Annotated in this window: 64 protein-coding genes and 1 other annotated feature (1 of these 65 only partly in view); of the genes, 14 read left to right on the forward strand and 50 right to left on the reverse strand. The window is 38.4% G+C overall.

Features of this window, described 5'->3' with window-relative positions:
* Together acnA and AC1ECF_RS03325 are read right to left on the reverse strand one after the other, a co-directional pair.
* On the reverse strand, nt 1-687 hold the 5' end (the start) of the coding sequence (gene acnA / locus AC1ECF_RS03320) for an aconitate hydratase AcnA (RefSeq protein WP_480387971.1). The gene continues 2022 nt to the left of window position 1, outside the view; the window shows 687 of its 2709 coding nt (coding positions 1-687); the start codon lies at nt 685-687; its stop codon lies beyond the left edge, outside the window.
* A gap of 116 nt (nt 688-803) precedes the next feature.
* Nucleotides 804-1307: a DinB family protein gene (locus AC1ECF_RS03325; RefSeq protein WP_480387972.1), complete on the reverse strand. Its 504-nt coding sequence runs from the start codon at nt 1305-1307 to the stop codon at nt 804-806.
* 130 nt (nt 1308-1437) lie between these two features.
* Here AC1ECF_RS03325 and yfkAB point away from each other — a divergent pair, with 130 nt between their 5' ends.
* From yfkAB to AC1ECF_RS03340, 3 genes are all read left to right on the forward strand, one after another.
* Nucleotides 1438-2547, forward strand: a complete 1110-nt coding sequence (gene yfkAB, locus AC1ECF_RS03330) for a radical SAM/CxCxxxxC motif protein YfkAB (protein WP_480387973.1) — start codon at nt 1438-1440, stop codon at nt 2545-2547.
* Nucleotides 2548-2971: 424 nt separating this feature from the next.
* A complete protein-coding gene (locus AC1ECF_RS03335; RefSeq protein WP_480387974.1) occupies nt 2972-3514 on the forward strand; it encodes a cysteine hydrolase family protein in 543 nt (180 codons plus the stop codon).
* 81 nt (nt 3515-3595) lie between these two features.
* Complete coding sequence (locus AC1ECF_RS03340; RefSeq protein ID WP_480387975.1) at nt 3596-3844, forward strand: GlsB/YeaQ/YmgE family stress response membrane protein; 249 nt, start codon at nt 3596-3598, stop codon at nt 3842-3844.
* A gap of 108 nt (nt 3845-3952) precedes the next feature.
* On the opposite strand, the gene AC1ECF_RS03345 is transcribed toward AC1ECF_RS03340, so the two are convergent.
* From AC1ECF_RS03345 to AC1ECF_RS03370, 6 genes are all read right to left on the reverse strand, one after another.
* Nucleotides 3953-4618: a lytic transglycosylase domain-containing protein gene (locus AC1ECF_RS03345; RefSeq protein ID WP_480387976.1), complete on the reverse strand. Its 666-nt coding sequence runs from the start codon at nt 4616-4618 to the stop codon at nt 3953-3955.
* A 15-nt stretch (nt 4619-4633) separates the two neighbouring features.
* Nucleotides 4634-6130 carry a putative bifunctional diguanylate cyclase/phosphodiesterase gene (locus tag AC1ECF_RS03350; RefSeq protein WP_480387977.1) on the reverse strand — a complete coding sequence of 499 codons (1497 nt, stop codon included), beginning with the start codon at nt 6128-6130 and terminating at the stop codon, nt 4634-4636.
* A 345-nt stretch (nt 6131-6475) separates the two neighbouring features.
* Nucleotides 6476-7066 carry an SCO family protein gene (locus tag AC1ECF_RS03355; RefSeq protein WP_480387978.1) on the reverse strand — a complete coding sequence of 197 codons (591 nt, stop codon included), beginning with the start codon at nt 7064-7066 and terminating at the stop codon, nt 6476-6478.
* Nucleotides 7067-7162: 96 nt separating this feature from the next.
* Nucleotides 7163-7285 (reverse strand): YvrJ family protein, encoded by a 123-nt coding sequence (locus AC1ECF_RS03360; protein WP_480387979.1) that lies wholly within the window; start codon nt 7283-7285, stop codon nt 7163-7165.
* A gap of 49 nt (nt 7286-7334) precedes the next feature.
* A complete protein-coding gene (locus AC1ECF_RS03365; RefSeq protein WP_480387980.1) occupies nt 7335-7547 on the reverse strand; it encodes a DUF2922 domain-containing protein in 213 nt (70 codons plus the stop codon).
* A gap of 14 nt (nt 7548-7561) precedes the next feature.
* On the reverse strand, nt 7562-7777 hold the full coding sequence (locus AC1ECF_RS03370) for a DUF1659 domain-containing protein (protein WP_480387981.1): 216 nt from the start codon (nt 7775-7777) through the stop codon (nt 7562-7564).
* A 136-nt stretch (nt 7778-7913) separates the two neighbouring features.
* Here AC1ECF_RS03370 and AC1ECF_RS03375 point away from each other — a divergent pair, with 136 nt between their 5' ends.
* From AC1ECF_RS03375 to AC1ECF_RS03390, 4 genes are all read left to right on the forward strand, one after another.
* Nucleotides 7914-8372 (forward strand): DUF2621 domain-containing protein, encoded by a 459-nt coding sequence (locus AC1ECF_RS03375; protein ID WP_480388111.1) that lies wholly within the window; start codon nt 7914-7916, stop codon nt 8370-8372.
* Nucleotides 8373-8990: 618 nt separating this feature from the next.
* Nucleotides 8991-9617 carry a TetR/AcrR family transcriptional regulator gene (locus AC1ECF_RS03380; RefSeq protein WP_480387982.1) on the forward strand — a complete coding sequence of 209 codons (627 nt, stop codon included), beginning with the start codon at nt 8991-8993 and terminating at the stop codon, nt 9615-9617.
* Nucleotides 9589-10296 (forward strand): SGNH/GDSL hydrolase family protein, encoded by a 708-nt coding sequence (locus AC1ECF_RS03385; protein ID WP_480387983.1) that lies wholly within the window; start codon nt 9589-9591, stop codon nt 10294-10296. The genes AC1ECF_RS03380 and AC1ECF_RS03385 overlap by 29 nt, the downstream gene beginning before the upstream one ends.
* A gap of 4 nt (nt 10297-10300) precedes the next feature.
* Nucleotides 10301-11116, forward strand: coding sequence for an SDR family NAD(P)-dependent oxidoreductase (locus AC1ECF_RS03390; RefSeq protein WP_480388112.1), 816 nt, complete (start codon nt 10301-10303; stop codon nt 11114-11116).
* Between the two features lie 132 nt (nt 11117-11248).
* Here the strand turns inward: AC1ECF_RS03390 and AC1ECF_RS03395 are convergent, their stop codons facing one another.
* The 12 genes from AC1ECF_RS03395 to AC1ECF_RS03450 all read right to left on the reverse strand — a co-directional run bounded on the left by AC1ECF_RS03395 (nt 11249) and on the right by AC1ECF_RS03450 (nt 23423).
* Nucleotides 11249-11734, reverse strand: coding sequence for a CcdC family protein (locus tag AC1ECF_RS03395; RefSeq protein WP_480387984.1), 486 nt, complete (start codon nt 11732-11734; stop codon nt 11249-11251).
* 27 nt (nt 11735-11761) lie between these two features.
* A complete protein-coding gene (locus AC1ECF_RS03400) occupies nt 11762-12124 on the reverse strand; it encodes a response regulator (protein ID WP_480387985.1) in 363 nt (120 codons plus the stop codon).
* 17 nt (nt 12125-12141) lie between these two features.
* The gene (locus AC1ECF_RS03405) at nt 12142-12852 is read right to left on the reverse strand and encodes a cytochrome c biogenesis CcdA family protein (RefSeq protein ID WP_480387986.1); all 711 of its coding nucleotides are present in this window, start codon (nt 12850-12852) and stop codon (nt 12142-12144) included.
* 95 nt (nt 12853-12947) lie between these two features.
* A complete protein-coding gene (locus AC1ECF_RS03410; protein WP_480387987.1) occupies nt 12948-14732 on the reverse strand; it encodes an ABC transporter ATP-binding protein in 1785 nt (594 codons plus the stop codon).
* A complete protein-coding gene (locus AC1ECF_RS03415) occupies nt 14732-16486 on the reverse strand; it encodes an ABC transporter transmembrane domain-containing protein (RefSeq protein ID WP_480387988.1) in 1755 nt (584 codons plus the stop codon). Before AC1ECF_RS03415 ends, AC1ECF_RS03410 begins: the two co-directional genes overlap by 1 nt.
* Nucleotides 16487-16949: 463 nt before the next feature.
* Nucleotides 16950-17444 (reverse strand): GNAT family N-acetyltransferase, encoded by a 495-nt coding sequence (locus AC1ECF_RS03420; RefSeq protein WP_480387989.1) that lies wholly within the window; start codon nt 17442-17444, stop codon nt 16950-16952.
* A gap of 60 nt (nt 17445-17504) precedes the next feature.
* Nucleotides 17505-18965, reverse strand: coding sequence for a protein adenylyltransferase SelO (locus tag AC1ECF_RS03425; protein ID WP_480387990.1), 1461 nt, complete (start codon nt 18963-18965; stop codon nt 17505-17507).
* A 35-nt stretch (nt 18966-19000) separates the two neighbouring features.
* On the reverse strand, nt 19001-19537 hold the full coding sequence (locus tag AC1ECF_RS03430; protein ID WP_480387991.1) for a D-glycero-alpha-D-manno-heptose-1,7-bisphosphate 7-phosphatase: 537 nt from the start codon (nt 19535-19537) through the stop codon (nt 19001-19003).
* A 100-nt stretch (nt 19538-19637) separates the two neighbouring features.
* Nucleotides 19638-20255, reverse strand: a complete 618-nt coding sequence (locus AC1ECF_RS03435; protein ID WP_480387992.1) for a S16 family serine protease — start codon at nt 20253-20255, stop codon at nt 19638-19640.
* 266 nt (nt 20256-20521) lie between these two features.
* Complete coding sequence (dnaN, locus tag AC1ECF_RS03440) at nt 20522-21658, reverse strand: DNA polymerase III subunit beta (RefSeq protein WP_480387993.1); 1137 nt, start codon at nt 21656-21658, stop codon at nt 20522-20524.
* 22 nt (nt 21659-21680) lie between these two features.
* Entirely contained in the window at nt 21681-22082 is a 402-nt protein-coding gene (locus tag AC1ECF_RS03445; protein ID WP_480387994.1) for a GNAT family N-acetyltransferase, read from the reverse strand.
* Between the two features lie 87 nt (nt 22083-22169).
* Nucleotides 22170-23423, reverse strand: a complete 1254-nt coding sequence (locus AC1ECF_RS03450) for a Y-family DNA polymerase (protein WP_480387995.1) — start codon at nt 23421-23423, stop codon at nt 22170-22172.
* A gap of 654 nt (nt 23424-24077) precedes the next feature.
* On the opposite strand from AC1ECF_RS03450, the gene AC1ECF_RS03455 reads away from it, so the two are divergent.
* Nucleotides 24078-25088 carry an IS1595 family transposase gene (locus AC1ECF_RS03455; protein WP_480387996.1) on the forward strand — a complete coding sequence of 337 codons (1011 nt, stop codon included), beginning with the start codon at nt 24078-24080 and terminating at the stop codon, nt 25086-25088.
* Nucleotides 25089-25117: 29 nt separating this feature from the next.
* Here AC1ECF_RS03455 and AC1ECF_RS03460 read toward each other — a convergent pair whose 3' ends face one another.
* From AC1ECF_RS03460 to AC1ECF_RS03480, 5 genes are all read right to left on the reverse strand, one after another.
* Nucleotides 25118-25321, reverse strand: coding sequence for a helix-turn-helix transcriptional regulator (locus AC1ECF_RS03460; protein WP_480387997.1), 204 nt, complete (start codon nt 25319-25321; stop codon nt 25118-25120).
* On the reverse strand, nt 25322-25510 hold the full coding sequence (locus AC1ECF_RS03465) for a hypothetical protein (protein ID WP_480387998.1): 189 nt from the start codon (nt 25508-25510) through the stop codon (nt 25322-25324).
* 272 nt (nt 25511-25782) lie between these two features.
* The gene (locus AC1ECF_RS03470; protein WP_480387999.1) at nt 25783-26844 is read right to left on the reverse strand and encodes an ABC transporter permease; all 1062 of its coding nucleotides are present in this window, start codon (nt 26842-26844) and stop codon (nt 25783-25785) included.
* The gene (locus AC1ECF_RS03475) at nt 26841-27680 is read right to left on the reverse strand and encodes an ABC transporter permease subunit (RefSeq protein WP_480388000.1); all 840 of its coding nucleotides are present in this window, start codon (nt 27678-27680) and stop codon (nt 26841-26843) included. The genes AC1ECF_RS03470 and AC1ECF_RS03475 overlap by 4 nt, the downstream gene beginning before the upstream one ends.
* Nucleotides 27681-27748: 68 nt before the next feature.
* The gene (locus tag AC1ECF_RS03480; protein WP_480388001.1) at nt 27749-28312 is read right to left on the reverse strand and encodes a hypothetical protein; all 564 of its coding nucleotides are present in this window, start codon (nt 28310-28312) and stop codon (nt 27749-27751) included.
* A 227-nt stretch (nt 28313-28539) separates the two neighbouring features.
* Between AC1ECF_RS03480 and AC1ECF_RS03485 the strand changes: the two genes are divergently transcribed.
* Nucleotides 28540-29955: an HD domain-containing protein gene (locus tag AC1ECF_RS03485; protein ID WP_480388002.1), complete on the forward strand. Its 1416-nt coding sequence runs from the start codon at nt 28540-28542 to the stop codon at nt 29953-29955.
* Between the two features lie 39 nt (nt 29956-29994).
* Here AC1ECF_RS03485 and AC1ECF_RS03490 read toward each other — a convergent pair whose 3' ends face one another.
* From AC1ECF_RS03490 to AC1ECF_RS03505, 4 genes are all read right to left on the reverse strand, one after another.
* On the reverse strand, nt 29995-30831 hold the full coding sequence (locus AC1ECF_RS03490) for an alpha/beta fold hydrolase (protein WP_480388003.1): 837 nt from the start codon (nt 30829-30831) through the stop codon (nt 29995-29997).
* A 472-nt stretch (nt 30832-31303) separates the two neighbouring features.
* On the reverse strand, nt 31304-32536 hold the full coding sequence (locus tag AC1ECF_RS03495; protein WP_480388004.1) for an FG-GAP repeat domain-containing protein: 1233 nt from the start codon (nt 32534-32536) through the stop codon (nt 31304-31306).
* Complete coding sequence (locus tag AC1ECF_RS03500; RefSeq protein WP_480388005.1) at nt 32517-33056, reverse strand: sigma-70 family RNA polymerase sigma factor; 540 nt, start codon at nt 33054-33056, stop codon at nt 32517-32519. Before AC1ECF_RS03500 ends, AC1ECF_RS03495 begins: the two co-directional genes overlap by 20 nt.
* A gap of 208 nt (nt 33057-33264) precedes the next feature.
* Nucleotides 33265-33570: a hypothetical protein gene (locus AC1ECF_RS03505; protein WP_480388006.1), complete on the reverse strand. Its 306-nt coding sequence runs from the start codon at nt 33568-33570 to the stop codon at nt 33265-33267.
* A gap of 211 nt (nt 33571-33781) precedes the next feature.
* Here AC1ECF_RS03505 and AC1ECF_RS03510 point away from each other — a divergent pair, with 211 nt between their 5' ends.
* Nucleotides 33782-34345: a DUF5412 family protein gene (locus AC1ECF_RS03510; protein ID WP_480388007.1), complete on the forward strand. Its 564-nt coding sequence runs from the start codon at nt 33782-33784 to the stop codon at nt 34343-34345.
* 57 nt (nt 34346-34402) lie between these two features.
* Here the strand turns inward: AC1ECF_RS03510 and AC1ECF_RS03515 are convergent, their stop codons facing one another.
* From AC1ECF_RS03515 to AC1ECF_RS03540, 6 genes are all read right to left on the reverse strand, one after another.
* Nucleotides 34403-35599, reverse strand: coding sequence for an RtcB family protein (locus tag AC1ECF_RS03515; RefSeq protein ID WP_480388008.1), 1197 nt, complete (start codon nt 35597-35599; stop codon nt 34403-34405).
* A 12-nt stretch (nt 35600-35611) separates the two neighbouring features.
* The gene (locus tag AC1ECF_RS03520; RefSeq protein WP_480388009.1) at nt 35612-36259 is read right to left on the reverse strand and encodes an HAD family hydrolase; all 648 of its coding nucleotides are present in this window, start codon (nt 36257-36259) and stop codon (nt 35612-35614) included.
* 10 nt (nt 36260-36269) lie between these two features.
* Nucleotides 36270-37346 carry a metallophosphoesterase gene (locus AC1ECF_RS03525; RefSeq protein ID WP_480388010.1) on the reverse strand — a complete coding sequence of 359 codons (1077 nt, stop codon included), beginning with the start codon at nt 37344-37346 and terminating at the stop codon, nt 36270-36272.
* A 26-nt stretch (nt 37347-37372) separates the two neighbouring features.
* Nucleotides 37373-37792 carry an NUDIX hydrolase gene (locus tag AC1ECF_RS03530; RefSeq protein ID WP_480388011.1) on the reverse strand — a complete coding sequence of 140 codons (420 nt, stop codon included), beginning with the start codon at nt 37790-37792 and terminating at the stop codon, nt 37373-37375.
* A gap of 15 nt (nt 37793-37807) precedes the next feature.
* Nucleotides 37808-38497: an HAD family hydrolase gene (locus AC1ECF_RS03535; protein WP_480388012.1), complete on the reverse strand. Its 690-nt coding sequence runs from the start codon at nt 38495-38497 to the stop codon at nt 37808-37810.
* A 243-nt stretch (nt 38498-38740) separates the two neighbouring features.
* Nucleotides 38741-39310, reverse strand: a complete 570-nt coding sequence (locus AC1ECF_RS03540) for a GNAT family N-acetyltransferase (RefSeq protein ID WP_480388013.1) — start codon at nt 39308-39310, stop codon at nt 38741-38743.
* Between the two features lie 209 nt (nt 39311-39519).
* Here AC1ECF_RS03540 and AC1ECF_RS03545 point away from each other — a divergent pair, with 209 nt between their 5' ends.
* The gene (locus tag AC1ECF_RS03545) at nt 39520-39933 is read left to right on the forward strand and encodes a hypothetical protein (RefSeq protein WP_480388014.1); all 414 of its coding nucleotides are present in this window, start codon (nt 39520-39522) and stop codon (nt 39931-39933) included.
* Between the two features lie 103 nt (nt 39934-40036).
* Here AC1ECF_RS03545 and trpA read toward each other — a convergent pair whose 3' ends face one another.
* The 7 genes from trpA to AC1ECF_RS03580 form a co-directional block, all read right to left on the reverse strand.
* Nucleotides 40037-40816, reverse strand: a complete 780-nt coding sequence (gene trpA, locus AC1ECF_RS03550; protein ID WP_480388015.1) for a tryptophan synthase subunit alpha — start codon at nt 40814-40816, stop codon at nt 40037-40039.
* Nucleotides 40809-42002, reverse strand: a complete 1194-nt coding sequence (gene trpB, locus AC1ECF_RS03555; RefSeq protein WP_480388016.1) for a tryptophan synthase subunit beta — start codon at nt 42000-42002, stop codon at nt 40809-40811. Before trpB ends, trpA begins: the two co-directional genes overlap by 8 nt.
* Nucleotides 41996-42613, reverse strand: coding sequence for a phosphoribosylanthranilate isomerase (locus AC1ECF_RS03560; protein ID WP_480388017.1), 618 nt, complete (start codon nt 42611-42613; stop codon nt 41996-41998). Before AC1ECF_RS03560 ends, trpB begins: the two co-directional genes overlap by 7 nt.
* Nucleotides 42610-43398: an indole-3-glycerol phosphate synthase TrpC gene (trpC, locus tag AC1ECF_RS03565; RefSeq protein ID WP_480388018.1), complete on the reverse strand. Its 789-nt coding sequence runs from the start codon at nt 43396-43398 to the stop codon at nt 42610-42612. The genes AC1ECF_RS03560 and trpC overlap by 4 nt, the downstream gene beginning before the upstream one ends.
* On the reverse strand, nt 43395-44423 hold the full coding sequence (gene trpD / locus AC1ECF_RS03570) for an anthranilate phosphoribosyltransferase (protein ID WP_480388019.1): 1029 nt from the start codon (nt 44421-44423) through the stop codon (nt 43395-43397). The genes trpC and trpD overlap by 4 nt, the downstream gene beginning before the upstream one ends.
* Nucleotides 44424-44527: 104 nt before the next feature.
* Nucleotides 44528-44742: a binding site (T-box leader), on the reverse strand.
* A 471-nt stretch (nt 44743-45213) separates the two neighbouring features.
* Nucleotides 45214-46587 (reverse strand): argininosuccinate lyase, encoded by a 1374-nt coding sequence (argH, locus tag AC1ECF_RS03575; RefSeq protein ID WP_480388020.1) that lies wholly within the window; start codon nt 46585-46587, stop codon nt 45214-45216.
* Nucleotides 46584-47792 (reverse strand): argininosuccinate synthase, encoded by a 1209-nt coding sequence (locus tag AC1ECF_RS03580; RefSeq protein ID WP_480388021.1) that lies wholly within the window; start codon nt 47790-47792, stop codon nt 46584-46586. Before AC1ECF_RS03580 ends, argH begins: the two co-directional genes overlap by 4 nt.
* A gap of 202 nt (nt 47793-47994) precedes the next feature.
* Here AC1ECF_RS03580 and AC1ECF_RS03585 point away from each other — a divergent pair, with 202 nt between their 5' ends.
* A complete protein-coding gene (locus AC1ECF_RS03585) occupies nt 47995-49020 on the forward strand; it encodes an NADH:flavin oxidoreductase/NADH oxidase (protein WP_480388022.1) in 1026 nt (341 codons plus the stop codon).
* Between the two features lie 345 nt (nt 49021-49365).
* On the opposite strand, the gene AC1ECF_RS03590 is transcribed toward AC1ECF_RS03585, so the two are convergent.
* From AC1ECF_RS03590 to AC1ECF_RS03600, 3 genes are all read right to left on the reverse strand, one after another.
* Nucleotides 49366-50172: an aminoglycoside adenylyltransferase domain-containing protein gene (locus AC1ECF_RS03590; protein WP_480388023.1), complete on the reverse strand. Its 807-nt coding sequence runs from the start codon at nt 50170-50172 to the stop codon at nt 49366-49368.
* Nucleotides 50173-50371: 199 nt separating this feature from the next.
* Complete coding sequence (locus tag AC1ECF_RS03595) at nt 50372-51016, reverse strand: SDR family oxidoreductase (protein ID WP_480388024.1); 645 nt, start codon at nt 51014-51016, stop codon at nt 50372-50374.
* A gap of 61 nt (nt 51017-51077) precedes the next feature.
* On the reverse strand, nt 51078-52691 hold the full coding sequence (locus AC1ECF_RS03600; protein WP_480388025.1) for a catalase: 1614 nt from the start codon (nt 52689-52691) through the stop codon (nt 51078-51080).
* Between the two features lie 243 nt (nt 52692-52934).
* Between AC1ECF_RS03600 and AC1ECF_RS03605 the strand changes: the two genes are divergently transcribed.
* Complete coding sequence (locus AC1ECF_RS03605) at nt 52935-53528, forward strand: HD domain-containing protein (RefSeq protein WP_480388026.1); 594 nt, start codon at nt 52935-52937, stop codon at nt 53526-53528.
* A gap of 50 nt (nt 53529-53578) precedes the next feature.
* Here the strand turns inward: AC1ECF_RS03605 and AC1ECF_RS03610 are convergent, their stop codons facing one another.
* The gene (locus AC1ECF_RS03610; protein WP_480388027.1) at nt 53579-54040 is read right to left on the reverse strand and encodes an NUDIX hydrolase; all 462 of its coding nucleotides are present in this window, start codon (nt 54038-54040) and stop codon (nt 53579-53581) included.
* A gap of 214 nt (nt 54041-54254) precedes the next feature.
* Between AC1ECF_RS03610 and AC1ECF_RS03615 the strand changes: the two genes are divergently transcribed.
* On the forward strand, nt 54255-54419 hold the full coding sequence (locus AC1ECF_RS03615) for a YjcZ family sporulation protein (protein WP_480388028.1): 165 nt from the start codon (nt 54255-54257) through the stop codon (nt 54417-54419).
* Nucleotides 54420-54790: 371 nt separating this feature from the next.
* On the opposite strand, the gene AC1ECF_RS03620 is transcribed toward AC1ECF_RS03615, so the two are convergent.
* The 4 genes from AC1ECF_RS03620 to AC1ECF_RS03635 are packed head-to-tail and all read right to left on the reverse strand — an operon-like array spanning nt 54791 to nt 56963.
* Complete coding sequence (locus AC1ECF_RS03620) at nt 54791-55330, reverse strand: NUDIX hydrolase (protein ID WP_480388029.1); 540 nt, start codon at nt 55328-55330, stop codon at nt 54791-54793.
* Between the two features lie 31 nt (nt 55331-55361).
* Nucleotides 55362-55781 carry a hypothetical protein gene (locus tag AC1ECF_RS03625; RefSeq protein ID WP_480388030.1) on the reverse strand — a complete coding sequence of 140 codons (420 nt, stop codon included), beginning with the start codon at nt 55779-55781 and terminating at the stop codon, nt 55362-55364.
* A 36-nt stretch (nt 55782-55817) separates the two neighbouring features.
* The gene (locus AC1ECF_RS03630) at nt 55818-56156 is read right to left on the reverse strand and encodes a zinc ribbon domain-containing protein (RefSeq protein ID WP_480388031.1); all 339 of its coding nucleotides are present in this window, start codon (nt 56154-56156) and stop codon (nt 55818-55820) included.
* A 24-nt stretch (nt 56157-56180) separates the two neighbouring features.
* A complete protein-coding gene (locus tag AC1ECF_RS03635) occupies nt 56181-56963 on the reverse strand; it encodes a phosphotransferase family protein (protein ID WP_480388032.1) in 783 nt (260 codons plus the stop codon).
* Nucleotides 56964-57029: the final 66 nt, after the last annotated feature.

Here is a 57029-nt window from a genome sequence, read left to right on the forward strand (position 1 = left end):
ACCCCATCCTAATACTCCAAGACCATTGATCATTGTTGTATGAGAGTCAGTACCTACTACTGAATCTGGGAAAGTATCTAATGTGCCATCTGTATTTTCTTTAACGTGTACGATTGGCGCAAGATACTCAAGGTTAACTTGGTGAACAATACCTGTTGCTGGTGGAACAGCACGGAAGTTGTCATAAGCTGTTTGCGCCCATTTTAAGAAATTGTAACGCTCAGCATTACGCTCGAACTCAAGGTCCATGTTAGCTTTTAATGCTGATGCCGAACCATATTTGTCTACTTGTACGGAGTGGTCGATTACAAGGTCTACTGGAATAGCAGGGTTGATTTTATCTGGGTTACCACCCATTTCCTTCATTGCAGAACGCAAGGAAGCAAGGTCAACTACTACTGGTACTCCTGTGAAGTCTTGTAGTACAACACGTGAAGGTTTAAAAGGAACTTCTGCTTCTGGATCAGCATCTTTACCCCATTTTGCCAGTTGTTCAACATGCTCTTCTTTGATAACATAACCATCATATTGACGTAGCACAGATTCTAGTAATACTTTAATTGAATATGGAAGGCGTGAAATATTTGCAATTCCAGCTTCCTCTAAAGCAGCTAGACGATAATAGTTATACTCTTTGCCATTTAGCTCGAAAGAAGTACGACTGTTGTGTAAGCTATTGTTTGCCATTTGTGTTCCTCCTAATATCTATTGAAAAGACTCTATTCAAGTAACTTTTCTCCAAGGATAATAATACTCTAATACGAACGATAAGTAAATTACATTAAAATTATTATAAGTAATAATTATTTCTTATGACCTTTTATTTTTTTGATTATTTTTTCTAATTGTTTCACATGTCGCTTTTCATGTAGACCTACAAAGGGGAACCATTGACCTAACGGGACCCTTCCAAAAGCAGGATGAGAAAGCGATTTATTTTGAAAGGTTTGAAAATCATGCTTCGCATATAATTCCAGCAATTTCATGCGGGTTTGATGAAGCTCCTCCTTCATTACCTGCTTTGTTTCAAATGAGGATGTTGGTTGTGCGTACTTAGGTGCCTTCACTTTAAATATTCTAATTGTTGTAAGCTGAATAGGCTTTTTCTTTACCTTCGGACTAGATGGTTTTGCTAGCTCTAGCTTAATTCCTTCAATTATTTTGGACTCCAGCTTTATTAAATGCTCTAAAATCTGTTTTGGTGACCATGTATTTGTATCTGGAGCTGTATTGAATTCATCGTCTGTCAAAGAATCTATTAAACGAAAAAGATCCGCTCTAATTTGATTATTTTTTTCTAAAAACATATTATGCCCTCCACTTTTACTCTTTAGTATGGATATACCCATATCTCCCCTTATACAATCGTAAAAACCACACGTATTTTCATTTGATTCAAACTATGAGAGAATGGAAGATTGGAAAGGAAGATTAAAAATGCTTAAAGAAATGAAGATGAACCATTTAAACGATCCATGGGAGGCATACAGAGATATTGAGAAGCATGGTAAACTAACTCTTTCTAATATAGAATTTACTACCACCACACTTTGTAATATGAGATGTGCACATTGCGCAGTTGGATATACGCTTCAAACAAAGGATCCAGTAGCACTACCTATTGAGTTGATCATACAGCGTTTAGATGAAATCCCACATTTACAAACGATAAGTATCACTGGTGGCGAACCAATGCTATCGAAGAAATCTGTCAATAATTATGTGTTGCCACTATTAAAATATGCCCATAATCGAGGAGTTCGTACGCAAATTAACTCAAATCTCACTTTAGACCCTGAGAGATACTTGCTAATAGCTCCATATCTAGATGTGTTACATATATCCCACAACTGGGGAACGATTGACGAATTTGTAGAAACAGGCTTCGCTGTGATGGAACGCAAGCCAACCTATAAGCAGCGTGCAAAATTGTTTGAGCGCATGATAGCGAACAGTAGAATGCTTGCAGAGGCAGGTGTCATGGTATCTGCGGAAACCATGCTTAATAAAAAAACACTGCCGTATCTAGAACATATTCACAGACAGGTTGTCGAGGAAATGAAGTGCGCAAGGCATGAAATTCATCCTATGTATCCTTCCGATTTTGCTTCTTCTCTGGAAACACTCACATTAGAGGAGACAAAAAATGCGATTGAGGATATTTTAGATTTTCGCAATGAGGACGTATGGATGTTATTTGGAACGCTTCCCTTTTACCCATGTAACCCCGACCCTAAAGTTACTGCCCTCTTAAAAAGATTGGCTGCAGCTAAAAATGTATCCGTTAGGAATGACCCTGACGGTAGATCCCGTTTAAATGTAAGTATTTTTTCTGGAGAAGTTATTGTTACTGATTTTGGAGATGCTCCAGCGCTTGGAAATATTGTGTCAGACTCACTGCCTGATGTCTTTGATAAATGGCTAGCTTCTCCCCTGTCACAGTCCTTAAACTGCCATTGTCCTGCTGTTAAATGCTTAGGACCAAATCTCCTGGTGAAAAATATGTATTATAATGATGCACAATTTATAAGTGGCTCAGTCAAATAAAGTTACTGGGACATATCAAATGAGGAGCACTTATGATTCAATCAAATGATTAGAATCATAAGTGTTTTTTGTTTACACCTTTCTCTTAAACACTTTAGTTTACATAATATTATTATTTGAAATAATTGATTGTCCTCAAATTAGTTGCTGGCGATACCTTGCTGGTTCCGAGCAATAGAGTCTTCTTTTCGAGCGATAGACGTCTTTTTCCGCGCAGTAGAACCGGTTTTTCGAGCAGTAGACTCTACCTCCTAGCGCTATCGCGTTTAAAGATAGGAACCTGAAGGGTTTGCATCTTACCTCTTAGACAATATCCGCTTAAAGTGAACAGTCCCATTCTTTCGTCTTCATTTTAAAAATAGCAGGTGAAATATTCGTTCTTTTCATTCATACTAGAAATAAAACTGATATAGGGGTGTTATGGATGAAGAAAGCATTATTAGTTATCGATTATACAAACGATTTTGTTGCCGATAATGGTACGCTAACTTGCGGGAAACCTGGTCAAATGTTAGAAAATTATATTGTTCAGCTTACAGAAGAATTTTTACGCAAGGGAGATTTAGTCGTATTTCCTACTGACTTACACGAAGAAGATGACACTTATCATCCGGAAACAAAGCTATTTCCCCCACATAACATAAAGGGCACGGAAGGCAGAACGCTATATGGGAAAATTCAAGACGTTTATACGCAAAACAGAGATCGAGTTATTTGGATGGATAAAACAAGATATAGTTCCTTTGCTGGGACTCCTCTACAGCAAATACTACGTGCAAGAGGAATAAATGAACTGCACCTAGTTGGTGTATGTACTGACATTTGTGTACTTCATACTGCAGTGGATGCATATAATCTTGGTTTTCAACTAGTTATTCATAAGGGTGGAGTAGCCAGCTTTAATGAGGTAGGTCATGACTGGGCGCTCAATCATTTTGCTAATTCATTGGGCGCTACTGTTATCTGAAAATAGTCTCATATGTTTAATATTTCTTTCTTTTGGATATATAACTAATGTCAAGTCATTTAGCCAAAGGAGAGAAAAGCTATGAGTATTATTTTATTTTTAATCATTGGTGGAGTTATAGGATGGTTAGCAGGACTTATTCTAGGTAAGGACGTTCCAGGAGGTATTATTGGTAATATTATTGCCGGAGTAATTGGGGCATGGATTGGAGGAATGATTTTCCCGGATATGGGTCCGGTAATCTGGGATATGGCCATCATTCCTGCTTTAATCGGTGCTATTATCTTTGTAGCGATATTAAGCTTGATCCTTAGAGCAATACGAAAATAATAACTGGAGATTGCGACTACGAAGGTAGGATTTAGCGTTACTACCTAAAAATCTTAGATTTTAAAAGATAAGGGATATTCCATAAGCCTCAGCTTATAGAATATCCCTTTAATTTCTTTTTGTTACTTTCTGTGATTCTTCGTGCTGAGAAGTATAAAGTTCATAGTAATACATAACGTCTTCGACATATTTTTCGCTTCGATTATAATTAAAGACTGCTTTTTCGATATCTCCGTCTGCTGCACCACTAGCTGCTAAATAATTTGCTGCACTGAAAATAGCATCCTCAATATCAAATGGATCAGCAATCCCATCTCCGTTTGCATCAATTCCGTATCCTCCGTACATTTCAATTACTTCCGGATTTACTTTATCTTCTTCAGGAATATCTCCTTTTCCTAAGTCACTACAGCTCGGATGAGACCAGCCAACAAAAGTGCAAGGCATAAATTGCATATGTCCCTCCGCTCCCACAGGCGATACGAGTGTACTCATAGAAGAAAATTTTGTTTCAATTCTATGATGAGCAGCCAATAATGTCCATGGAACCCCAAACTCTTCTTCCGCTGCCATATAAATTTCTAAATATTCTTCAGGGATTTCAACTTGCATCGTACTATCTTTAATTTCAAATGTTAAACGTTGGATGATGGGTACCTTTTGAAGGCTATTCCAGCTGATGATCAGTAAAACATATACTGTGATTGTAATAGGAAGGAGTAAAGCAATCATCCAAGCTTTTTTTTTCATGCTTTTATTGTTCTTTGCAGACATCCTATCACCTCACCTTTAAAGTTGCTTTTGATAAATACTTAATAGTTGATCAATGGAAAGTGGTTTTCCGAAATAATATCCTTGTAGATAATGGCATTCCAATTCCTTAAGACTAATAGCTTGTTGATTGTCCTCTACCCCTTCTGCCAAAACAGTTAGCTTCAAATTGTGGGCTAAGGAAATAATTGACTGAACAATTGCCTTCGTTTTCACATTATGTATAGAACGTGTAAAGCTTTGGTCAATTTTAATGATATTTACCGGAAGCTTTTCCAAATGCTTAAACGAAGAATAGCCCGTCCCAAAATCATCAATAGCAATTTGAAAACCTAAATCCTTTAACTCTTGTAAGGATTTTATTACAAACTCAGTATATTCCATTATAATTGACTCCGTTATTTCCAAAACTATTTTATTTGGATTTACATTCGTTTCTTGCAATATTCGTTTTGTTCTTTCGATGTAATCATGCTGATAAAATTGCCTTGCAGAAACATTTACACTAAACAGAAGTTCTCTTTCTAAAGCTTGTTCAATTATTGGGATATGTAAACAAGTTTCTCTTAATACAAAATCTCCAATTTTTATTATTAGACCACTTCTTTCAGCAATCGGAATAAATTCACTTGGAGAAATCATTTCATCATTATGTTTCCAACGAAGCAGGGACTCTACACCGACCATTTGATTTAGAGAAGATAAGACTTGAGGCTGAAAATGCAAAAACAATTCGTTTTTACCTAATGCATCCTTTAATCCATCCTCTAAGTAAAGTTGCCTATTTGCTAATTCCGATAAGGAAGACTGATATCTTTGATGCATAAATCCGCCTGATTTCTTCGCCTCTTCTACAGCTATTTCAGCAAATCTTATTAATTCAGAGGGATTTTGAGAATCAGATGGGAAATGTACAGAGCCTATACTTACAGGAATGGTAATATCTTTTTCTTGTATATGAAGAGGAATAGAACAATCAGCTAAAATAATATTGATGAGGGCTTCCAACTCTTCATTGCTCCGGTTCTTTAATAAAACAATAAACTCATCTGCCACCCAACGTGCGATGATATCAGAGCTTTTAAAATTTACATTGTATCTCAGCCGATTAGCTACTTGCTTTAAAACATAATCTCCACTTTCATGTCCATATAAATCATTTATCATCTTGAAGCGATCAAAATCAATGAACAATAAATGGAATGGCTCTTTTTTCGAAAGAAAATTATTTAAATTCGTTTGAAGCGAGCTTCTATTTTCGAGGCCTGTTAGCTCATCCTTGAAATCTTTTAAAAGAAGATTGTTTTGTGCTCCCCATAGCTGTTTCAATAAATATAATAATAACAGAGCGCTAAGTCCTACATATATAAAACCCTTTGAAATAGAAATAGTTTTACCTTCTGGGAAATAATGGAATAACAGCGTATCGGAAAGAAAAATCCAAAGTATGCTTGCAAGCGCATAAATAACTACGATCCGAAATGAGATACTGCGATATGTTTTCGTTAAGGACATTTGGGTTCTCCTTTTCTTCTATCTCTATGAAAACAATATCATAATTTAATAGGGAAAAATATATAAAAACATAAAAAATTCTAAACATTTTTTATTATTTTTTCACCTATTTTTGGTATAGAAACTCTCTAAATAGGAAAATCTAAAACTAGAAGACAACAAAAAAAGGTTTTCGTGAAGAGGATGTGAAGGGTCGACAGCTTCCTACCAGTATCATTACATACGTGATATATCCCTTATATCTTCAGCACTAAAAACCAATTTATACTTTAGAATCCATGTAGAGGGCTAATGATAATATATTTGCCAGTGCGCTCTCTTCATTAGCTATTGCTTATTTTCTTTCTACTTTCCATCCTCAATAAGCGTTTCCATATCAATAACTATTTCTTCTTTTGGCACATTTTCGTTTCCTACATAGTTTTTGACCGCAATGCCATTCTGGTCTACTAAATAAAACCTTACTCCATGAATAACTTGATCAGAGTTAGGGTCATCACGAACAAGCGCCTTGAAAGATTTTTCCGCAAATTGTGATATATGCTCTTGATCATAACCAGTCAATAGATTCCATTTTGACTCATCTGGAACATCATACATTTCAAGATATTCTTGTAACTTTTCTGGTGTATCTACTTCTGGATCAACGCTAAAGGCCACTATTTTGTAATCTTCAATTCCTTTTTCCACTAGCATTTCCTGAATTTCTGTCATATTAAAGGTCATTGGAGGGCATACTGTCGTGCAATTAGTGAATATAAAGGTTGCAAGCCAAACTGTTCCCTTCAGGCTTTCTAAGGAAACTTCCTCACCGCGCTGATTATCATAGGTGAAATCACTAACTTGCCAATTTGTTTGAGCTTCAAAGTCACCGCTACTTCCACATCCTACGAGAATCAATGTAGTAATGGAAAGTAACACGAAAAATTTTTTCATGGAATCCCTCTCTCTTCCTTTTATAGCATAATCTTATCGAAAGCAGACGAATCCATCAACTAAACTTTCCTGTATATTTCAACAGTTTTGTGTCCATCATCTTATTGCAAGTAGAGCATTTTTTATCTCTTCTAGCTTGCTTTCTACTCGGTGCATTAAATAGAATGCAACAAAAATAGGAAAGCCCACATCTTGAATAACTGATAAAAATTCCTCCATCTATCTTAGCTCCTTTTTTAAAAAAACTCTCCCGAAGGAGAGTTTTTTCTTAGATTATTTCTTCCACATTTCGTTCAACTATCTTTGCAGATTTAATTACTGTCAGTGCAGTTCCCTCTACATGGAAAACATCGCTTGAAAGAATTACCTGAGCACCAGCTTCCACCTGTGCCTGTGTCAATGTTTCCTTAGGGTCATCCACTGAGACTAGAAGACTTTTACCATTTGCTGCTTCAAATTGAATTTGTAACGTCTTTGCCATTTACTTTCCTCCTCTTATTGAATAGACATTGTTTGTACTCTTTCCGCCCCGATATAACCTTTTGCTGAAAAGCCTGCTAGAACATCCGACACTGCCAATAACTGGTCTGCAGTCGCAGCAGATCTCAAATTACGGTACGTCTTACTAGTGAATTTCATTTTTCCTTCCTCTGTGATACCTGCTTCAAACACCAACCTCAGTACTGCTTGCTTGTATTCGAAATTAGCCATTTTCTATCACCTCCTTCACTTATTAAATAGAAACTTTTTCTAAGAAAGGATACATTGTTGATGAAAAAGTTTTTAATAAGTTTTATACTAGATTTAGAATGAGGTGAATAGAGTGGTAACATTATCAGGCTGGTTTATGTGGTTTATCGTTTTCTGGGTAATCATTTTAGTTACTTTAATGGGGATCGGTGGCTTCTTCATGTTTAGGAAGTTTCTAAAATCCATGCCTAAAAATGACGGTAAATCAGACTTAGATTGGGAAGAATATTATGTAAATAAAACAATACATATGTGGAACGATGAACAAAAGGCTTTGTTAAATGAGCTGACGGCTCCAGTACCTGAGCTATTCAGACCAGTTGCAAAACAGAAAATTGCAGGTAAAATTGGACAGCTCGCTTTAGAGGAAAAGGCGACTTCTATTACACAGGACTTATTAATAAGAGGTTATATAATAGCTACACCCAAACGAGATCATAAATTTTTAAGGAAGAAAATGGCTCAGCTGGATATGGATGTGTCACCTTATGAAAAGTATTTTGAACTATCCGTTGACACGAGAAAAGAAGCGTTAGGTAAGCATGCGAAGAATTAAATAATATGGAGCATTCATGGCGTCCCCATTGTTAGATATACAAAACAATGGGGACGCCATTATATATGTATAAAAATTAGGCTTCTATAATTTTTGACGGGTTACATAATAAAAAAAGAACAAAATCACCCCTTTTATACTGTATAGTTGAAAAAAGCAATAGAATGGCGATTTCGAAAATGCTTTGTGTTTCCAATAAACCTCCGGTTCTCCGCTGCGGCGGACGCTTTCCGCGGGCCAACAGTATGTTGGTCAGGAAAACGTTGTCACACGATGTGACGAACTTAGTTTTCCATCCTTTACATGAGCCATAGCCGAACGCTGTCGCGCACCGTTGCTATGTCTCACCTGTCTCCCTCCCCCTGCAGGAGTCGCCGACGCTACTACATACCAATTAGTGTTTCCTACTAAAAATATAAGTCTTGGTTAATAAACGATAAATATATTCCAACATGGATTAACCTATCTAGAAAAATAAGCACCCCCACTTCCCTATATTTGAACCATTTATAAAAGGTCAGCCCCTTCTCTTTTTTTGTCTTTTTAAGTATCCTTTATATGGAAAAAGAGTATAATATAATTAGAACAATCGTTCAATTTGTGGAAAGGAGCTTATAAGTGAACAAAAGGCGCTATGACAGTGAGAATGCTAAATACGAAATTATGGAACAAGCAACCCTTTTGTTTTCTCAAAAAGGGTATAACCAAACCTCTGTTGGAGATATTTCAAAGGCTTCAGGTTATAGCAAAGGACATATTTATTATCATTTTGAGAACAAAGAAAAGCTCTTTGTGCTTTTGGCTCAGAAAACCATGCAAGACTGGCATGACAAGTGGAAGGCAAAAGAGTCTAACTACTCGACTGCATCTGAAAAACTCTATGCAGTAGCAATGCATGTACTTTACAATTACCAAACACCCTTACTAAGCGGAGGTCAAGAGCTTGCCTCCAATCCTCATTCCAGTCCAGAATCTGTGAAGCAGTTATACGATTTAGCTATTGTTCCAATGGGTACTTATCAATCTATTTTACGAGAAGGGATAGAAACCGGAGAATTTAAGCCCGGAAATTTAGACCAATGGACAGTTTTACTCGGAACATGGCTAGGAGGTTTATGTCAGCTTACGAATACACAGGATTTTCAGTCGCTTGAACCTTTGTTCAAAGAAGCAATTACAATTTTTTTAGGTTCCATTAAAAAAGGGGGAAATGTACATGAAGAGGACAATCGTTTTAATCGGTGACAGTTTAACGGAAGGACGCCCAGGGGTATCTTTTAGTCGCTTGCTAGAGGAGAAATATCCAAGCATTTCATTTGAGAATCATGGGAAGCCAGGTGAAACGATTAAAAGTTTGCATACGCGCTTATCTAAAACCAAAATAGACAATCATTATGATTTAGTCTTCCTTTGGATAGGTGTAAATGATGTTTATTCCAAACTGTTGAAAGTCCAGGCACAACCTATCGCAGAAAATCATGAAGAGTTTAAGGAATATTTTATCAAGATTTTGGATATATTAAATCCTTCTAAAACAAAGATAGTTATCGTTTCACCTGCAATAGTAGGCGAAAGTTTAACAAATCCATCTAACAATGAATTAAGGAGCTTATCTTCTATTATTCAATCAATCTCCAATAATTATCCATCAGTAAGCTTTTTAAATTTACAACCTATATTTGAAAATGCACTTTCCGGCATACCTACTTCTGATTACATCAGCACTAATGTGTTAAACGTCATGAAGGATGTGTTCTTTTATAAGCATCCTAACCGGATTGATCGACTATCGAAAAAACGGGGATTACATTTGACGATGGATGGAATTCATTTGAATAGTAAAGGTGCTTCCGTTGTCTCAGAACAATATGCATCAATGATAGATCAAATCTTATTTAGTGATAGTAGTAGCCTGGTGAACTAGTATGGTGGACAATATGAAAATTGCGCTTGTAACCGGCGGTGCCTCTGGAATTGGTAAAGCAATTTGCCAAGAATTAATCGCTCAACATGTATTTGTCATAATCACTGATATAAATGAAGAAGCCGGAAAGATACTCGAAACTGAGCTTAATCAAGAACGTCTTGCTAGTAGGTTTATCTTTTTGAACGTGACAGAATACGATTCTTTCAAGCAGGTAATGCAAGCTGTAATAGAGGAATTTGGTAGACTGGATTATCTATTTAACAATGCTGGTATTGCAATGTATGGTGAATTATATGATATGACGATAGAAGATTGGAAAGAAATTATGGATACTAACTTATGGGGAGTTATTTATGGAACGCAAATAGGCTATAACATTATGAAGGAGCAAGGATTCGGACACATTGTAAATACCTCCTCTGCAGCCGGATTAGGTCCTACACCTATCTCTTCTGCCTATTCAGCAACAAAGCATGCAGTGGTGGGATTAACTACCTCCCTTCATTTTGAAGCAGAAGCCTTTGGAATTAAAGTAAGTACTCTTTGCCCTACTTTCGTTGATACTCCCATTTTCCGTCAAGCCAAAGCAATCAATATCAACAAGGCCATTTTACTCGATCAACTAAAAAAACAGCGAATGATTTCCCCTCAAAAGCTAGCGAAAATAGCTATTAAGGGTGTTCATCAAAACAAGGTAATCATCTGTCCTATGCCGATGCGTAAAACAATGGATGTTCTTTTTATACTTTTCCCTTCGCTTCACAAGTTAGTGATGAAGTTGGTTTGTAGAGTAAGTCGAGAAGGTCGTTTATCCTGAACTTAGATATTTCAATAAATAATTTAACTACAAGTCGGTTTCTTGCTGTTAGAAATCGGCTTTTTTATGGATTCTTTTTGGACTAAAAAAACACAGTCAAACTCAAAGTTTCGAGTATGACTGTGGTATTCTTTATAAACCTTCTCTTTGTAGTTTTTTAAATTGTAAAAACATTGCGATTCGCCAGGGAACGATCATTCCGAAGGCTAAAATCCAAAACATGCCACTTAATGCCCCTACATCTATTGAAGAGCTAAGCACAAGTTTGGCAATGATTCTAATAATAAGCAAGCCAATAAGAATAAAGATAAATGCTTTGGATTGCTTTAAATAAATTTCTCCATCTCTTCTTTCAAACTTCGAAGTCCATATAAGAACTCCCGAAAATACAATTCCTGCCACTAACGCTTCTATTATTTGCGCTCCAGTTACGCGGAAAAATGGAAATAGAAACATTAAAGCTCCTGTAGACATAAATAATGGAGGCAATAGAATTTTCTTTGCGCTTGCAGGTCGTTTTGCAGATTTAGCACGTAAAGTCGTCACAATAATTCCCATTCCAATTGCAAACACCGAAGTGACAATAATCATGGTATTGGCTGGAATTGATTCAAACATATAATTACTCCATCTCCATTTTATTTCTTAGGAATCTATTACGTTACGTAATACCTGTACTAGCTGATTCGGATCAAAGGGCTTTGTAAGAAAATCCTTGGCACCGGCGTCTAAGGCATCTACGATTAGCTTTTGCTGTCCGAGTGCTGTTACCATCACAATCTTGGCAAGTGGGTCTATTGCGATAATCTCGTGAACCGCCTCAATCCCCGATATGCCAGGCATTGTAATATCCATCGTAACGAGATCAGGCTGTAGTTTTTTATATTGCTCAATAGCCTCTATGCCATTTGCAGCTTCACCAATTATTTCGAATTGGTGTTCCTCCAGCATTCTTCTCATTGTAGCTCTCATAAACATAGCATCATCCACTACTAGCACGGTTGTCATGGAAACTCTCCCTTCTATTAGAATCCAGTAAAGTCGCCGAATAGAGGACTCAAGATTTGAATAATATAAGTCATTCCATCAAAGAATAATAGAATTCCAAGTGCTATCATTAAGTAACCACCTATTTTCACAATTAGGTTACTATTCGTTCTAATCCACTTCAAACGTGTAACAAAGAAGGAGAGAACGAAGAATGGTATTGCAAAACCAAGAACGTAGGCGAGCATATAGAATACGCCAGCGTCAGGGTTTGAGCCTGCCATAATAAGAACAGCTGCCAGGATAGGTCCTGTGCACGGCTGCCAGCCTGCTGCAAATGCCATCCCTATTAATATAGTCCCTATAAAACCGGTTGGTCGATTCTTAAACTCTAATCTCTTTTCTTTCATTAAGAATTCAGGTTTAAATATTCCTACAACGACTAACCCAAATATCACAATGAATATTGCTCCAACCTGACGTATTAAGTCGCCATACTGAATAAAGAAGGTTCCAATAAAGGAAGTTGCGTATCCCAATGCGATAAAGATAATTGAAAACCCTAGTAAAAAGAACAAGGTATGAAGCATTCCTCTTTTTTGCATCAGCTTTTTATCCGTTTTTAATTCTTCCAGTGACATCCCTGTTATATAGGATAAAAAAGCTGGGTAAAGAGGAAGGGTGCATGGAGAGATAAAGCTCAAAAAGCCTGCACCGAATGCTAAAAGCAAGTTTACATCAGTACTCACGACAGTCTCCCTTTCCGAATTGCTGTTCCTATCGTATCAAACTTTTAGTCAATTTACTCTATTAAAGCTTGTGACAGCTTTTCGAATCTTTGTGCCTAGGCAATATCCTCTACTACTCCATTTTGCAATAAATACATTTTATGATAAAGGCCTTTTTGATTTAGCAATTCTTGGTGAGTTCCTCGTTCCACAATTTCTCCGTGGTGCAAGACTAAAATAAGCTCTGCGTCTTGAATAGTACTTAATCTGTGTGCAATTGCAATAGTAGTTCTTCCTTGTCTCATTTTTTCTAGACTATTTTGAATCGCTACCTCTGTTTCCGTATCGATGTTTGCTGTGGCTTCATCGAGCACTAGAATCTTTGGATTCGTAGCTATTGTTCTGGCAAATGCGATTAACTGTCTTTGGCCGCTGGAGAAGGTAGATCCGCGCTCTGTCACCTTTTGCTTATAGCCATTTGGTAAGTTCTCAATAAAATAATGAGCTTGAACAAATTCAGCAGCAGCCTTTACCTCTTCCTCACTCATATCTTTTGCATGTAGTCTTATATTACTTACTATATCCCCGTAGAATAAGAATGGGTCCTGTAAGACTAAGCCTATCTTATTTCGTAGCTCCTCTGCCTTAAAGTCCTTTACAGAGTATCCATCAATTTTTATATCTCCATGCTCAAACTCATAGAATCTCATTAATAGATTAATAATCGAGCTTTTTCCGGACCCTGTGTGACCAACTAATGCAACCGTCTGTCCAGGCTCCGCAGTAAATGAGATATTTTTTAATACATCTGTTTTTCCATCATAGGAGAAGGTGACATTTTGAAATTCAATTTTGCCTGATTGAATAGTTGCTTTTTCTTTGTCCTGTTGAGCAGGAGCTAGGTCTTCTTCATCTAATAGAGTAAATACGCGAGATGCTGCTACAATCGCTTGTTGGAATAAAGACAGCCTTTGCATCACTTGATTGATAGGCTCGAAAAAGCGGTCTATATAAGTTACGAAAGCATAAATAACCCCTATCTCTACTACATTATTCATGGAAGTGATTCCAAAATAACTTAACAAGATGATGATACCCAATGCATATACAATATCAATAGCTGGTCTCAGTAAAAGACTATCTAATTTTATATTTCGTTTTCCCGCGTTCCAATGACGGTCATTTATCTCATTGAATTCATCCTGCAAACGTTCTTCCTGTCTAAATGCCTGTATCATCGTCATTCCTTGTAATGACTCCGCTAGTTTTGCATTTAGCTGGCTTAGTCTTTCTCGAAGATCTTGATAAACAACGGAGCTATATTTCCGGTAAGTAACCATAATGACAAAAAGGATAGGCAATAGCACTGTGGTAATCAACGCCAGCTTGACGTTCAATAAGAACATAGCGATGTAAACCCCAATTACCAATACCCCACTTTGAATAAAGCCAACCAATACGCTGACAAACATATCCTTAATCGCTTCGGTATCATTCGTAACACGTGACACGATACTTCCAGCAGGTGTTTTATCAAAATAACGCATACCTAGCTTATGAACCTTTGAGAATACGTCAATCCTCATCTGCTGAATTATCTTTAAAGCGATTTCTTGGAATTTTAGTAGCTGGAAATAGCTAACAATGGCATTAGTAATTTGTATAAATACATAGCCTAGTGCTAGCCCGACAAGTGGACCAGTAGGGAAATACCTAGGTGTCAAATAATCATCCATAAACACACTGATTAAATATGGACCTAAAATATCAACCGTTACTGTAATAACCAACAAGAATAACGCGATTGAAATTTTCTTTTTATGTGGCTTCAAATAGGTAAGTAAGCGTTTGAATACCTTCCACTGCGCTTTTCCAGTTAGAAGTGTCTGTTTTTCTTCCATTATGCTTCCCCTCCTTGCTCCACAAGCGTTTCTAGCTGCTGCAACTCATACATTTCTTTGTAAATACCTTGTAATGCTATCAACTCATCATGCGTACCTTTTTCTACAATTGTTCCGTTTTCCATTACGATAATTTGATGTGCATGTTGGATTGCGCTTAATCTATGAGAGGTGATAATCGTCGTCTCTCCGGTTCTCGTTTCCTTCAAAGCTTCTAGAATAGCTTCCTCAGTTCTTGCATCAACTGCAGAAAGAGAGTCATCAAGAATAAGCATCTCGGGCTCCATCATCAGTGCTCGAGCTATAGAAATTCGTTGTTTTTGCCCACCAGAAAGGGAAACTCCTCTTTCCCCTACGATTGTATTATAGCCGTTTGTGAACTGGAGAATGTCTTCATGAATATTAGCTAGCTTAGCAGCTTCGTAAATTTTCTCCATCGAAGCACCGGCATTAGCAAATGCAATATTACCAGCTACTGTTGTAGAGAACAGAAAATGATCCTGCGGCACATAGCCAATCGCTTCACGTAGGGCTTGCTTTTTATAATCATCAATCGGATGGTCGCCATACACGATTTTCCCTTTATAGCCTTCAAATTCTCTCATCAACAGCTTCAAAATAGCTGTCTTACCTGATCCTGTCTTCCCAACGATTCCAAGTGTCTCTCCCTTTTTAAGCTGAAAATGAACATTATGTAAGGCAACACGATCGTCTCCAGGAAACTTAAATTCATCAATTTCAAAATGCAAGTCACCGTGAGGTTTCTCTGTGATTGCGTTTGATTTATCATCAATTTCAATTTCTTCATCTAAAATGTTGCGGATACGATCATAAGAAGCTCTTCCTCGCTCCATTATGTTAAATAGATAGCCAAATGCTAGCATTGGCCAAACAAGAAGTCCTAAATAAGAAGCAAAAGCAAACAAATCTCCAATCGACATTTCTCCATTTAAAATAAATCTTGTTCCAAAAGTAATGGTAAGGAAATAACACATACCTACGATTAACGATATGGTCGGATCAAACAATGAGTCGATTTTGGCTACCGTAAGATTTTTCTTCACTACTTCCTCTGACAGGTTTACAAAGTCCTCTGTATCTTCCTTTTCCTGTCCAAACGTTTTGATAACCTTGACACCTGAGATGCTCTCCTGTGCTTTATCATTTAAATCAGAAAAAGCTTCCTGTGCATATCGAAACCTTTGATGTAGCAGCTTTCCATAATAACTCGTGGATATCGCCATTAAGGGTAGAGGAAGAAGTGCAATGATTGTAAGCTTCCAGTTAATTGTAATTGCCATTGCAGCAATTACAAAGCCCCCTGTTGCCAAGGAATCTACTAGCGTCAAGACACCTGTCCCAGCAGTTTGTTGCACTGCGGATAGATCATTCGTAGCATGGGCCATTAAATCCCCTACTCGCTTTTTTTGATAAAAAGAAGGAGCCATCCTTGTAAAATGACAAAATAACTTTTCTCTTAAAAGTCTTGCTAAAAAGATAGAGGATCCGAAAATCATGATTCTCCAGTAATACCTTAATACATACATCCCTATTGCGGCTGCAGCTAAAATGCTTAACCACTTTATCAGGAAATCTCCTGTGAGCGTTCCACTACTAATCTCATCTACAACAAACCCTATAATTTTAGGTGGTATCAGCTGCAAAAAAGCAACGAACAGCAACATCAATATACCTATAAGATATTGCTTTTTCCTAAGCTTAAAATACCAACCCAAATCAAAAAATACCTTCATTTTGATCCCCCATTTACAAAATCAGACTTTTCCATTTTATCAAAAGTTTGAACATTAAGAAAGATAGGAGAAACAAATAATTCGGGAATTGAAATAATATTTATACTGATGATTCTGTAGAATAATAAAATAAGTATGGCTTTTTACATTTCTATCCACTTCAGACGGAAGAGCAATTTTTATTCATGCTCATCTTGAATCTCAATGTTACTTCTAATAGTTGATGTACGCTATAGGCGGACGCTTTCCGAGGGGGGAGCGATGAGCCGTTGCCGAACGCTAACGCGTACCGATGCAATGTCTCATCTGACTCCCTTTCTCCCTCAGGAGTCGCCGCCTTCCGCTCCCATCAACAGTATATGTAAGTGTAAATTTATCATATTAAAAATCATATTCATAGATGGCAATAAAAAAAGAAATGAGCTCAGAATAGCATCTCTAAACTCATTTCTTTTTTTAATAGTTAATGTAAAACTTCAAAGGTTTGGACGTAGCATTCCTCTTCCTCGACCATTTTCTTCTCCTCTTTATACTCAAGTCCAAGCTGACTTAGTGCTTTTCTCCAAAATGTCACAGCTGGTTGATTTTTTGCAAGCTCCATTATGACATATTTGCCTTTATTTTCTTGAAAAATAAGAGTGAGCGCTTTCTTGCCAATGCCCTTTCTCCGGTAGTTCTTGAGAATAAAGAAATCATTTATACAAATATCGTGATCCTTTTTTAAGAACGGTCTTTTTAATAGTAAAAGAAACCCTACTAATTTCTCCCTATCTTTTATTAAGTAGGGCTCGATTCCTTCATTTGTCCATAACATATCAATAGAATCATATACATAGGAGCCATCTGAAGAAACTTCTATTTCCTCTGTATACTCGGAGAGATCATGTAAATAAAGAGAGTACATGTTCTCTAGAGTCTTTTTTTCCATTAACTGGACTTTTTCTATTTTCAGTTCCAATTTAGCACCTCTTTATTTTTGTAAGGGGCAAAGCAAGCTGCTTCGCCCTCTATATTATTTTTACGTACCGCAATAGGTTTGGTATGGAATCGCAGATGGTGCTGGCGGAGAGGTTAATTCTCCATAATCCTTGGTATAATCGTATGGATTTTTTAGCGCCTCTAGTAGCTTATGCATGACGGAATAATCTCCTTTATCAACCGCCGCTTCTAGCGCTTCCTCCACTCGGTGATTACGAGGGATTATCGCTGGATTATGCTGCTCCATTAGTTCACGCACTTCTTCTTGTGTTTGTCCTTGGCTGTCCAACCTTTTCTTCCAGCGATCATACCAGTCAATAAAGGCTTGGTATCTGAATAGATTTGTTTCATTTTTATTATCTAACGTTAATGCTCGGAATGTATTGGTATAGTCCGCGTCGTTTTGATGCATAAGCTTGAGCAATTCGTTTATAAGCTCCTCGTCGGATTCCTCTTCCTGAAACAGACCCAATTTAGCTCGCATACCTGCCAGCCAATGTTTCTTGAACAGCTTTGGAAACTGTTCAATCTTTTCTTGTGCCAGGCGAACAGCTTCCTCTTGATTATCTGAAATGAGTGCTAAAAGGCTCTCTGCGAATCTTGCTATATTCCAGGCTGCCATTCTTGGCTGGTTCCCATAAGCATACCTTCCTTGCGTGTCGATTGAGCTATAAACAGTTGCAGGATCGAACTCATTCATAAACGCACACGGTCCATAATCGATTGTTTCTCCACTGATGGTCATATTGTCTGTGTTCATGACACCATGGATAAATCCTACTAGCTGCCACTTGGCTAGTAACTCGGCTTGTTTTTTAAGAACCTCTTCTAATAAAGCTAAATATTTATCAGGAGCAAATTTTAGAGCAGGATAGTGCCGATCTATTGCATAGTCTGCTAAAGCTTTCAGGTCCTCCTGCTCGCCCCATGTTGCTGCAAATTGAAAGGTTCCAACACGAAGATGACTAGCTGCGATTCTTGTCATAATGGCACCAGGCAATGCTGTCTCTCTGTAGACGGTTTCCCCAGTTGTCACTACCGCTAGACTTCTAGTCGTTGGAATCTTTAATCCAGCCATTGCCTCACTAATAATATATTCCCGAAGCATTGGACCAAGCGCAGCTCGTCCATCTCCGCCACGAGAATATGGTGTTCTTCCAGCTCCCTTTAACTGAATGTCATATCTTTTCCCATCAGGAGTTACTTGCTCTCCAAGCAGGATTGCCCGGCCATCCCCTAGCATGGTGAATCCTCCAAATTGATGGCCTGCATAGGCTTGCGCTAATGGGAGGCCTCCTTCAATCGGTTCATTGCCAGCAAGGATTTCTATACCTTCAGAACTCTTCAGCATCTCTATATTTAAACCAAGTGCCTCTGCTAACGATTCGTTTATAATTTGGAGCTTTGGTGAGCGCACTGGGTTTAATTCCATCTCCGAATAAAAGATAGGTGGGAGCTCACTGTATGTGTTTGTTAACTTCCAGTCTTTGTTGTTTTTCATCTTCTCGCTCCTTTCAAACTTTTTCTATCTCTATCTTACTTTGTTTCTCCTTTGCTATCCATGATTATCCACTCTGCAGCAGCTCGTAAATCTGGAAAAACAGCATCGGCAAGCGAATCGCTTTTTCCTAGGAAAACACCCTTCGTACCTGCTCTCTTCCCTGCCATAATATCCGTGTCCGTATCTCCGACCATATAGGATTTAGCTAAATCTATCTGATATCGTTCGGCTAAGTCTTCAATTAATTTACTATTAGGCTTTCTACAAGCACAGCCAGCCTTTGGTTTATGTGGACAATATACAGCTTCATCAATGACAGCCCCTTCTTTTTTCAACTCACTAATCATGTACTGATGAATTTTTTGAAGCTGCTCCTCCCTCATATAACCTAATCCTATACCACCTTGGTTCGTAACGACAAACACATGGTCAAAATGAGCATTTAGCATCTTAATTGCTACTGCTACGCCAGGCAAGAAGTACAGCTGCTTCGGATGATTTACAAATTTGACTCTCTTTGTCAGCACCTCATTAATAACTCCATCTCTGTCCAAAAATACTGCTGTTTTCATGGTTGTACACCTCTTTTTGATCGATGTAGTTACGTTACCCATCTATTTAAAAAGTCATGTACCAAATAAAAAAACCGATAATTTCTTATCGGTCTAAACTCTATTTATTATTAATTTCTTTAATTGTTGCTAGCGCTTCTTCTACACTACTTACCCCGTAGATATTCATTTGAAAATTATATACCTTCTTAATTTTCAATGCCTCTTCTCTATTCTCTTCTGGGAGTATAATATTGTCGATTTCACTAATTGCCGCAGTGAACACCTTTTCCCTAATCATCCCCACTTCTTTCACTTTTCCTTTTTTAGTAACTGCTCCAGTAATGGCGATCTTTTCATCATTTCTTATTTTATTTTCATAGACTAGCTGTGACACTACTAGCATGAGGCCAGCACTATTTCCTTTGTAATTAGCTCTTTTTAAAAATCGCTGAATTGCAGGATGGTTCACTTCTCCTAAGTAAGCGTTAATATGATTAGTCATCATCTCAAAATCCTCTGCACAAATGGTAAGCAGCTGACAATATGCTCTGTTTTTAGCTGTATAAATCTCTAAAGGAGATTGTTTGATTTCTTCTTCTGGAAAATAAGGAAATGTATTCAGCCTTTCCTTCTCTACGTTTTTCCTCGGGACCGTTCCCACTGGCAAGCTGAATATGTTAGTTCCCGCAATTATTTCTTCCGGCTCTACGTAATATGCAACTTCATCTGCCACCATCAAAAAAACACCCTCATAAAGTAATAGGACAAGAATAGCGATTAACGGAAGGAAGAGAGATCGTTTTTGAAAATATTTCTTATTTCTAAGCATTATCAGTAAGTGGCATACCATCAATAATAGGATTGCCGCCACTAGTATATCGCTATTGATATATCCAAATAAATAGGAGAGTAGACAATAAAAATATAAGAAAATGCACAGGAATAGCGGTAGAATTTCATATTTTTTCTTGCCTGTTAATATATTGTTCCTCTCCTTTTCCCCTAATATGTCCTTACCGGTACAATTAATTGAAGCAACCGATCATCCTCCAGAGAATGAATGACAAATGGTCGCATACTACCGGTAAATTGTATTTTTATCGGCTGATCTCCAAATGCCTTTAGTCCATCCATCATATATTTAGCGCTAAAAGAAATGGTGATATCTTCTCCAGCCAGTGTAGACGCAGGAACCTCTTCCTCTACATGTCCTACCTCAGGTGAATGAGATGATATTTCAATAGACCCTTCACCTATAGCTTTCAAACGAACAATATTATTTCTTTCTTCTCTCGCCATTAAGGATGCACGATCAATCGCTTGAAAAAGATGCTTCCCATCAACCTCAAGTGAGGTTTGAAATTCATGTGGGATTAGTCTAGATGTGTCTGGATAATTTCCCTCTAATAAACGAGAAATAAATACAATTTGAGGAGTTTTAAACATTACCTGCTGTTGATTAAAGGTGATCCACACTAACTCCTCCGTATCCTCTATCATTTTATGTAACTCATTTAGAACCTTTCCAGGAATCACTAGATTATATTCTGTCTCATGAACACTACTTAAGGATATCTTTGTTCTTGCAAGCCGATGACTATCTGTTGCCGTGCAATTTAGCTCATTCTGTTGAAGGCTCCACTTTACTCCTGTTAATACAGGTCTAGTCTCTGAAGTCGACACTGCAAATACAGTTTCTCGTATGATTTTACGAAGGTCGTGTCCCTTAATTGAAAATAATTCTGTATCTTCCGGTTCTCCGATAAGAGGATACTCACTTGGATCCATACCATTCAAATGAAAATCTGACTTTCCAGCACGAATGTTGGTTTGATAATTAGCACCGACCGTAATCGTTACATCATTCGAAGGTAGCTTCCGTATAATTTCATAAAACATCCTAGCAGGAACGACAATAGAACCTTCTTCTACTACTCTGATTACCTGGTCTCCGTTCTTTTCAGCTTTAATGAAGGATTGGATAGTCTTATCTGAATCACTTCCCGTCAACAGCAGTCCTTTCCTATTCAACTCCATTTTTATTCCTGTCAGTATTGGAAATGTCGTCTTCGAGCTAACCGCTCTCATCACGTTATGTAGTGCCTCTACTAAATGATCGCGCATAATATCCAATCTCATATGTATGTCCCCCTAGTCACTTTTATAAGTCTTTCGTACACAAAAACCTTTCGATTCCTGGATATTTTTCGCCTAAACTGGTGATAGTAAATCCGCAATTTTTATAAAAACCCACTGCATCCTTATCTGTTTCCGCTTTTATTCTTGCAGGCTTGCGTTGCTGACTTATTTGTCGAATCATTTCCCTACCGGTTCCTGTTCCTCTATATTCTAAAGCAACGGCAATATGGAGAATTTCTATTTCTCCCAATGCCAATTCTCTTATTCCGATACACCCTGCCCATCCATTCCTCTTTTTTATTCCAAACAGCAGTCTTTCTTGTTCTGTCTGATAACGCTTTATTTCGTTTTGAGCATCACTTGCCGCATATGCCAGTAATTCTTCTAGCGATCTATCTATTTCATTCTTTTTTATTTCCTTCATAGCTTCCCTCCCCTTTATTAATTCGCCTAAATTTGGTAAATTCCTTTCTAATAAAAGAAGCCAACTATCTTTACTAGTCAGCTTCCGTTACTTCTTATGTCCTCCAAGCAATCCTGCCCTATTGATTGCTGTGCCGGCATCTGTATAAGAAACGGCTCGCAGAATCGCAGTTGGACCGTATTTATTTCTTAAATAATCCATCGTCTTTCCAAGCTTGTGCTCCTTCCACTTTCTCTCCTCAAAAAAGCTAAGCTGAACGGAGCTCTCGGGCTCTAAGTTTGTAATAGAAATAGCCAGCCTACGAACCGGACGATGATCATAAAATTCATCGAAAATCTTCTCGCATACTCGATAGATTTTCATTGTCGCATTCGTCGGCTCTTCTATAGAACGAGAACGGTTAAATCCTCCTCCAAACGCATTTTTACTATAGCCGACCGATAGATGAATCGTTCTTCCAGCCATATTTGCCTCGCGCGCACGCTTGGCTACGTCCTCACACATCTCCAAAATAACCGCCATTACCTCCTTCTTTGTACGATAGTCGCGGTATAGGACTTGCCCTTTTCCATAGCTAATTTGCCCGTCTACAATCGGCGCACCGAGCTCTGACAAATCAATTCCCCACGCATGGTGATAAAGCTGGTTTCCCATCACCCCAAATTTATCCTCCAAAATGGAAAGCGGCGTCTTTGCCAGCTGTCCCACATTGAAAATCCCCATATTATTTAACGTTTTCTCCAGTCTAGAGCCAATCCCCCACATCTCACTTAAAGGTGAAACTGGCCATAGTTTTTTCGGCACATCCTCGTAAGTCCACTTCGCAAATCCTGTTTTTTTGGCTTCTAGGTCGAGAGCAAGCTTTGCCATCAGCATATTGGGTCCCATTCCCACTGCGCAGGGAAGCTGAAATTGATAATGCAGCCCATCCTGTATATGCTTGACAGTTTTCTCTACTGGTCCCCAGAGCTTTTCAGTTCCTCCTAAGTCAACAAAACATTCATCCACGCTATACACGTGTATGTCCTCCATCGGCACAAACTGATTTAAATAACGCGTAATCTCCATGGACATCCGAACAAAGAATTCCATTTTCGGCTCAATTAAATGAATAGATGGATCGTTTGGAATCTCAAAAAGGCGTGTACCGGTTTTGACACCAAATTTCTTTTTCATAGGTGGCGATGCAGCCAGGACGACACTTCCCTTTTGCTCGAGGTTCCCAATGACCGCTATCGGAGTAGTCATCACATCTAATCCCCTGTCTGCTGCCACACAGCTCGCAAAAAAGCTTCGCATATCAATACAGATAATTTTTCGACTTTCCAATCCTTCATACATCCTCATAACCTCCATAGAACATCTGTTCTTATATTATACCCAAAACATTTGTTCTTATTCAATGGATATTTCAGGGGGAAAGATGACTGTTTTCCAATCTGTGGGAAAATAAAGATAAGCGGTGACCAAATCACCAGTAGGCGTTTCTAACATATTGACAATCGCAAGTAAATTGGCAAAGAGTGCAAGTAAGCAGCTCGTTATCGCAAGTAACTCTTTTGGAAACGCAAGTATTCATTCCACGACCGCAAGTAAGTTTCGTAAAATCGCAAGTGTTTCCTTTTTATTGGTAATGCATTTGAATGTGAGTAGAGCTCCCAAACTTTATTTTCCAATATAATCCGTTTTGCAACTAATTTAGCGATAAGTGCAACTAAATCCGTAGTCACTACGAGTAAATTTGTTGACAAACGCAACTAAATTAACCGAGAGCGCAACTAAAGGAAACGACAGCGCAAGTAAGCACTCCCAATTCGCAAGTAAATCCACAGCAACCGCACGTATTTCCTTTTCACTGGAAATATCACTTAACGGTGAGCCAATCTCTCGGACTCATGTTCCAGTTTCAATGATAAAATAGCTAAAAGCTCACATCTGATACCACCAATCCCCCCTTAAAACAAGGCTGTTATAGGCTTTAAGGAGGCATAGATTATGTGGTTAGACGTTTATGAGGATTTTAGCGAATTAAGTAAATCGGAACAGTTAGCACTATTTGAAGCGATGAAACAAGACTTATTCCCAGAAGAACCAGATAAAATCAATAAACTTCTAAAAAGTATTCGTGAAGCACGATTTTCATCGGGATTAGGCTGTGTTCATTGTGGTAGTACATCTGTTAAACGAAACGGCAAATATCGTAGTCGCCAACGCTATCTGTGTAAGGATTGCAATAAGACGTTCAACGATATGACGAATACTCCATTCTCAGGCTCACGTTATCCTGAAAAATGGGTTAAATATATTGAACTTATGGTTGAAGGATATACGTTACCTAAAATTGCTGACAAACTTCAAATACACATTTCTACCGCATTTTATTGGAGACATAAAATCTTGTACGCATTAGGTAGTCTTGGTTTTAACCAATTACGAGGTATCGTTGAAAGTGACGAAACCTTCTTTCGTGAATCCTTAAAGGGGCATCGTCAAATAAACCATAGAAAACCAAAAAAGCGTGGAGAAAAAGACGAAAAAAGAGGGATTTCCAATCTTAAAATTGCCGTTGTAGTGGCGCAAGACCGTAATGGCAATATAATTGCTCGAAAAGCAGGCACAGGTCGTGTTAAAGCAGAGGAAATCGACAATGTGATAGGTGAGTATATCCACCAGTCTTCTTTGTTGTGTACAGATACAGCGACTAATTATAAGAAGTTTGCAAGAATCAAGGGGTTAAAACACGAAACGGTAAATGAACGACTAAAACAACGTGTGAAAAAAGGGATTTTTCATATTCAACACGTAAATAATTTTCATAATCGCTTAAAAGGCTGGATGGAACGCTTTAAAGGTGTAGGAACTCGTTATTTAGACAATTATCTATACTGGTTCCGTTGGCTTGAAATAGGGAAACATTTAGCATTTGATAAAAGAATAGAACAAATGCTTATTTCAGCGTGTCAAAAATCAAATTATACAACTGTGGAATTATTAAAAAGTGCATAATAAAAGACCTCGATATGAGGTCGATTTTATTATTTTCTAACAGTATCGTTTATGAAAAGCTCGTCTACTGTGGTATCCAGTACAGAGGCTATGTTAAAAGCTAATTGTAAAGTGGGGTCATATTTATCATTTTCAATCGCATTTATCGTTTGTCTTGTTACATTACAAAGTTTAGCCAGTTCTTCCTGAGATAGTCTTACCGATTTCCTTAATTCCCTAATACGATTTTTCATTTAACCGCCATATTTCTTCTTAGATAATAGTAACGAGATTAAATATATAACCGAAATCGTAACAAGAAAACTAAATGGATTCATACCTTCATAAGAACTGTCTGTCCAAGCTGTTAAATAAATAGATTCGATAATTTCTAACAACAAGACACCGATTACAACTGTAAACACGTATGATTGTGCTTTCATTTTAATGTAATTCGTCCTTTCATCACCTAATTTAGGTAATGAAACAAGAGTCGTCACAATTAAAATGAGACATATTGCTAAAATAATTAAAGATAAAATTATCCAATACATATTTCAATCCCCTCCTCATAAATGTAAAAAGTATTTTACATTTATTATTGTATCTTTCTTTTTTGAAATGTCAAATCATTTTTACATTTTGTTTATTTATTGATTATGACCAATAGCAACAATCTTTGAGAAAACAGCCTAAAACAAAAAGGTCTCGGAACTTAATCCGAAACCTTTTCCTTACTTCTTATCAACTTGTCCTCATCCTGTTTTGTCAACAGCTCCAACTTTTCCTTAAGCTGCTGTCTGTTCCACTCAACAGTCTGCTCAGAGACCATTAGCTGATTTCGTCGTTTTGGAATTTTCACTTGGCCATTCATTGCTCTTGTATAGCCTTCAATCATGCAAGCTACGGAAAGTATTAATAGAGCAAAGCAGATTGCTGGTGCCAATGCGAGCCATGGGACACCCTGCAGATAGCGGAAGGAAGCACCAAAAAGTCCCGCCCATTCGAAGGCAATGGACTTCGGTGGATCACCAAACATCGGGTCGTAGCTCACGTGTGTGCCACCAATATATAGCTGCAGGAGCCCTAAATGTGCAAATACAACAAGCGTTTCCACTACCTGTTGGCCGTATAGCACAAATAACTTTTCTCGCATCAATGGATACAAATGCTTTCGTATGATGCGGAAGCGACTAGCACCAAGCGTACGAGAAGCCAAAATAAATTCATTATGATAAAGCAGATTTGCCTCGTTGCCTATTAGAGCGGCAACAATAGGTACTGTGATAATTCCCATTAAAATAACTTGATAAAAAATACGCTCCCAAAGGGTCGTCGTAAAGCCGCCGGGCGGTTCCCAAAGTATTGGGAAAAGCATAAGATACGAAAAAATCGTCATCGGGATATAATGCAAAGGATCAATAAAGCTATTAATAAGCGAGCGTCTTCTCTGCCAATAAGTACCGATGGCATAACCAAGCGGTATTGCAAACAGCATTCGGACCGCTGCAACACCCATGGCGGAAAGAATGGTAACCTTTGCTCCAACCATGATTTTACTTAGCATCTCATATCCATCCTGATCTGTACCTAAAGGATGCTTAAGGCTTGGGGAAAGAGGTGCGGCCTCTAGTAAAATCCCATTTTCATCGTAGAGAAAGAATGTTTGCTTCGGATCGGGACCAAAAACCCATTCGTATACAAAGCTGCCTACTAGAAAAAAGCTAAATATGAAAAAACCAAACACAAAATAAGGCTGTCTCCAGATAGATTTCATTCTAACGCACCTCCCTTACTCACTTTTCGAAGGAAGTACCATTCCCCAACACTATACATGATAAAAACCGGGAAGAAGAAGCTGATTACGGTAATTAAAAAGAGCTCGCCGGATAGACTGGAGCCTAGATGAAACATAATTCCTGGCATATTAAACATTCTTTCTAGAATAAATAAGTTGGAAAGCATAAACCACATAGTCTTCTTTGATTGAAAAAATACGCTGATAATGGCATTCCGAAAAATATGTCCAATTAGGATAGCAAGCTTACCATAGCCCAATGACCTAGCAAGCTCCACATACATTTTGCGTTCTTCGGCCTCGAAGGTCAGCATACTCAAGCGATAAAGCTGAACCATCGGTAGAATCATTAAGCAAAATACAGGCAGAGCATATAGCTTTTCTCCTCCAGTAACTGCAATAGATAGCGAAATACCGGTGTTCTTATAAAGAAAAATAATAGCCAGTTGCACAAGCATAATGACCAAAATATCAGGTATAGCCTCTAAAAAGAAGAACAAAGACTTAATACGCTGACGAGTTTTTTCGGAAAAAAGCATGGTAAGTATAGTGAAAATCAAAGCAAAAACAACAGCTGCCAATAGAGATAGAAACAAAATCTCTAAAGAGTAAAATATATATTCCCGTATGTGTGTACCGAGATGGAGCGATAAAAAATCAGAAAGTGGGAAAATCCCTGTAATTTGTTCTATGTATTCCTTCCCTAAAAATTCTCTATTTTGAAAGCCTGCTATAAGAGTTGGTAAACCACTGATTAATAAAACACCAATAAGAGCGACCAACAGCTGAAGCATCCATCCTAAAAACTTATTCATGGTCCTTCCTCCTGCTATTGTCAAAACAAGATGCATGTGTTAACAAAATATATTGAATGAACGGCTTTTCATTCTAAAAAATTTAACTTGTAGGGGGTTTCTAGCTCTGATAATTTACTTTCTATCTTTGAATGCACCTCTGAGGTAACATAGCCACTTTGGTTTAACCTCCAGCTAGACCCATCCTTGAAATAAAACATAAAATAACGGTCATTCCTATGCTCCTTATAAAGATAATAATCTACCTTTTCTACGTCTTCCCATGCATATACCTGCTTTTCAAAGGAAAAAGGAGACTTAATTGTTATTGCGCCAGGCATGATCTTTTCATACGAGGAGGAAGCTCCGAACAATAAAACAACACATACCACTATTAGTATTCCAGCAAAAAGTACAGATTTTTTATTGATATCCTTTAACCAAAGGATAATGAATGCACCAGTCAAAAGGATAAAACCAATTGTAAAAAGAATGTAATTTACTGAAGGTGCTTGTATGAGCCAATATCCCCTCTCATAAAATAGGGTTTGAGCGATAAATAATGGCCCAATAATAATGATAAGCGGAGATAATAATAGCGTACAAACGCTAATCGCCAAAAACATATGACGGTTTTCTATAATACCTTCCATTGGTAAAACTCCTTTCATTGAATTTCCTATCTATTTGGATAATTATAACATCTTTCCGTGCTGTGTAAATATTTAATTTGGTTAAACTTTACTACTGTCTATTAATAAACTTACACAACCTATTTTAAATAGACCGAAAAATGTATATTTATTAAATTTTTAAAGAATTCTTTTTATTACTCTGCTACAATTAAAAAAAATGTATTTTCCCATAGAGGAGTAAGACGATGGTCGAGGAACTAAAGAGACGATTATTAGAAAATAGTAAATACTTGCTAGAGGAAGAATTACTAATAATTGCAGAAGCCATTCAATTTGCAGACATGGCACATAGGGGGCAAAAGCGAGCTACCGGAGAGCCCTATATCATTCATCCTCTGGAAGTATGCTACATCCTTACGGAATTTCAAGCAGATTCTGTTTCTTTAATATGTGCCTTACTTCACGATGTAGTTGAGGACACAGCCATTCCCTTGCTTACTATTCAAGAAAAATTCGGCAAAGAAGTAGCATTCATTGTGGAAGGACTTACAAAGCTAGAAAAAGGCGAATTACAGAAAGAAGAATATAGTGCCGCTAACATGGAAAAGTTGCTCACCTCCGCAATTCTAGACATACGAATTGCCGCAGTAAAATTAGCAGACCGGCTACATAATATGCGAACCCTTGAAGTAAAAAATACGGAAAAGAAAATACCTTATGCCAATGAAACACTCCTATATTTTTCCCCCTTGGCAGAAAAGGTTGGCTTATTCAAGCTTCAAGAAGAGCTCGAGGAATTAGGTTTTCGTTACTTAAACGAATCGAGATATACACACTTCTACCAATTGATGCTCGAACATTCTTCCAACTATCAAGAAATGTTTGAATCATTTACAAGAAGCTTAATTCAAAAAGATCTACAAAAGCTTGTTCAACAGATTGAGTGGAGATGTACACCGATTTATAAGGCATACAATCTGTTAAGTGAGGATGGAAATTGGGAGAATTTATTTACAATCTATATTTCAACCAAGTCCAGCAAGGATTGTTATACGAGCCTAGGGATAGTTCATTCTATATTTGAGCCAATTTCAGATCATTTCAAGGATAGTATTGCGATTAATATTCACCCATATATGAAATATTTGAAGACGAAGGTGAAACTGGGAGAAAGAGTCATCAACGTCACGATTCAGGATGAAACCACGGCCATCTTTAGAGAAAGTGGCCTTTTTGAGAAAATCAAGCAAGTGGATGTCCCTGCTCTAAGCAGTGCCTTATTAGGGAATACGATTCGCACCGTCCAATCAGTAGCAGATAATTCCATCGCCTTTTGTGATTTAGTATCCTTTGAAATGTTTCAGAAGGAGATTATTGTCTTTACACCTAAAATGGATGTGATTAGGCTCCCTAAAAACTCGAATATTATTGATTTTGCATATGCGCTAAATCCTGAGCTTGCCAATAAGCTGGTGTTTGCGAAGGTGAACGGAGTAGCAAAATCTGTACAGAGTCAGCTACAGGAATTAGATATTGTGGACTTATACGTGAAAGAGAAAATTACGGTAAACGCCAAATGGCTTCATTATGTGCAGACCTCTAAAGCAATCAAAGAAATAGGAGATGCCGTAAGTAATGAAAAAGGCCTGTCGAACGATTAAAAGGTGTGACCACTCAAACAGCTGGTCACACCTTTTTTATTAATCTAACATTGATTTCACGAATGCTTGAAACTTTTCGGGTTCCTCGTCATAAGGAAAATGGTTGCTTTCCTCAAATTTAGTGAATCTAGAGTTTGGTAGTAATGCTGCTATTTCAGCCCCATATTTAAAAGGGCACTGGGCATCATGTCTACCTGCATACACATATGCAGGTAGATGAACAGCTTTCAATTCCTCACGCAGGTCAAATTCAGGAAACTCGACTCTTCGAAAATATTCTAGTCTTGCCCCAACTGTTTTACCGCTATTCGGCGTTTCTAAGCTCTTTTTCAGCTTCTCCTCTGATTGAAAGGACATTAATGCCCATTCATATCCGAGCTTCTGTCTTTCCTCCTGCGAAGTATCCGGGTCACTTAAAAGGTTCATAATCTCTTTCACACGTGCTGATTTCGGGTTTAGGTCATTGTAGATGCTCGTCACATCATAGCCATATTCCCTACTGGCGGCAGCTCCACCTAAGATAATTTTTGTCAAACCAGCCGGAGCTTCAATAGCATACTTTAATCCAAGCATTCCACCAGCAGAGTGACCTGCGAATGCCCATCGATCAAAGCCTAACGTTTCCCGAATAGCCTCTAAGTCGAGTACCGCCTCACTCATGCTATATTGCTTTTCTTCCACAACGTTTACAGATTCCCCTGCTCCACGCAGGTTAATCAGAAAAACTTGATAATTCTCTATAAATTGATTGGCAAAATGATTGCCTCGCTCATCGAACGCACTATAGAGATGAGTAACAGCTAATGGCGTCCCTGCACCATTTATAAAAACCTCAAAGGCTCCTCTTTGTGTTTGAACAAATTGCTTTTCCCACATACACGACACCCTCTCCACTTTTACCTTCTTCTAGTAGTTCTCTCTATACTTGCAAATACCCTTTCTAGATAGAGAAAAAACGCCTGGGACAAAACAATAGAACAGCACTTGCAATTTTATATTATGGATGAAATCGTAAGTGCTTCTTTATTGTTAAAACGTGAGGTTCTCCACTGCGTCGGACGCTTGGAGTGGAGGTCAACAGGATGTTGGTCAGGAAAACGTTGTCACACGATGTGACGTTTTTAGTTTTCCTTCCTTCTCTCACTCGGTGCTCCTGTCGCTTCGCTTTCGTCGCAAAAGTTATTTGCTGTTCCCACAGGAGTCGCCGACGCTGTTCCGAACCATCAGTGCTAACTTCTAATGAATAACTCTTAATCAGAATCCTGTAAAAATAATGTGCAACAAATCAAGAAATGGTTTTGTACTATTCTCTTTCATGTAAGAATCCACTTTTGTCCCAACCTCTTCGCTATTCCTCAATTAAAAGCAGTCTGTCGGTACCCTCCAATTGATATAGGTACTCAGAAACACCTTCTAGATCTTCAAATTTCACACTAATCGTAGATTCGCCAATACCAAGGCTTGTAGTGATTTCCTCAAATCGAAAAGCGTTAACAAATGGCTCATTGACAAAGGCAATGTTAAATCGACCATCTTCATATCGAAGAATACTTACTTGATTGTCACCAAGTATAAATAATTCATAGATTCCATCATTATTTACATCATTTACAAGAGGGACTTCCTCCACTGTTTCCACCTGGTAGACATCGTCTGTATCATTCCAAAACACAAGCAACCAATTAGATGGTCCCCCAACGGTTACAGTCCATTGAAGATTATCAAAGTATTCACTTTCAAATAAAATCTTCACGTCTTCCATGTGACTATAAATCTCTCCTAAGCTATACACTTTCTCCTCTTTTTCTATGAAGACATCGATGCTACCTTGGCCGCTTTCCACTAACTTTAGAGTGGACTGGTCTGGAAGCTTCTCCGTCATCAGGATGTCCTCTTCTTTGATTGCAGGATTGGTGCTTTCAATAACCTGTGGTGAATAGTCTTTATAGGTTAACTGAACCTCTGAAGGAGCAATCATTTTATCAAACACATGCCATTCCTCGGTAGGTTTTTCATAGATTTCTACTTGAACTCCATCCAGCGTATCAAGCCAAATAGAATGGATATATTCGCTTGTGTGTTCCTTTGTTTGATGCACTAGCTTCACCGTGAAACCAGGTTTCCCCCTACTAGGGATGATTGATTCAATCCGTAAGCTTTGAAAATCGACTTGTTCATATCTCTCCAATAGTGTGCTAAGAGATTTGTCCTCTCCAAAGAAAACAGATTGAAGCAATTCCGTATCAGCTTCTTGAAGTCCAATCAGGTAATCTCTAAACACTTGTGCAGCTTTCTCAGATTCCGTTCTTTCGCCAACTATTTTTGCAAGTTCTTCTATATGCGGATATTCATCCTTCGAAGGAGAAGCTTGTTCTATGGAAGGTTGAAACAATTGATAGTAAGCAAAACCTCCAGCAAGTAAGAAAAGCATGACAAGGACAGGGACTAATCTATTCACCGTCTTTTTGGGCTTCCTCTGCTTTTTTCTAGCTTGAACAAAGCGTTTTGTCAATTCATCATCCAGCCACTGTTCTTCCCCTATCATCTGATTAATCCCTCTTTTAAATGGAGAATTTTTCATGCAAATCGCCCCCCTGCTCCATCAGATATTTCTTTAGTAGTTGTCGCCCTCTACGGAGTCTTGTTTTAACCGTGTTTCCAGAGCAATCTAGCAGTTTTGCAATTTCCTCTATCGAAAAATCCTTATAGTAATAGAGCACGATAATTTCCCTATATTTAATCGAAAGCTGCAAAACAGCCTTCCCCAATATAAGCTCGTCATTCCGGGTCTGCGCTATTTCTTGAACCGAATGATTGCTTTTTAACACTTGTTGAATAAAGGAAGATACTTGAGTATTTTTATAAGACCAGCTTCTAAAATAATCATGACACTTATTAATGGTTATCCGATATAAATACGTTTTATAGCTAGCATCTCCCCTAAAATCCTTTCTTTTCTCAAATGCCTTGATGAATACTTCTTGAACAACGTCCTCTGCAAGCGTCCGATCTTTCAGGTATGTATAAGCCAGCCGCAGCAGCTCTTCTCCATAAGCTCGAACTACTTCCTCGAACTGTAAATCATCCTCTTTCCCTTTCACATCATCACCTCTTTAAAATCGATAGTTAGACGGAGCTCTCATTAAAAAGGTTTCATATAAATTCCAAGTTTTCATTTATCTGCACAATAAAAAGAGCATATGAAAAGCACTCACGATTTTTTCGTTTGATCATAATCGTAAGTGCTTGCTTAAATATTCAACTGGCTGGATCGGCGGCTCTACCCTGTTCGATATATCTAGGGCTATGTTAATCTCTTGTATAATTCCATAATTTATCATTTAGTTCACTAATAGGTTTGTTTATAGAAACTCTTTCTTGGACATCCTCTTTCCAAATATAGAAGTCGGTTAATCCCCCTTTGATCGGATAGAGAGTATCAACTAAAGTCTTTATCCTGTTTTGTTTTATTTGGTCATCAGAATTGGAATTAATTACATTCAATATATCTTCTAGTTGATCTATTTGGAAGGTAATCTGTCCGTTATTATACCTTCTTAATATTGTTAGTAAATCTATCACGGTGCTCTCAATATTTTTTATTTTATTATCCATAAAATCAACTCCAACTATTTTAATGAAGATTTTACTATTGTTATTAATCGTTCAACTTCATCTTTTAAATAGAGGTACCGACGAGCAAGACTTAGCACCAAATAGTTTTGATAAAAATTTCTTTCTACCAATAGAAAAGAAAAATGTTACTTATTGTAATTCACGAACCAATTATTCCAATTTTACGTTATAAAGTAAAGGAGGAGAAATCATGCACCCATTACTTAATACAATTGGTTTTTTTAGTTTAATATTTACACTTATCGTATTTTTCATTTTCATTTTTAAACTAGTCATTTATTTTGTTAAACGAAAAGACTTTCCACGAAAGACCTTAGCGTCGACTTTAATAGGAGTGCTATTATTTTTCAGTATCTTCATATACATTCAGTACTTTTTTTCATTTGATGACATCAATAGAAAACATATGCAAGAAGGTCCTGAAATTTCTTCCCCGACAGGAAAATATACTGCAAATGCTTATTATGAACCCTATGGAGGGGCTGCTGGTGGTGTAAATGTATGGATTGAAGTAATAAACAATGCTAAGAATACAACTAAAATCATCTATTATGCAGATGCAAAGAATTATTTTCATATGAGTTGGGTTGATGATGAATCTCTATCTATTAGCAATACAGATGAATGGGCTAATTCTAATAAGAACGTCTTGTTAAAAGTAAAAAGTGAAATTTATCACGAAAACGGCTTGGCTTGTCAAAGTTTGTTGATGAAAAACGATTACGAACAGTGTTACCGATCTGAATACAAATGAATAAAACAGGCCTAATACTAAAAAAGAAACGTCAGTGAGAAACGTTACTTTCATCTGCTATTCAGCTGCTTTAAAGTTATAAAGTGGTTTAAGAATTGACGATATTTCTATCGTATCTTTTGTGTTTTCAATAATTTCTTCCATTGTTTTATAAGCAAACGGAGATTCATCTAATGTCTCCTGTTTAACGCTAGTGGAATAAACACCCTTCATCGTTTCTGTGAAATCTTCCAAGGAAAGAGTTTGTTTGGCTTTCGATCGAGAAAGAATACGTCCTGCTCCATGAGGTGCCGAATGATTCCAATCATCGTTTCCTTTTCCTTTTGCTAAGATCGAGCCGTCCCTCATATTGATTGGAATCAGTACTTCTTCTCCTGCTCTAGCAGAAATGGCTCCTTTTCGCAAAATCATATGGTCTAAGTCAATGTAGTTGTGAATTGTATCAATTCGTCCAACCTCTTGAAAGTCCATTGCTTCCATTATTACTTGAATCATGGCAGCTCTATTCCACTTGGCAAAGTTCTGCGCTATCTTTAAGTCATTTAGATATTCATCCATTAAATTGCCCTCAAGATAAGCTAATTCGTCTGGAACTATTGGCTTAGTTGTTTTAAATGACTTGATCGCTTCCTGGATTTCTCTGTGTCTTCCTTCTGTTTTTAATTGTTCAATCACTTTTTCCAAGCCGTCTGGATCATTCTTCAAATAATGAATGGCCCTGTTTTGATGATAAGTAGCAACCTTCACCCCTAGATGACGAGAGCCTGAATGGACTACTAAGAAAAGACGCCCATCCTCACTTGTATTCATTTCAAGAAAATGGTTGCCTCCTCCTAAACTTCCTACGGAAAGAACCGCTCTATTTTCAGAAAAAGGAGCAGTCACTTTCTCTAATTCGATATTCTTTGCAAATGCATGCGCTTTTCCTCTTATCGATTGTCCAGCAGGGACAAGCGCTCGTATCGCGTCATCTAGTTTTTGAAAATCAACCTTTTGCTTTCGGACTTCCACACATAGCATCCCGCAGCCAATATCGACTCCCACTAGATTTGGTACTACTTTATCCGTGATTTTCATTGTGGTACCTATGACTGCTCCCTTTCCTGCATGGGTATCCGGCATAATGCGTATGTTCGCCCCTTCTGCAAAGGGTTGATTTAAAAAATTGGTAATCTGTCCAACCGTTAACTCATCAATGTTTTCCGTGAACACTTTTGCTTGATCATATTTTCCATTTAATATAATCTCCCCCACGTACATCCCTCCTTAGATTGTAGACTCCATTAATAGCAGCTCCATTAACTCTTGAACAGATTGTATCTCTTTATCTGGCTTACTAGTAAATTCAGCAGCATGATATTCAGGAAGCCATTGAACTCCTACCGTAAACACACCTGCCTCCTTACCTGCAAGAATATCTGCATCGCTATCTCCTAAAAATATTGTCTCTTCCTTAGAAACTCCTAGAAGCTCCATGGCACGTTGAAGACCTTCCGGATGTGGCTTTGGTTTTTGTACATCATCCCCGGTTATCTTCACATCAAAGAAATGCTTCATATTTAGAGCAGCTAACGATATTTCCAAGCTTCTACTCGCCTTCCCTGTAAATATCCCCAATTGATATCCGGCAGCCTTCAAATCAGCTAACATTTGGAGCATCTCTTGATTAGACGGTACCGCTGCTTCGTGATTCTCTGTGTAATGAAAATAGAAGTCCTCAATGGCTTCCTCTACAGACGAATGCAACAAGTTCGCCTGAATAATACCTACCTCAGACGGACCAAACGTGGCTTTAATATCCTCTTTTGTTAGCTCTCGCTGGTCATATTTTTTAAAAACCTGTTGAAAAGAATGAAAACAAACCGGCAATGTATTTGCAAGTGTTCCATCAAAATCAAAAATGATTGCTTTCACTTGACCCCTCCTAAACTAAATCCCTTGAAATCCAGCCTACTTCTCCACTTTCGTTTTTCACTAGCATGAAGCCCTGACAGTCTTGATCGATAATGGAAACAACTTCTCCTGCAGATACAGACAAAAAGGTAGTGCTAACATCGGTTTTACATCTATTATTTTCTTTATTTATATATTCATTTTTCACCCATTGCTTTGTCTGTGCTTGGATATTCTCGCAAAGGGAGAAATGCTCTTCCTCTTGTAGGATACGCAGCTCATAGTTTGGATAAGTAACCGTACCAATTCTATTTAACTTCTCTTCGTAGTCTTTCTTAATAGTGATTTGTTCTGTTAAATCATCCACATATGTATAGCTGTATGCCTTCTTATGATAGATAAGTGCGTTTAGCTGACCTTCCTTTTTCAGTTGATTGCCACCATCAATAGATATGATGTTTTTCTCCAAATCAATGAGAGGATTATTTGTACATACTTCCTTCTCCCGATAATTGATTACCGGCCAGTGCCCCACGACAACCGGCTTTGGTGCATGATGGTGCTTTTCATAAAATGCATCTATGTATAATGCCGTCTCTTCTTCGGTTTCCTTCCACTCTTCTTTATCTCCTAAACCTGCATGCACAACGATAAAATCTTCGGTTTCATAGGCAATCGGAAAGCTTTCTAACCATTCTAGTACCTCTGAGAAATGCTCCTTATAGAAAGCTGATAGCTCCTTTAAGGACGGGAAATCCTCCAAGCTTTTTCCCTTTATCTCAAGCATTTCCTTTAATATGGTTTTCCTGTTTTGAATATAAGGGAGGATTCGCTCGTTTTCATTCCAAACGTATCGGTGTACCACATCACAATTTCCTTTTGTGATATAGATATTGGAATTGCTCGCTTGTAATTCTCGAATATAGGCAACTGTTTCAAGGGAGTTCGGTCCCTTTTCGCATATATCTCCATTGATAAATAAATAGTCGTCTTTGGTGAAGTTCACCTTTTCTAGTAAGCGTTGAAATAACGCTAGATTTGCATGAATATCGGAGGTGAAAATGACCCGTTTGGCAGGATCCAGCTCCAATTTTTCTATATGTATCATTGTTTCATCTCCATAAGCTATAAAATTTATGACTGTTCCCATTGTCCTAAAGAGAAAATATTGTTTTGTTCAAAATCCTGTATGATTGATGCCGGCAATAATGAACGTGCTTCCTCTTTGGTCGCCCATTTATAGTCAGAGTGCTCTTCAGATAGACTAACCGAGCCCTCTTCTACTGTAGCTAGATAAACCAGCATCACCATCTGACGAGCTGGATCAGTTAAGAAAGTAGTAGCATACAAAAGCTCCGTTGGTTTTATTAGTAGAGACGTTTCTTCTTGTGCTTCTCGTACTAATGCTTCCTCTAGTTTTTCTCCAAAGTCTAATTTCCCACCTACTGTTTCCCACGTGCCCCCTCCTACATTATCGTTTGAGACACGCTTTACTAATAACAATCTTCCTTCTTTAAAAATACAAGCCTTTAACGCAATCACCATTTTAGACATTTAGCATCGCCTCCACTAATTCACTAAGCTCCCTTGGATAACCAAGCTTGGGAAACTCATTTGTTCTATTCCTAATGTTCTCTGGCAGGAACCAAGTAGCATGATAGGGCTCCAAGCTGCCTTTGCCCCAGCAAGCTCGTTAGATCCCCCATCTCCTATAAACAGGCCTTCAGAGGGATTCACTTTCAAGTGTTCACAGCCAAGCTGGTAAATGGCTGTTGAGGGCTTTGCACATTTAACCTTGTAGGAGAAAATGACATCGTCGAATAGTTCTGGAAGAGGGGAATTATGCCAACCCTCTACCTCCTCAGGTGCGCAGTTGCTGATCAGTCCAAGTAAAATATTATGTTTCTTTAACCTAGTAAGCATGTCGAGGATATCCCTCTGTATTTCCCGGAAGGATAAACTTTTACCACGGATTCTTTCCTGCAATAACTTTTTAAGCACATTCTCTTCTACTGTTAATTGATAGGCCTGCAAAATATCTCGAATAGCAGTTGGATAATCAGGAATAGTGCCATCCATGCGAAGGGGAATCCGTTTATGCCACTCATCCCGAAAAATCTGCTCATCAAGACCTAGCTCATGAATAGAATAAGACCCAAGTCTTTTTCCATCCTTCCATTCTGTAATCAGCGTTTCAAATAGATCAAAAAAGATAGCCTTTACCAAGTGCCTGCCCTCATCTCCGAAATATTTTGACATATTAAGTTTACCATTAATTACATTTTAGCTAATAGCAATTTTTCCTTTTCAATGAAGATGAATAAGCGCCCACCATAGTCAAGAACGAATGACATCCAATCTACAATAAAAACTCACATAATTTTATCGATGAGTGAGATAAATTTGGCGAGAAATAAGGCTAATAAATATCTTAATACCAATAACCAGGCTAGTTAAGCTAATAAAAATGACAAAAAAATGAGTTGGGATGTATCTCCCAGCTCATGTGGTTACTGTTGTTTGATTATTTACTAATGCCAATTCTGTTCTTAGTAAGGAAAAAATGCAGGCATCGTGCGTTTGATTATTTTGATAGAGGTATCCTCTCAACAAACCTTCCTTCGTGAAACCTAAACGAGTTAATAATTGTATAGATGACTCATTTTGCGGATAAGTCACCGCACCAATTCTAAACAACTCCAAATTTTCGAACGAGTATCTTAATATTTCTTTTACTGCTTCTGAGGTAATCCCTTTCTTCCAGTGTGCAGGATGCAACTCAAATCCAATTTCGGCTTTTTTACTATACATGCTAAGGTTGTTTAAACCTAATGTACCAACAAAATCACCTGTATCTTTTAATACTATACCCCACCTTATCCCTCTTTTACTCTCATACGTGCTTTGAAAGGACTCAACTATTTTGGAAGCCTCTTCTATACTTTTCAAGCTATCCATTCCGTAATACTTCGTCACTTCATCTTTTGACATAATGTCGAAAAAGCTTTGTGTATGTTCCGCTTTTACTTGAACTAAATGCAGTCGATTTGTTTCTAACTCTGGAAATCCCATAAAATCCCCCTCGATTTATCGTCGTTTATCATACTTTTGGTGTGAAATCGGTGTAATTCATCATGAATCTTACACTTAATTTAACATAAATATCCATTAAAAGTTGAAACAATTTTATTAGAAGGGTAAACAAACTGGATATTTATGTTAAAATAAAAATATATTTAGATGGTTTACCATAAGAAAATAAAATTAAGGGGCATAGCTGCTTGAAAAAAATATTATTAATTCTTTCTTTAATGGGTGTCCTGTTAGTTACTTCAGCATGTGTAAATGAAATGATCGGGCAAAAAATAACCGTGCAGAAGCGTACAGGAGAAGAAAATATTTTTGAGGAATTTAGAGAAGTAACTAAACGAAAACTGGTGACGAAAGCGATAGATATAGTGAAAAATGCGAAGTGGGAAGATGCAAAAGGAGAAATGGAGCGTTATGCTGACTATCAATTTCAATTTCCATCTAAGATTAACAGCGAAAACAAAATAGCCTCTTATCAGCTATGGATTAGCCCAGACGGTGAACATTTAGAGATAGTTACCGATAGCGATCAATATGCAAAACTATCCAAAGAGAATTCAGCGGACTTATACGAAACACTAACAGGTGAAGAGCTCATAAAATAATCACCTAGCTTCCTATACTCGCTGCACTTTGTAATAGCCAAGCTAAGTCTTCTCGAAGCACTAAAAAAAACAGATCAGAGGATCATCCCTGATCTGCTTTCTCTTATCGCCCTATCACTAACGGAGTTTTCTTTGCATGAATGAGCTCTTTAATAAAGGCTTTATCCCCTCTATGAAAGGCCTCTACAATAGCACTACCTACTACTACTCCATCAGCGATCTTGTTCATCTCCTGGACATGCTCAGGTGTAGATATGCCGAATCCTGCTAAGACTGGAATGTCACTATATTGTTTTATTGCTCGAAAATGCTGCTCAAGCTCTTCGACAAATCTTTCTCTTACTCCCGTAATCCCGTTAATCGTCACCGCATAGACAAAACCTTCACTTGCGCGTGCAATAGCTTTGATCCTTTCAGGAGGACTAGTTAAAGAGACTAATTGAATCATACTTATATCTGTATCCTGAAATATCTCTCGGATTAATTCACTTTCTTCCAGCGACAAATCAGGAATAATCAGACCGGAGATACCAATTTGACAACAAGCATCTTTGAATCTTTCAAGCCCATATTGCAGGATTGGATTATAGTAGCTCATAAGGATAATAGGTACAGTGAGTCTTTCTTTATTAGAAAGAAGCTCGGACAGTATCTTCGTTAGATTCACACCCAAATCCAATGCTCTTTGACCAGCCGCTTGAATGATTGGTCCATCAGCTACTGGGTCAGAAAAAGGGATTCCTAGTTCCACGGCAGTTGCACCTTGCTCTTGAAGAAATTCAAACCGTTCCATTAAAACTTCGAGCCCTCCGTCTCCGGCCATTATATATGGGACGAATGCCTTTTCTCTACGTAAAATACTAGTTAGCGATTTTTCAGCCAAACTCTCCACCTCCTAACGCTTCTCTTACTGTGTGTACGTCTTTATCTCCACGACCTGAAAGACAAATGACGAGCACTTCCTCTTCCTTCATTAACTGTGATAGTTGTGCTGCATAATAAACGGCATGCGCGCTTTCAAGTGCTGGAATAATTCCTTCTGTTTTAGCAAGAAGCTGAAGTCCTTCTAATGCTTCCTTATCTGTGACAGAGGTATAAGTTACTCTTCCAATCTCATGCAAATAGCTATGCTCCGGTCCGATTGCCGGATAATCAAGTCCTGCAGAAATAGAATGTGCCTCCTGAATAAACCCATTTTCATCCTGAAGAAGATACATATACGCTCCGTGCAACACTCCTTCTTTACCAGTAGCTATTGCGGAGGCGTGCTTACCAGAGCTGATTCCCTCACCTGCAGCCTCGACTCCATATAGTGCGACATCTTGATCATCATTGAAAGGATGAAACATGCCGATCGCATTGCTTCCTCCACCAACACAGGCAACGATTGCATCTGGCAGCTTTCCTTCCTTTTGGAGGATCTGTTCCTTCGTCTCCACTCCAATAATCCGTTGAAAATCACGAACAATTTGCGGAAATGGATGTGGTCCTAGCGCAGACCCTAAAATATAGTGGGTGTCCTCCACATTAGCTACCCAATATCGAAGTGCCTCGTTAACTGCATCCTTTAGAGTTCCTGCACCTTGTTCAACAGGTATGACCTTAGCACCCAATAGCTCCATCCGGAATACATTCAATTGCTGGCGCTTGATGTCTTCAATACCCATGAACACGACACATTCTAAATCAAAAAGGGCACATACTGTTGCAGTTGCAACTCCATGCTGGCCGGCTCCTGTTTCCGCTACGATTTTTTTCTTTCCCATACGAACTGCAAGCAAGGCCTGACCGACTGTATTATTAATTTTATGAGCACCTGTATGGTTTAGGTCTTCTCTTTTTAAATAGATTTTCGCTCCGCCTAGCAGCTTCGTCAGTCTTTCCGCAAAATATAAGGGGGTCTCTCTGCCGACATAATCCTTTAAATAATAATTTACCTCTGCAAGAAACTCTGGATCCTCTTTTGCTGATTCATATGCCTCTTCCAGTTCAATCAAAGCCTGCATTAAGGTTTCTGGCACATATTGCCCTCCAAAGCGTCCATATCTTCCTGTTTTTGTCACTACCATACTAAGCTCTCCTCCTTCACTGTTCGAATAAATGCTCGAATCAGTTGCTCATCTTTTCTACCATCTCTCTCTACTCCGCTCGACACATCCACCATGTATGGCTGAACCTGTTGAATCGCCTCTCTTACATTTCCAGCGTAGAGTCCACCTGCTAAAATAAGCTTATCCTTTTGCGGGATTCCCTGTACGTGCTGCCAATTAAAGCTTTTCCCACTGCCACCAGCATACTCCTCACCAGGCGCATCTACTAAAAGATAATCTGACTGGAAAGAGGAAAGCTTCTCGACGTCGCTCTCATCCTTTATTGAAAAAGCTTTTACAGAAGGAACTCCTGCTTGTTCAATAAATTCTGGTGTTTCATTTCCATGGAACTGAGCAAAATCTAATGGAACTGTTTGAAATATTTCTAGCAGCTCAGCTATAGTCGGATTAACAAACACACCTATCTTTTTTACATGGCTTGGTACATGCCTTGCAAGGCTAGCCGCTACCTGGGGAGAAATCCTTCTTTTACTAGGAGCAAACACAAAGCCCACAGCGTCAGCTCCAGCTTCTACAGCAGCACGGACATGTTCCTCTTCCATTAATCCACATATTTTCACCTTGGTCATCGTACAGAGACTCCTTTTGATACCTGCAACTCGCTAATTGCTCTTTCTTTATCACTAGATTTCATTAGGTATTCTCCAACTAATACGCCACTTGCCCCAGCGTTTGCTACTCGAACAGCATCCTGCTTTCCATGCACACCACTTTCACTAATTAATACACGATCTTCATGAAACGGAAAATGAGCTGCTATTTCCTCCAAAGTGGATAGGCTAACTTCAAAGGTTTTTAAATTTCGATTGTTCACCCCAATTAGTTGAGCATTTAATTGAAGTGCTTTTTGTAATTCCTCTATGGTATGGACCTCCACTAATACCTCTAACTCTTGATTACGAGCATACTCGTTGAGCTCTTCAAGCTGAGTGTCCGTTAATGCAGCTACAATGAGCAGGATTACAGAGGCTCCGGCTTGCTTTGCGATGTCTATTTGTATGGGATGGACAATAAAGTCCTTACAAAGGATTGGGATATCTACCGTATTCGCTACTAACGTAAGGTCTTCAAAGCTCCCTTTAAAAAACGTCTGGTCGGTCAGAATAGAAATAGCAGCAGCTCCTCCTCGCTCGTAATGAGATGCAATTTTTTTCACGTCTACCTCGGTGGAAATAATCCCCTTGGAGGGAGAAGCTCGTTTAATTTCTGCTATTACCTCTAGATTGGATGAAGTGCGTAGCTTTTCCAATAAGGATGCCCGCTTTTTATTTCTGAAAGCTAGTTTCGGTTGTTGTAGGATATATTCCTTTATCTCTTGTTTTTTTACCTGAAGGATCTTCTCCAAAATAGTCATGAGACAAGCACCTCTTTCAAAGAGGAGGTAAGCTCCACGATTGCTTCTAATTTTTTCATTGCCTTACCAGAGTTGATAGTATCTCCGGCCAGCATTACCCCTTCTTGAATAGAACTCACGATCCCACTTGTAAATAAACCAATTCCAGCATTTAAAAGGACTGTATCCAAATAAGGTCCTTCCTCACCCTTTAATACTTTTTGAAGTATGCTCGCATTTTCGATAGGGCTCCCTCCCTTAATAGAGGAATTTGAAAAGCTTCTTAAACCTACCTCATCAGGTGACAGCTGAAAGGGAATAAGGTCTCCCTTCTCCATTAGGACAAGAGAATTTTTACCAGAGAGGGAGGCTTCATCTAGGCCTCCACACCCGTTAACCACAACCGCTCTCTTTCTGCCTAATAAATGCAGGACCTTTGCATATTCCATTAGAAAATCAGAGCGATAAACTCCTACATACTGAGTGTTCAAGTTGAAAGGGTTCGTCAGTGGGCCAACCAAATTAAAAATAGTTGGTCTACCTATTTCTAAACGAATTTCACCTATTCGTTTCAACATCGGATAAATAGTTGGCGCAAACAAGAAGGCTAAATTTTCCTCCTGAAGTGTGTGAATAGCGGATGACAAACCAAGATCAACCTTGATGCAAAGAGCTTCTAAAATATCAACGCTACCTGCTTGACTGGATATTTTTCGATTTCCATTTTTCACTACCGGCACCCCAGCTGCAACTATGACAAAAGCAGAAGCCGTGCTTATGTTAAAGCTATTACTTCTATCGCCACCTGTTCCGCATATATCTAGCACTTCTATGTCGGGAATATCCAGGCTTTGTGCAAAAGAGGTAATAACATTTGCCAGTCCCGCTAGCTCATTTGCCGTTTCTCCTTTTTTAGAAAGAGCTATTAAAAAATCCTTTATATTCTGCTTGCTTGTTTCCTGTTTAAATAAAAGCTGTGATGCTGCTATCATCTCTTCCATGCTTAAATGCTCTGCTCTGCTCACTTTTTCAATAAAGTCTCTCAAAACTCATCTCTCCTCTGCTATTAATAGAAATGCGCAAGCGCCTAGGTCTGCTGATATTTGACTTCTAGGAAAATAAAAAAGTCCTCTCCAAGAGAATATCTCTTGAAGAGGACGATCGTTGCCGCGTTGCCACCTCTGTTTGGAGCCATTTTGACTCCCTCTTAGTTCCCTGTAACGTGGGAAATACGTCTTCCCCTAAAGCAACTGCTCTCAAGGAAGCTCTCATAAGTCCATTCACAGCTGCTGCATATCAGTTCTCACCGACCACTGACTCTCTAGCATGCTACCAGCTGCTACTACTCTTATTCAACCAATTTCTCAGCTATTCTCTACTCGGCTCTTCTGCTCTATGGGCGATATCAGCTCTCCGATATCTTCTACCCTTATCCGAACATAAAAGTTATTGACTATATTAATAGGTTAAATCCGAATTGTCAAACTATTTTAACGTATATTTTAATGTTTAGGGAATTCTTTTTGGAAAGCGAGCATCTCTTCACACTTTCTGCCTTTAAAATAGCTGATTTCATTTGATGGAAAGAAAATGTTGTAAAAATGACCACTTATGTTGTAAAAACTAGCATGTATATTGTAAAAATGACCTTTAATGTTGTAATTTAGATGGCCTGCAAATAAAATGTTGTAAAATAAGCGCCATATGTTGTAAAAATAAGCCGTTATGTTGTAAAAATAGGCATTAATGTTGTAATTTTATTCTTTCACAAATGGTAAGAGGATTCCAACAAATAAACGAACAGGCAAACCGCAATTGGTTTGCCTGTACCGAGTGCTATGCTAAATTTCCTTTTGCCTGTTCAATTTGTTGCTTTACTTGTTCAAAGCCAGTTCCACCGAGTGAATTCCTTCTACGGACAGCAGCTAGCGGAGAGAGTACCTCGTAAATATCCTTTTCTATTAGCTCACTTGCCTCCTGCAAATCTGAGAGAGGAAGATCGAGCAAATAGTAGCCACGTTGTATGCATAAATATACAAGCTTTCCTGTTACCTCATGTGCCTCACGGAAAGGAAGCCCCTTTGCAGCTAAATAGTCTGCGAGCTCGGTTGCATTAGAAAAATCCTTATGCACTGTCTCATGTAGACGCTCCTTGTGAACAGTCATCGTACGAACCATGCCCTCAAAGATCTTCAGTGATCCTACTACTGTTTGGACAGTATCGAACATTCCTTCCTTGTCCTCCTGCATATCCTTGTTATACGCAAGTGGCAGGCCTTTGATAACGGTAAGCAGACTCATGAGATTTCCATATACTCTACCTGTTTTCCCACGAATCAGCTCTGCCATATCTGGATTTTTCTTTTGTGGCATAATACTAGAACCAGTCGAGAAAGAATCATCCAGCTCTATAAAATGAAATTCGCTACTGGACCACAAGATAATTTCCTCTGCAAATCGAGACAGATGTGCCATTAATATAGAGGAATTGCTTAAGAATTCCATAATGAAATCACGATCACTAACTGCATCCATACTATTTGAATATACTTCAGCAAATCCCAAATAATCAGCAGCTACTTTTCGGTCAATCGGAAAGGTAGTTCCTGCTAACGCACCAGCTCCTAGTGGTGAAATATCAATACGCTTTAAGGAATCTTGGAAGCGCTCCTTGTCTCTTTCAAGCATCCAGAAATAAGCCATCAAATGATGAGCAAAAGAGATTGGCTGTGCTCTCTGTAGATGCGTGTATCCAGGTGCTAAGGTTTCGATATGCTCTTCCGCTTGATTCACAAGCGTTTGCTGAAATGCTTTAATTAGCTCTATAATCTCCTTTACTCTAGCTTTTAAGTAAAGGTGCATGTCGGTTGCCACTTGATCGTTTCTACTACGTCCAGTATGAAGCTTTCCTCCCACTGGTCCAATCAGGTCGATCAACATCTTCTCTAGGTTTAAATGAATATCCTCATTAGCTACCGAAAACTCCAATTGGTTTTCAGCAGCTAATTTTTTCAGCTTGATTAAGCCCCCAAGAATTTGTTGAACATCCTCTTGAGGTAAGATGTTGCAATCTGCAAGCATTTGTACATGCGCCATACTTCCTTGGATATCTTCCATAACAAGTGCTTGATCAAATCCGATGGAAGCGCCAAATTCATCTACCCATTGCTCAGCAGATTTTTGGAATCTTCCGCCCCACAATTTTGTCATACTTCCACCTTCTTTGCTCCCTTGTTCACCATGGAGTGCACCTTCGTCGGCAGACCCCACAACTCAATAAATCCAACTGCAGACGCATGATTAAATTCATCCTCTGCTGTATAAGTTGCCAGCTTTTCATTATATAAAGAGTTTGGAGATTTACGTCCTTCTACGATTGCGTGACCTTTGAATAGCTTCACACGTACTGTTCCGTTCACATATTGCTGCGTTTCTTTTAGGAAAGCCTCTAATGCTGTTTTTAACGGAGAGAACCATAGCCCTTCATAAATTAGTTCTGTCAACTTTTTCTCCATTACAGGTTTGAAGTGCGCAAGCTCCTTCACAAGCGTAATATCCTCTAGCTCCTTATGGGCAAGCAATAAAGTATGTGCACCTGGGATTTCATATACTTCACGAGATTTAATACCAACTAGACGGTTTTCCACGTGGTCGATACGTCCAACCCCGTGCTTACCAGCTAAATCGTTCAGCTTTAAAATAAGCTCATACAATGGATATTGAACACCATCTAATGCAATCGGCACGCCTTTGTCAAATTCAATTTCAATAATGTCTGGAGTATCCGGGGCATTCTCTAGAGAAACAGTTAAATCATATGCATCCTCTGGTGGTGCTGCCCAAGGATCTTCGAGAATTCCACATTCATTTGCTCTTCCCCATAGATTTTGATCAATAGAGAATGGGCTGTCTAAATTGATAGGAATGGGGATATTTTTTTCCTTTGCATAGGCAATTTCCTCTTCACGGCTCCAACTCCACTCACGCACAGGAGCGATGACCTCCAAGTCAGGATTCAAAGCCTTAATGGATACTTCAAATCTCACCTGGTCATTTCCTTTCCCAGTACAGCCATGCGCAACAGCAGTTGCCCCTGTTTTTTCAGCAATCTCCACTAATTTTTTGGAAATTAAAGGTCTTGAAAGAGCAGATACTAATGGATATTTATTTTCATACCATGTATGTGCTTGTAGAGAAATTAATGCATATTCATTCGCAAATTCTTCTCTTGCATCAATCATATAACTTTCAATTGCCCCAACTTCTAAGGCTTTATTTTTAACAAACTCTAAGTCTTTTCCTTCACCAACGTCCAGACAAACCGCCACCACATCATATCCTTCGTCCTTTAACCAGGTAATTGCAACGGATGTATCAAGTCCTCCAGAATAAGCTAATACAACTTTCTTTTTCATGATGAATACGCCTCCTAATGTATTTATATACGTAATGTCCGAATTAATATACATAATGTAACATGGGTAAAGTATAATTACAACTAATAATTTATTAAATATACAAATATTTTTATATAAATACACTTTTTACATTAAACAAACATATTAATTGATTCATTTCTGGAAAAAAGACATAATATTTTCAAAGGAGTGAGGATGAATGTCTAATTTATTTACACCATTTGAAATAAAGAACTTATCATTAAAAAATAGAATTGTCATGGCGCCAATGTGTCAGTATTCTGTAAAAGCCAAGGATGGGATTCCAAATGACTGGCACTATGTCCATTATGTATCCCGTGCAATCGGTGGAACTGGCTTAATCATTGTGGAAATGACAGATGTGGAACCTGATGGTCGTATAACCGATTACGATCTTGGATTATGGTCTGATGAACAGATACCAGCCTTTGAGCGCATTGTAAAGGAAGTACATAAATACGATGCAAAGATTGGTATCCAGATAGCCCATGCGGGAAGAAAAGCGACAGATGCGGAAGTGCCGGTTGGACCATCCAATATTCCTGTGGAAGCTGATGGCACTTGGAAAGAACCAAGACCGCTTTCGACCGATGAAATTCAAGAAATGGCGGTAAAATTTAAAGAGTCCGCACGTAGAGCAGTAGAAGCAGGCTTTGATACAATTGAAATCCATGGAGCCCATGGGTATTTGATCCACCAGTTCCACTCCCCTGCAATAAACAATCGAACCGATGAATATGGGAAAGACTATGCCAAGTTCGGAGTAGAGGTAATAAAAGCAGTGAAAAGCGTGATGCCAGAGGATATGCCGTTGTTATTTAGAATATCTGCAGTTGAGTATATCGATGGCGGATATGGTCTTGAGCATTCACTGGAAATAGCAAAAAAATATAAGGAAGCTGGCGTCGACGTCTTCCACATTTCTAGTGGTGGAGAAGCGAAACCAGGAAAAAATAAACCCGCAAATACACCAGGTTATCAAGTTCCTTTCGCACGAGCATTTAAACAAGCACTAGAAGTACCTGTCATTGCTGTTGGTATTTTAGAGGATCCAAAGCTAGCAGAGAACGTTCTAGAAGATGAGGATGCTGAACTAGTAGCAATTGGCCGTGGAATGCTGAAGGACCCGTATTGGGCACTACACGCACAAGAGTTGCTAGATGAAAAAGCCCTTCCACCAAAGCAATATGAAAGAGGATTTTAAAAAAGCGTTAGCTGGATGTTCTCTTTTTAATCCTGAGGGATTAAGTGCTGGGGCTAGATGAATATAAATTAAATAGCTTTATTTATAGAGAGTCAACATACCGCGAAAGTCAGGTTTTCGCGGTATGTTGTTATTTCTACGAATGGCATCCATTGCAATTAGAATGAGCTTCTACAACGCCTTCCGATAAACTATCCTCTCGAACTAGTTCCATTCCTCATTTAATAGGTCTAAATGTATTATTTTCAATGGATTAAACTATCCGTAGGAAAGTCAAACAGATTATTTATGAGTTTTACCTTATATGTTTTCAAGAAGTACTTCCTCTTCACATAGCTTCTTATTCTACCGCACACTTTCCCGTGTATCGTATATCTCATTGCACATTTGGATAAGAAAATCTATATATGCTATGGCATCTTCACTTCTTTCTTCCTTGGAAGCATAGGAGGTAACTAGGTTTCCATTCCTATAACTAATTGCTTCTTGTAAAATTGGATGCCATTTTGCAGGAAGATTCTTCATTGCATACTCCCCTGCTCCTACCTTTGAAATGATATCTCTCTCTTGAAAGGTGTAAAAAAGTCTGGAAATCCCAAGGACACCCCATTCAATGTCTTCTATATTTTCGATAGTGGTCATCCTGCTTCTGTTTAGAAGATTCACCCAATAGCTATTAACATTATCCTTCATATTGGACAGGAGAATGCGCCAATCTGGTGTGAACGGCAAGTCTGAAGCCTGCTGACCCTTTATCGTAATTCCGTAGGTTTTTAACTGAAAGGCATCAATGGAATCCTTCTTATAAGTGACACTGCCTAAAATTCTTCCTTCATTGACCCGAAGTCCGATTGAAGGTTTTTCCTGTAATAAATGAAAATCCTCTTGGAAGAAGTACCAGCCATCAAAAATGAGGGAAGGATTCTCAGCTTGTAGCTCTCCATGGATTTGCTGCAGCTTTGTCTGTTCTATATCTGATAATTTTCTATGTATAATTCCTACAAAATCAATATCACTGTATGTATCTTGAAATTCACCTAAAGATATGGATCCATATAAATAAAAGGAATGAAAAAAAGCAGGAAATTGACTATCCATTTTGTCAAAATAACTTTTTAATGCTTTCTGTACCTCTATTGGTATATCCTTCATTTTACCCATCCCCTTTTTGGTTCATATTAACATATAGCCCAAGAACTTCATATATTATTTTATTTCTTAACGGATTGTTATGTGAAGCAATAATAGATTTACTTACGAGGAGTTATGAAGTATCAATTTTAAGATATAGATAGGAATAGAAAAAGCACTCAGAATCTAATGTTCTGAATGCTTTTCTAGATTATCTGTATCAAGACGTTTGGAGAGCTTCCTTAATATCCAACGGCCCATTTACTAGGTTAAAGGACTTTTGAAACGTATTCGGCTCTTCAATTGATTGAACTAACACGCTGGCAACATCCTCCCTAGAAATGGTACTTGGCTCTGCATTGACCCCAACCGTTATTTTCCCTGTTGGCGGTTCATTTACTAATCCACCTGGACGCACGATTGTGTAGTTTAAGCTGCTCTGCTTTAAGATCTGGTCAGCATAGTGCTTAGCGACATAATAAGGTCTCATATCTGCATTCCACTTTTCACGCTTATCCGCATCATATGCACTGACTATAAGAAAGCGCTCCACTCCTGCTGCCTCAGCAGCTTCTATACATTTGACCGCTCCGTCCAAATCGATCAAAAGTGTTTTATCAGGACCAGTATGTCCACCGGAGCCTGCTGTAAAAATAACGCAATCAGCTCCAGTAAATGCTTGAATGATGTCCTCTACCTTCCCTTCAAGGTCAAGAAGTGCAGTATTAATGCCTTTCTCCTGAAGCTCAGCCGCTTGCTCCTGTTTACGTACAACTGCTGTTACCGAGTGTTGATCACTCTCCTGTAATTGTTTAACTGTAAGTTTTCCAATCTGACCATTTGCACCCACTACGACGACCTTCATCAAACCACTCCTTTTGGTAAAAAGATAGCCCCTTCCATTTGAAGGGGCCGTAATTTTGTTATTAATATGGATCTGCTTCGCGACCTACATCTTCGGCACGGAGTGCAGCAGCATTTGCTCCTGGTGTGCTTTGGGACTCAGCACGCTTTTCTTCTTCCATTTCTTTCATCTTTTGTGCAATACCTTCTTTTACTCTGCGTCCGTAATCCTCATCCGCTTGTGTAAAGTGATAAATCATTGCTTCCTGGATTTTAGGATCACAGATAGATAAAGCTGCGGAAAGGTTTTTAATTAGCTCGTCTCTTTCCCAGTCTTCAAAGCTACGGTATGTCTCACCAGCTTGGCCATAGTTGTTTGTACGGTCAATTGGAGCGCTCACTACTTTATCATTGTAATGATGCTGATGTGGAACTCGGTCGGATGCATCCGCTTCCTTCAGTCCACCAATCATGGAAGGCTCATAGTTGATATGTGGATCGCCTCCTAACTCCTCTACCACATTTGGGGCCATTTGACCTCTATGCTGATTGGAGCGAACCTTAACCTTTGGTGCATTCACAGGAAGTTTTAAGTAATTTGCTCCTACACGGTAACGCTGAGTATCAGAGTAAGAGAATGTTCTTCCTTGAAGCATCTTATCTTCTGAGAAGTCCAGTCCATCCACTAATACTCCTGTTCCAAAAGCTGCTTGCTCGATATCTGCATGGTAATCAGTAGGGTTTCGATCTAACACCATTCTTCCGACTGGTAAGAATGGGAATTTATCAGTCGGCCATAATTTCGTGTCATCTAGAGGATCAAAGTCTAGCTCTGGATGCTCATCATCACTCATGATTTGAACACATAGTTCCCACTCTGGGTAATCTCCTCTTTCAATTGCTTCATATAAGTCTTGTGTTGCATGAGCAACATTTTTCGCCTGAATAGCATCCGCCTCTTCTTGTGTCAGATTTCGGATACCTTGCTTTGGCTCCCAATGATATTTGACAAGGACAGATTCTCCTTTATCATTTACCCATTTATAGGTATTTACACCAGAGCCTTGCATATGGCGATATGTAGCTGGAATACCCCATGGTGAGAATAAGAAAGTAATCATGTGAGTTGCTTCAGGTGTTCTAGAAACAAAGTCAAACATACGAGCAGGGCTTGGTATATTAGAAGCTGGATCCGCTTTAAATGCATGAATCATATCTGGGAATTTCATTGCATCGCGGATAAAGAAAATTTTAAGGTTATTACCCACTAAATCCCAGTTACCGTCCTCCGTATACATTTTTACTGCAAAGCCACGAGGGTCTCTGGCTGTTTCAGGAGAGTCCTTTGAACCAGCTACTGTTGAAAATCTAACTAATACTGGTGTTCGTTTCCCAGTTCCTGAGAATACCTTCGCACGTGTATATTTTTCTACTGGCTCATCGCCGACTTTTCCGTAGGTTTCAAAATATCCAAACGCTCCAGCTCCACGGGCATGTACAACTCGTTCTGGAACTTCTTCCCGGTCAAAGTGTGAAATTTTTTCTATAAAATGATAGTTTTCAAGGAGTGCAGGTCCTCGGTTGCCGATTGTTTTAATATTTTGATTGTCTGTTACGGGATGTCCCTGTCTTGTAGTAAGGGATTCTCTTTCTACTTCTTTTTCCATTTCATTTCTGATTTCTTTCTCATCAGCCAAAATGAAAACCTCCTTCGAATAAATGTCTGTTCCACTCCTTTAATTACCCTTTGAATAGTCTTTGAAACTAAAAAATAATAAAAAAGTATTTTTTTATTAAACTTTTTACTAGAATCAGGCATACCGTTTATGCAAGCTTCTCAATGCTTTTGACCTTTCCCATTATAGTAACTAATAGTAAAATGAAACCATTGGCGGAATTTACACGAAAGCATCAAGGAAAGGTGGAGGAGAGACTGTCCCATGGAAGGATTGAAGAATGCTTTACAACTAATCAAGCTTGGTGAAAAGCTGAAAATGGAAATGCGTCATAGCTGGCTATCGAATGGAAGAAATGAAAGTGTTGCTGAGCACACATGGCGTGTTTCATTAATGGCGATGGCAATTGAGCCTTATCTATCAAATAAAATGAATAGCGAAAAACTATTAAAGATGATTATTATCCATGATTTGGTTGAAGCTTACGCAACAGATATACCTGCATTTGACACAATGAATAATCCAGACGTAAAGGAGTTGAAGAGAAAGAACGAAATACAAGCAATTGAACAAATTCGTGATTTATTGGGTGGAGATCACGGCAAACGATTCTACGACCTTTGGTTTGAGTTTGAAGAGAAAGAAACATATGAAGCAAAGGTTGCCAATGCGCTTGATAAACTTGAAGCACAAATTCAGCATAATGAAGCTAATATTGATACATGGCTTCCCATTGAGCATCAAATGACATTCATGCTTGGTAAACACACAGCATTTGACCCCATTTTAGAAGAACTGAAGACGTTGATAGAAGAAGAAGGAGCAGAAAAATTTAAGAATGCGGGTATAGTGATTTAAATAACTGATCCGAGTTGCATAATTATCAGCTCGAATCAGTTAAGTATACGTTATTTAATAATTGGAGTTGAAGTAGCATTTACCCAATCTTCTATAAATGGAGCTTGGTGAGGATTAATATTGCTTGGGAGATCATTTTTACGGAAAAAACGAAGCTCTTGTCCTTCTCCTAGCTTTATATCTCCAGTAAAATCAGTAGCTAAGAAAATGATTTGCACACTGAAAACTTTGTCACCATTTGCATATTGTGCATAACCAGCACTACCTGAATACAGACCAAACAAGGAAATTTCTCGTAGCTGCAAATTAGTCTCTTCTAACACTTCTCGCTTAACCGCTTCCTCAAATGTCTCTCCCAAATCAAGCAAGCCGCCTGGGATTCCCCACTCATCAAAGTCCTCTCGCTTTAATAATAAAATCTGTCCTAGAGAATTTTCTATCATTGCTCCACAGCCAATCGTAAGCAATGTATCATTCCCGATCTTTTTTCTCATCGACCTTATATAATCCATCTTCAGCCACCTTTTTCTAATATAAGTAGGTCCACAGTGGTTCTTAGCACAATAGGTGGACATCTTTCATTTTCTCACAACCCACATTACCAGTTCCATCCTTTTATAAAAACGTCAGTCTTACAACAAATTTTCGAAAAAAACTAAGCAAATGAATCAGTTCATTTTTTCTGTTCTTCATAATATGGATTATGAAATGAAGGAGGTGTGCAGGATGAGTAATGGTGGATACTATGGACAAGGCGGATACGAAGGTGGATCTGGTGGTTATGGTCTAGGTTCTGGGTTTGCTTTATTGGTTGTTCTATTTATCTTATTAATTATCGTGGCAGCAAGCTTTGGATACGGTGGCGGTGGTTATGGTGGAGGAGCTTACTAATCTATGCTCCAAAAGACAGGTTTTTTAACCTGTCTTTTTTTAATGGATAAGAATGGACCAGAAAGGGCTTGGTTATTCTCTCTTATTTTACTTAGGGTTGCCCATTGAAACAGAAATAGAAGACATAAAAAAGCGAGTATGTAAGCCCCTTTTATCCACATACCCCTGAAGCAATCTCCTGTTACTAGTTACTTAAGCCCAAAAGAATCTCCTCAAAGCCTAATGAATCGATTAAAAAAACAAAAACTAATAGCATTAGTATTAGGTTATTGTCAATTTCTCTTGCACTAAAAACATATGACATTATGGCAAGGTTAACAGCTATAAGACCTATATTCATAGAATCACCAAATGTAACAGAGATATCTGTGCTAAGCAAATTTACTTTTTGCCAACATGTATGCTTGCACACTAAATAGTTGAGTAAGCTTTCCTTCTTCTATCTGACTATCCATCTCTTCCAAAGGTATACGCAGTACTTCGATTTCCTCTGTATTGTCCAATTCTTGTTCAAATGCTTGATAAGCGTCTTCTATCAAATAGCTAGTAACCTTGTTGTTTTGGGTAGCCGGATTTACAAAAAAGGAACCTAAGCAAATGGGTGTTTTAGAGGAGATATAACCTGTCTCTTCCTTCACTTCTCTTACAATTGCCTCTTCTGGCAATTCTCCTTCTTCAGGTGCTCCTGCTGGAATTTCTAAAAAGAAGTCATCTGCGCCATATCGATACTGTTTAATTAGAATGATTTCTCGATTTTGAGTTATGACTACAGCATTGACCCAGTCGACAAATTCATTCACGTGATACCCCTCTATCACAAGACCATTAGGTAGTTGACAAGTATCCTCTCGCAAGTTTCCAAACGGTGTTTTATATAAATAAGATGTTGCTAACGTTGTCCACTTTTTCATTTGTTTTCTCCTTTACTGATAGGTCCCATTACTAGTCAAACGAAGACCTTTTCCCGCCACTTGCCCATGCATTCCCGATAATATAAAAAAACATGATGTAAAATGGAAAGACAAGCTGCTGACTTAAGACCAAAAATCCTTGCCAAGGGAGTGGATCATCCATTGGATTCGTCAATGGAAATAAACTTTCAAATAAAAAGACGTAAAAGGAAAAGTATGGTATCCATAAGACCGCACTCCAAAATCTAGCTAATCGCCCCTCTAAAAAACGACCACTTAAGAAGGAAATCATGATAGCAAGTGTTATTAATAAGACACACTGTCCTATCACATTAATCCACATTGCATTTTCTTGATCCCACCTAAATACACGTAGGATACGATAAAAGTTTAACTGAAATTCGACCGCTACGAATAAAAAGAAACCGTAGACAGCACTTACTATATTCAACTTAACAAAATAACCTATTTTATTTGCTCCTTTTTCTCAAGCTTGCTTACTCCCACACTCTGGACAAAAATTGGCATGTAAAGGAATGGAAGCACCACATTTCATACAAAATTTAGTTTCTGATAAGCCTTGCTTGATCCCTTCACCTGCTGCCTTCATCTGTTCACGAATCATATCATTATTTGATTTTCTAATTTCCTTTTCGAAGCCAAAAGCCGTCAGAATAAACCCCACAAATATAACAGGAAAAGCGATAAATAAGAGCCAAAAAGAATTAGTTTCTTCGTAAAAATCTGCTGTAACAAATTGATAAAAAACAAGTATGGACGTTATTATTCCTACCAAGACAAAGGTTGGTCCAATAATCTTCAGCATCGTTACCCTCCCGATATGATGAGCTTAAAAAAATTCATATAATCCTTCTTCAAAATATGAAAACTCTTCGTTTGACATTCGTTTCGCTTCATACCCCAAATAAAAAGCATCCAAAAGAACAGGATCAGACAAGAATGCTCTAATCCCAAGTGCAACATCATAGCGTGGGTCTCCATAAGTACAGCCCGATAAATCAATTAAGCTACTAACTACTCCTTCACAAACAAGTACATTGTCGATTGTGCAATCTCCGTGAATGATTGTTTGTGGAATTGGGCTCGGTTTTTTCCCTTTCAACTTATCAAGCAGTAACTGATCTCCATCGACTTCAAAGTTAGCCAAGTTATAAGTGGCAGCAGCAAGTTGATCTTCAAGCCAGTTACGGGATAAATCCCAGCTCTTGGGTGGCTCAGTATGATGAAGTCGCTTCATTAATTGTCCAAATGACCGAGCTAGCTTAGACTTTTCCTCTACCGATGTACTTTCCAATAACGCCTGTCGAAGAGGGACTCCATATATTCTACTCATTAGTAAATAGCTATTATCCTCTTCCTCTATAAACCCATAATAGATAGGAGTGGGCAAATTTGTCTCTTCATTTAACACTCTTAACACTTCTGATTCCTTTCGCAACCAATTCCGATAAAGCGCATCACTTGCACGTTTGCATACGAATTCTCCTAGAGTTGACGTAAAAAAAGTAACTTCCGAAGTTGCACCTTGTTTTCTAGGGTAGCTAAAACTATGTATAGTTCCTATACGTTCTTGGAACAATACAGGAATATTCTTTTTATTATATATATTCACTCAAATCCCCCTCTCCTACATTATCCAACTTTTAGCAGACAGAAACAATAGATGTTTGTTTTTGAT

The sequence above is a fragment of the Psychrobacillus sp. Z3-81 genome, from assembly GCF_056620325.1.

Bases quoted from the DNA above. Each gene is read 5' to 3' on its own strand.
- AC1ECF_RS03350 (WP_480387977.1), bottom strand. From the start codon at position 6,130: ATGTCCTTAACGAAAACATATCGCAGTATCTCATTTCGGATCGTAGTT.
- AC1ECF_RS03385 (WP_480387983.1), top strand. From the start codon at position 9,589: ATGAAGAGGACAATCGTTTTAATCGGTGACAGTTTAACGGAAGGACGC.
- AC1ECF_RS03335 (WP_480387974.1), top strand. From the start codon at position 2,972: ATGAAGAAAGCATTATTAGTTATCGATTATACAAACGATTTTGTTGCC.
- AC1ECF_RS03525 (WP_480388010.1), bottom strand. From the start codon at position 37,346: ATGATACATATAGAAAAATTGGAGCTGGATCCTGCCAAACGGGTCATT.
- trpB (WP_480388016.1), bottom strand. From the start codon at position 42,002: ATGGTAGTGACAAAAACAGGAAGATATGGACGCTTTGGAGGGCAATAT.
- AC1ECF_RS03365 (WP_480387980.1), bottom strand. From the start codon at position 7,547: ATGGCAAAGACGTTACAAATTCAATTTGAAGCAGCAAATGGTAAAAGT.
- AC1ECF_RS03460 (WP_480387997.1), bottom strand. From the start codon at position 25,321: ATGAAAAATCGTATTAGGGAATTAAGGAAATCGGTAAGACTATCTCAG.
- trpC (WP_480388018.1), bottom strand. From the start codon at position 43,398: ATGACTATTTTGGAGAAGATCCTTCAGGTAAAAAAACAAGAGATAAAG.
- AC1ECF_RS03505 (WP_480388006.1), bottom strand. From the start codon at position 33,570: ATGGATAATAAAATAAAAAATATTGAGAGCACCGTGATAGATTTACTA.
- AC1ECF_RS03560 (WP_480388017.1), bottom strand. From the start codon at position 42,613: ATGACCAAGGTGAAAATATGTGGATTAATGGAAGAGGAACATGTCCGT.
- AC1ECF_RS03530 (WP_480388011.1), bottom strand. From the start codon at position 37,792: ATGTCTAAAATGGTGATTGCGTTAAAGGCTTGTATTTTTAAAGAAGGA.
- AC1ECF_RS03580 (WP_480388021.1), bottom strand. From the start codon at position 47,792: ATGAAAAAGAAAGTTGTATTAGCTTATTCTGGAGGACTTGATACATCC.
- AC1ECF_RS03395 (WP_480387984.1), bottom strand. From the start codon at position 11,734: ATGTTTGAATCAATTCCAGCCAATACCATGATTATTGTCACTTCGGTG.
- AC1ECF_RS03495 (WP_480388004.1), bottom strand. From the start codon at position 32,536: ATGAAAAATTCTCCATTTAAAAGAGGGATTAATCAGATGATAGGGGAA.
- AC1ECF_RS03455 (WP_480387996.1), top strand. From the start codon at position 24,078: ATGTGGTTAGACGTTTATGAGGATTTTAGCGAATTAAGTAAATCGGAA.
- AC1ECF_RS03370 (WP_480387981.1), bottom strand. From the start codon at position 7,777: ATGGCTAATTTCGAATACAAGCAAGCAGTACTGAGGTTGGTGTTTGAA.
- AC1ECF_RS03620 (WP_480388029.1), bottom strand. From the start codon at position 55,330: ATGAAAAAGTGGACAACGTTAGCAACATCTTATTTATATAAAACACCG.
- AC1ECF_RS03450 (WP_480387995.1), bottom strand. From the start codon at position 23,423: ATGTATGAAGGATTGGAAAGTCGAAAAATTATCTGTATTGATATGCGA.
- AC1ECF_RS03470 (WP_480387999.1), bottom strand. From the start codon at position 26,844: ATGAAATCTATCTGGAGACAGCCTTATTTTGTGTTTGGTTTTTTCATA.
- AC1ECF_RS03585 (WP_480388022.1), top strand. From the start codon at position 47,995: ATGTCTAATTTATTTACACCATTTGAAATAAAGAACTTATCATTAAAA.
- AC1ECF_RS03490 (WP_480388003.1), bottom strand. From the start codon at position 30,831: ATGTGGGAAAAGCAATTTGTTCAAACACAAAGAGGAGCCTTTGAGGTT.
- AC1ECF_RS03610 (WP_480388027.1), bottom strand. From the start codon at position 54,040: ATGGATTATATAAGGTCGATGAGAAAAAAGATCGGGAATGATACATTG.
- AC1ECF_RS03430 (WP_480387991.1), bottom strand. From the start codon at position 19,537: ATGAAAACAGCAGTATTTTTGGACAGAGATGGAGTTATTAATGAGGTG.
- AC1ECF_RS03510 (WP_480388007.1), top strand. From the start codon at position 33,782: ATGCACCCATTACTTAATACAATTGGTTTTTTTAGTTTAATATTTACA.
- AC1ECF_RS03630 (WP_480388031.1), bottom strand. From the start codon at position 56,156: ATGCTGAAGATTATTGGACCAACCTTTGTCTTGGTAGGAATAATAACG.
- argH (WP_480388020.1), bottom strand. From the start codon at position 46,587: ATGACAAAATTGTGGGGCGGAAGATTCCAAAAATCTGCTGAGCAATGG.
- AC1ECF_RS03485 (WP_480388002.1), top strand. From the start codon at position 28,540: ATGGTCGAGGAACTAAAGAGACGATTATTAGAAAATAGTAAATACTTG.
- AC1ECF_RS03355 (WP_480387978.1), bottom strand. From the start codon at position 7,066: ATGAAAAAATTTTTCGTGTTACTTTCCATTACTACATTGATTCTCGTA.
- AC1ECF_RS03535 (WP_480388012.1), bottom strand. From the start codon at position 38,497: ATGTCAAAATATTTCGGAGATGAGGGCAGGCACTTGGTAAAGGCTATC.
- AC1ECF_RS03360 (WP_480387979.1), bottom strand. From the start codon at position 7,285: ATGGAGGAATTTTTATCAGTTATTCAAGATGTGGGCTTTCCTATTTTT.
- AC1ECF_RS03595 (WP_480388024.1), bottom strand. From the start codon at position 51,016: ATGAAGGTCGTCGTAGTGGGTGCAAATGGTCAGATTGGAAAACTTACA.
- AC1ECF_RS03400 (WP_480387985.1), bottom strand. From the start codon at position 12,124: ATGACAACCGTGCTAGTAGTGGATGATGCTATGTTTATGAGAGCTACA.
- AC1ECF_RS03435 (WP_480387992.1), bottom strand. From the start codon at position 20,255: ATGGTGGCAGATGAAGTTGCATATTACGTAGAGCCGGAAGAAATAATT.
- yfkAB (WP_480387973.1), top strand. From the start codon at position 1,438: ATGCTTAAAGAAATGAAGATGAACCATTTAAACGATCCATGGGAGGCA.
- AC1ECF_RS03345 (WP_480387976.1), bottom strand. From the start codon at position 4,618: ATGTCTGCAAAGAACAATAAAAGCATGAAAAAAAAAGCTTGGATGATT.
- AC1ECF_RS03425 (WP_480387990.1), bottom strand. From the start codon at position 18,965: ATGAAAAACAACAAAGACTGGAAGTTAACAAACACATACAGTGAGCTC.
- AC1ECF_RS03410 (WP_480387987.1), bottom strand. From the start codon at position 14,732: ATGGAAGAAAAACAGACACTTCTAACTGGAAAAGCGCAGTGGAAGGTA.
- AC1ECF_RS03605 (WP_480388026.1), top strand. From the start codon at position 52,935: ATGGAAGGATTGAAGAATGCTTTACAACTAATCAAGCTTGGTGAAAAG.
- AC1ECF_RS03475 (WP_480388000.1), bottom strand. From the start codon at position 27,680: ATGAATAAGTTTTTAGGATGGATGCTTCAGCTGTTGGTCGCTCTTATT.
- AC1ECF_RS03445 (WP_480387994.1), bottom strand. From the start codon at position 22,082: ATGAAGGAAATAAAAAAGAATGAAATAGATAGATCGCTAGAAGAATTA.
- AC1ECF_RS03375 (WP_480388111.1), top strand. From the start codon at position 7,914: ATGTGGTTTATCGTTTTCTGGGTAATCATTTTAGTTACTTTAATGGGG.
- AC1ECF_RS03325 (WP_480387972.1), bottom strand. From the start codon at position 1,307: ATGTTTTTAGAAAAAAATAATCAAATTAGAGCGGATCTTTTTCGTTTA.
- AC1ECF_RS03540 (WP_480388013.1), bottom strand. From the start codon at position 39,310: ATGGGATTTCCAGAGTTAGAAACAAATCGACTGCATTTAGTTCAAGTA.
- AC1ECF_RS03480 (WP_480388001.1), bottom strand. From the start codon at position 28,312: ATGGAAGGTATTATAGAAAACCGTCATATGTTTTTGGCGATTAGCGTT.
- AC1ECF_RS03415 (WP_480387988.1), bottom strand. From the start codon at position 16,486: ATGAAGGTATTTTTTGATTTGGGTTGGTATTTTAAGCTTAGGAAAAAG.
- AC1ECF_RS03340 (WP_480387975.1), top strand. From the start codon at position 3,596: ATGAGTATTATTTTATTTTTAATCATTGGTGGAGTTATAGGATGGTTA.
- AC1ECF_RS03615 (WP_480388028.1), top strand. From the start codon at position 54,255: ATGAGTAATGGTGGATACTATGGACAAGGCGGATACGAAGGTGGATCT.
- AC1ECF_RS03590 (WP_480388023.1), bottom strand. From the start codon at position 50,172: ATGAAGGATATACCAATAGAGGTACAGAAAGCATTAAAAAGTTATTTT.
- dnaN (WP_480387993.1), bottom strand. From the start codon at position 21,658: ATGAGATTGGATATTATGCGCGATCATTTAGTAGAGGCACTACATAAC.
- AC1ECF_RS03465 (WP_480387998.1), bottom strand. From the start codon at position 25,510: ATGAAAGCACAATCATACGTGTTTACAGTTGTAATCGGTGTCTTGTTG.